Source organism: Variovorax sp. DXTD-1 (assembly GCF_003984625.1).
Lineage (GTDB): Bacteria > Pseudomonadota > Gammaproteobacteria > Burkholderiales > Burkholderiaceae_C > Variovorax.
Window position 1 is genome coordinate 1 of sequence record NZ_RWKH01000025.1, and the last position, 57,671, is coordinate 57,671.

The 57,671-nt window shown below is 67.4% G+C and carries 47 protein-coding genes and 3 tRNA genes (1 of these 50 running past the window's edge); 16 read left to right on the top strand and 34 right to left on the bottom strand.

The window, feature by feature from the left end:
* The 12 genes from EJI00_RS21105 to trpE all read right to left on the bottom strand — a co-directional run.
* Positions 1-96: GTP-binding protein (locus EJI00_RS21105; protein WP_260590808.1), on the bottom strand; the 96-nt coding region annotated here is incomplete at its 3' end.
* Between the two features lie 74 nt (positions 97-170).
* Positions 171-245, bottom strand: a tRNA-Thr gene (locus tag EJI00_RS21110).
* A gap of 39 nt (positions 246-284) precedes the next feature.
* Positions 285-358, bottom strand: a tRNA-Gly gene (locus EJI00_RS21115).
* A gap of 66 nt (positions 359-424) precedes the next feature.
* Positions 425-510: transfer RNA gene (locus EJI00_RS21120), tRNA-Tyr, on the bottom strand.
* Positions 511-614: 104 nt separating this feature from the next.
* Positions 615-1,322 carry a uracil-DNA glycosylase gene (locus tag EJI00_RS21125; RefSeq protein ID WP_126749443.1) on the bottom strand — a complete coding sequence of 236 codons (708 nt, stop codon included), beginning with the start codon at positions 1,320-1,322 and terminating at the stop codon, positions 615-617.
* Positions 1,319-2,119: an indole-3-glycerol phosphate synthase TrpC gene (gene trpC, locus EJI00_RS21130; RefSeq protein ID WP_126749444.1), complete on the bottom strand. Its 801-nt coding sequence runs from the start codon at positions 2,117-2,119 to the stop codon at positions 1,319-1,321. Before trpC ends, EJI00_RS21125 begins: the two co-directional genes overlap by 4 nt.
* A 26-nt stretch (positions 2,120-2,145) precedes the next feature.
* Positions 2,146-3,168, bottom strand: coding sequence for an anthranilate phosphoribosyltransferase (gene trpD / locus EJI00_RS21135; protein ID WP_126749445.1), 1,023 nt, complete (start codon positions 3,166-3,168; stop codon positions 2,146-2,148).
* A gap of 20 nt (positions 3,169-3,188) precedes the next feature.
* Positions 3,189-3,848 (bottom strand): LysE family translocator, encoded by a 660-nt coding sequence (locus tag EJI00_RS21140; protein ID WP_126749446.1) that lies wholly within the window; start codon positions 3,846-3,848, stop codon positions 3,189-3,191.
* A gap of 24 nt (positions 3,849-3,872) precedes the next feature.
* Positions 3,873-4,931, bottom strand: coding sequence for a low-specificity L-threonine aldolase (ltaE, locus tag EJI00_RS21145; RefSeq protein ID WP_126749447.1), 1,059 nt, complete (start codon positions 4,929-4,931; stop codon positions 3,873-3,875).
* A gap of 5 nt (positions 4,932-4,936) precedes the next feature.
* Positions 4,937-5,521: an aminodeoxychorismate/anthranilate synthase component II gene (locus EJI00_RS21150; protein WP_126749448.1), complete on the bottom strand. Its 585-nt coding sequence runs from the start codon at positions 5,519-5,521 to the stop codon at positions 4,937-4,939.
* Positions 5,518-5,910, bottom strand: coding sequence for a GxxExxY protein (locus EJI00_RS21155; protein ID WP_126749449.1), 393 nt, complete (start codon positions 5,908-5,910; stop codon positions 5,518-5,520). Before EJI00_RS21155 ends, EJI00_RS21150 begins: the two co-directional genes overlap by 4 nt.
* Entirely contained in the window at positions 5,907-7,409 is a 1,503-nt protein-coding gene (gene trpE / locus EJI00_RS21160) for an anthranilate synthase component I (RefSeq protein WP_126749450.1), read from the bottom strand. The genes EJI00_RS21155 and trpE overlap by 4 nt, the downstream gene beginning before the upstream one ends.
* Before the next feature lie 324 nt (positions 7,410-7,733).
* On the opposite strand from trpE, the gene EJI00_RS21165 reads away from it, so the two are divergent.
* The gene (locus EJI00_RS21165; RefSeq protein ID WP_126749451.1) at positions 7,734-8,333 is read left to right on the top strand and encodes a chalcone isomerase family protein; all 600 of its coding nucleotides are present in this window, start codon (positions 7,734-7,736) and stop codon (positions 8,331-8,333) included.
* A 34-nt stretch (positions 8,334-8,367) separates the two neighbouring features.
* On the opposite strand, the gene EJI00_RS21170 is transcribed toward EJI00_RS21165, so the two are convergent.
* A complete protein-coding gene (locus tag EJI00_RS21170; protein ID WP_409514038.1) occupies positions 8,368-9,033 on the bottom strand; it encodes an HAD family hydrolase in 666 nt (221 codons plus the stop codon).
* Between the two features lie 498 nt (positions 9,034-9,531).
* Here EJI00_RS21170 and EJI00_RS21175 point away from each other — a divergent pair, with 498 nt between their 5' ends.
* Genes EJI00_RS21175 through EJI00_RS21195 form a run of 5 tightly spaced genes read left to right on the top strand, consistent with a single transcriptional unit; the run spans position 9,532 to position 26,608 of the window.
* Positions 9,532-20,397 carry a cadherin-like domain-containing protein gene (locus tag EJI00_RS21175; RefSeq protein ID WP_126749453.1) on the top strand — a complete coding sequence of 3,622 codons (10,866 nt, stop codon included), beginning with the start codon at positions 9,532-9,534 and terminating at the stop codon, positions 20,395-20,397.
* 53 nt (positions 20,398-20,450) lie between these two features.
* A complete protein-coding gene (locus EJI00_RS21180) occupies positions 20,451-22,352 on the top strand; it encodes a TolC family protein (RefSeq protein WP_126749454.1) in 1,902 nt (633 codons plus the stop codon).
* Positions 22,349-23,137, top strand: a complete 789-nt coding sequence (locus EJI00_RS21185) for an efflux RND transporter periplasmic adaptor subunit (protein WP_185868181.1) — start codon at positions 22,349-22,351, stop codon at positions 23,135-23,137. The genes EJI00_RS21180 and EJI00_RS21185 overlap by 4 nt, the downstream gene beginning before the upstream one ends.
* Positions 23,138-23,168: 31 nt before the next feature.
* Positions 23,169-24,521 carry an HlyD family efflux transporter periplasmic adaptor subunit gene (locus tag EJI00_RS21190; protein WP_126749456.1) on the top strand — a complete coding sequence of 451 codons (1,353 nt, stop codon included), beginning with the start codon at positions 23,169-23,171 and terminating at the stop codon, positions 24,519-24,521.
* Positions 24,515-26,608: an HlyD family efflux transporter periplasmic adaptor subunit gene (locus EJI00_RS21195; RefSeq protein WP_126749457.1), complete on the top strand. Its 2,094-nt coding sequence runs from the start codon at positions 24,515-24,517 to the stop codon at positions 26,606-26,608. Before EJI00_RS21190 ends, EJI00_RS21195 begins: the two co-directional genes overlap by 7 nt.
* 13 nt (positions 26,609-26,621) lie before the next feature.
* Here EJI00_RS21195 and EJI00_RS21200 read toward each other — a convergent pair whose 3' ends face one another.
* A complete protein-coding gene (locus EJI00_RS21200; RefSeq protein WP_126749458.1) occupies positions 26,622-27,104 on the bottom strand; it encodes a ferritin-like domain-containing protein in 483 nt (160 codons plus the stop codon).
* Between the two features lie 183 nt (positions 27,105-27,287).
* The gene (locus tag EJI00_RS21205) at positions 27,288-27,566 is read right to left on the bottom strand and encodes a hypothetical protein (protein ID WP_260590802.1); all 279 of its coding nucleotides are present in this window, start codon (positions 27,564-27,566) and stop codon (positions 27,288-27,290) included.
* Between the two features lie 194 nt (positions 27,567-27,760).
* Here EJI00_RS21205 and EJI00_RS21210 point away from each other — a divergent pair, with 194 nt between their 5' ends.
* Together EJI00_RS21210 and EJI00_RS21215 are read left to right on the top strand one after the other, a co-directional pair.
* The gene (locus EJI00_RS21210) at positions 27,761-28,120 is read left to right on the top strand and encodes a translation initiation factor IF-2 (protein WP_126749459.1); all 360 of its coding nucleotides are present in this window, start codon (positions 27,761-27,763) and stop codon (positions 28,118-28,120) included.
* 18 nt (positions 28,121-28,138) lie between these two features.
* A complete protein-coding gene (locus tag EJI00_RS21215) occupies positions 28,139-28,366 on the top strand; it encodes a hypothetical protein (protein WP_126749460.1) in 228 nt (75 codons plus the stop codon).
* A 14-nt stretch (positions 28,367-28,380) separates the two neighbouring features.
* Here the strand turns inward: EJI00_RS21215 and EJI00_RS21220 are convergent, their stop codons facing one another.
* Together EJI00_RS21220 and EJI00_RS21225 are read right to left on the bottom strand one after the other, a co-directional pair.
* Complete coding sequence (locus tag EJI00_RS21220) at positions 28,381-28,833, bottom strand: hypothetical protein (protein ID WP_260590803.1); 453 nt, start codon at positions 28,831-28,833, stop codon at positions 28,381-28,383.
* 23 nt (positions 28,834-28,856) lie between these two features.
* Entirely contained in the window at positions 28,857-29,255 is a 399-nt protein-coding gene (locus EJI00_RS21225; protein ID WP_126749461.1) for a hypothetical protein, read from the bottom strand.
* A 191-nt stretch (positions 29,256-29,446) separates the two neighbouring features.
* On the opposite strand from EJI00_RS21225, the gene EJI00_RS21230 reads away from it, so the two are divergent.
* Positions 29,447-29,647: a hypothetical protein gene (locus EJI00_RS21230; protein WP_260590804.1), complete on the top strand. Its 201-nt coding sequence runs from the start codon at positions 29,447-29,449 to the stop codon at positions 29,645-29,647.
* Between the two features lie 30 nt (positions 29,648-29,677).
* Here EJI00_RS21230 and EJI00_RS21235 read toward each other — a convergent pair whose 3' ends face one another.
* Positions 29,678-30,349: a response regulator gene (locus EJI00_RS21235; RefSeq protein ID WP_126749462.1), complete on the bottom strand. Its 672-nt coding sequence runs from the start codon at positions 30,347-30,349 to the stop codon at positions 29,678-29,680.
* A gap of 247 nt (positions 30,350-30,596) precedes the next feature.
* Between EJI00_RS21235 and EJI00_RS21240 the strand changes: the two genes are divergently transcribed.
* Both EJI00_RS21240 and EJI00_RS21245 read left to right on the top strand, forming a co-directional pair.
* Positions 30,597-31,937 carry a DotU family type IV/VI secretion system protein gene (locus EJI00_RS21240; protein WP_126749463.1) on the top strand — a complete coding sequence of 447 codons (1,341 nt, stop codon included), beginning with the start codon at positions 30,597-30,599 and terminating at the stop codon, positions 31,935-31,937.
* 29 nt (positions 31,938-31,966) lie between these two features.
* Complete coding sequence (locus EJI00_RS21245; protein ID WP_126749464.1) at positions 31,967-33,082, top strand: type VI secretion system protein; 1,116 nt, start codon at positions 31,967-31,969, stop codon at positions 33,080-33,082.
* Between the two features lie 5 nt (positions 33,083-33,087).
* Here the strand turns inward: EJI00_RS21245 and tssJ are convergent, their stop codons facing one another.
* The gene (gene tssJ / locus EJI00_RS21250; protein ID WP_126749465.1) at positions 33,088-33,600 is read right to left on the bottom strand and encodes a type VI secretion system lipoprotein TssJ; all 513 of its coding nucleotides are present in this window, start codon (positions 33,598-33,600) and stop codon (positions 33,088-33,090) included.
* A gap of 71 nt (positions 33,601-33,671) precedes the next feature.
* On the opposite strand from tssJ, the gene tssA reads away from it, so the two are divergent.
* The 5 genes from tssA (at position 33,672) to EJI00_RS21275 (ending at position 38,078) form a co-directional block, all read left to right on the top strand.
* A complete protein-coding gene (tssA, locus tag EJI00_RS21255) occupies positions 33,672-34,703 on the top strand; it encodes a type VI secretion system protein TssA (RefSeq protein ID WP_126749466.1) in 1,032 nt (343 codons plus the stop codon).
* A gap of 70 nt (positions 34,704-34,773) precedes the next feature.
* Positions 34,774-35,289 carry a type VI secretion system contractile sheath small subunit gene (gene tssB, locus EJI00_RS21260; RefSeq protein WP_126749467.1) on the top strand — a complete coding sequence of 172 codons (516 nt, stop codon included), beginning with the start codon at positions 34,774-34,776 and terminating at the stop codon, positions 35,287-35,289.
* A 41-nt stretch (positions 35,290-35,330) separates the two neighbouring features.
* Entirely contained in the window at positions 35,331-36,824 is a 1,494-nt protein-coding gene (gene tssC / locus EJI00_RS21265; protein ID WP_126749468.1) for a type VI secretion system contractile sheath large subunit, read from the top strand.
* 142 nt (positions 36,825-36,966) lie between these two features.
* Positions 36,967-37,449 (top strand): Hcp family type VI secretion system effector, encoded by a 483-nt coding sequence (locus tag EJI00_RS21270; RefSeq protein ID WP_126749469.1) that lies wholly within the window; start codon positions 36,967-36,969, stop codon positions 37,447-37,449.
* 68 nt (positions 37,450-37,517) lie between these two features.
* Positions 37,518-38,078: a hypothetical protein gene (locus EJI00_RS21275; protein ID WP_126749470.1), complete on the top strand. Its 561-nt coding sequence runs from the start codon at positions 37,518-37,520 to the stop codon at positions 38,076-38,078.
* Here EJI00_RS21275 and EJI00_RS21280 read toward each other — a convergent pair.
* The 15 genes from EJI00_RS21280 to tssH form a co-directional block, all read right to left on the bottom strand.
* Positions 38,075-38,902 (bottom strand): PP2C family protein-serine/threonine phosphatase, encoded by an 828-nt coding sequence (locus EJI00_RS21280; RefSeq protein WP_126749471.1) that lies wholly within the window; start codon positions 38,900-38,902, stop codon positions 38,075-38,077. The two genes, EJI00_RS21275 and EJI00_RS21280, sit on opposite strands and share 4 nt — an antisense overlap.
* Positions 38,903-38,958: 56 nt before the next feature.
* Positions 38,959-40,626 carry a type VI secretion system-associated FHA domain protein TagH gene (gene tagH, locus EJI00_RS21285; RefSeq protein WP_126749472.1) on the bottom strand — a complete coding sequence of 556 codons (1,668 nt, stop codon included), beginning with the start codon at positions 40,624-40,626 and terminating at the stop codon, positions 38,959-38,961.
* A gap of 193 nt (positions 40,627-40,819) precedes the next feature.
* On the bottom strand, positions 40,820-43,186 hold the full coding sequence (locus EJI00_RS21290; RefSeq protein WP_126749473.1) for a TIGR02270 family protein: 2,367 nt from the start codon (positions 43,184-43,186) through the stop codon (positions 40,820-40,822).
* Between the two features lie 24 nt (positions 43,187-43,210).
* Positions 43,211-44,290 (bottom strand): DUF2169 domain-containing protein, encoded by a 1,080-nt coding sequence (locus tag EJI00_RS21295; RefSeq protein ID WP_126749474.1) that lies wholly within the window; start codon positions 44,288-44,290, stop codon positions 43,211-43,213.
* A 23-nt stretch (positions 44,291-44,313) separates the two neighbouring features.
* The gene (locus EJI00_RS25130) at positions 44,314-44,808 is read right to left on the bottom strand and encodes a hypothetical protein (protein WP_185868182.1); all 495 of its coding nucleotides are present in this window, start codon (positions 44,806-44,808) and stop codon (positions 44,314-44,316) included.
* Positions 44,809-44,861: 53 nt separating this feature from the next.
* Entirely contained in the window at positions 44,862-45,341 is a 480-nt protein-coding gene (locus EJI00_RS25135) for a hypothetical protein (RefSeq protein WP_185868183.1), read from the bottom strand.
* A 36-nt stretch (positions 45,342-45,377) separates the two neighbouring features.
* On the bottom strand, positions 45,378-46,139 hold the full coding sequence (locus EJI00_RS21305; RefSeq protein WP_126749476.1) for a DUF4150 domain-containing protein: 762 nt from the start codon (positions 46,137-46,139) through the stop codon (positions 45,378-45,380).
* Positions 46,140-46,168: 29 nt separating this feature from the next.
* Complete coding sequence (locus EJI00_RS21310; protein ID WP_126749477.1) at positions 46,169-46,636, bottom strand: DUF6484 domain-containing protein; 468 nt, start codon at positions 46,634-46,636, stop codon at positions 46,169-46,171.
* Between the two features lie 10 nt (positions 46,637-46,646).
* Complete coding sequence (locus EJI00_RS21315) at positions 46,647-49,049, bottom strand: type VI secretion system Vgr family protein (RefSeq protein ID WP_126749478.1); 2,403 nt, start codon at positions 49,047-49,049, stop codon at positions 46,647-46,649.
* 64 nt (positions 49,050-49,113) lie between these two features.
* A complete protein-coding gene (locus tag EJI00_RS21320; protein WP_126749479.1) occupies positions 49,114-49,509 on the bottom strand; it encodes a DUF4150 domain-containing protein in 396 nt (131 codons plus the stop codon).
* A 19-nt stretch (positions 49,510-49,528) separates the two neighbouring features.
* Positions 49,529-50,191: a DUF3540 domain-containing protein gene (locus EJI00_RS21325; RefSeq protein WP_126749480.1), complete on the bottom strand. Its 663-nt coding sequence runs from the start codon at positions 50,189-50,191 to the stop codon at positions 49,529-49,531.
* A gap of 1 nt (position 50,192) precedes the next feature.
* Positions 50,193-51,263, bottom strand: coding sequence for a pentapeptide repeat-containing protein (locus EJI00_RS21330; protein ID WP_185868184.1), 1,071 nt, complete (start codon positions 51,261-51,263; stop codon positions 50,193-50,195).
* Complete coding sequence (locus tag EJI00_RS21335; protein WP_126749482.1) at positions 51,260-53,938, bottom strand: DUF2169 domain-containing protein; 2,679 nt, start codon at positions 53,936-53,938, stop codon at positions 51,260-51,262. The genes EJI00_RS21330 and EJI00_RS21335 overlap by 4 nt, the downstream gene beginning before the upstream one ends.
* 6 nt (positions 53,939-53,944) lie before the next feature.
* Positions 53,945-56,314 (bottom strand): type VI secretion system Vgr family protein, encoded by a 2,370-nt coding sequence (locus EJI00_RS21340; protein WP_126749483.1) that lies wholly within the window; start codon positions 56,312-56,314, stop codon positions 53,945-53,947.
* A gap of 24 nt (positions 56,315-56,338) precedes the next feature.
* Positions 56,339-57,671 carry the end of a type VI secretion system ATPase TssH gene (tssH, locus tag EJI00_RS21345; protein WP_126749484.1) on the bottom strand. It continues 1,376 nt past the right edge of the window, so only the last 1,333 of its 2,709 coding nucleotides appear in the window; its start codon lies off the right edge, out of view; it ends in the stop codon at positions 56,339-56,341.

Consider the following 57,671-nt stretch of genomic DNA (forward strand, 5'->3'; position numbering starts at 1 on the left):
AATCGCAGCCGTCAGCGTGGTCTTGCCGTGGTCAACGTGACCGATCGTGCCCACGTTCACGTGCGGCTTGGTGCGGGTGAATTTACCTTTTGCCATTTTTCGACTCCGAAAAAAACGATTTCAACGTATGCAGATGGGTTGCAAACCTGCCGTTGCAACCCCCCAAAAACTGGTGCCCTTTGCGGGAATCGGACCCGCGACCTCTCCCTTACCAAGGGAGTGCTCTACCACTGAGCCAAAAGGGCTTTGTCTAACCAATCGCTTCCGGCGTCGAACCGGGTCTCTGGAGCGGGAGACGGGAATCGAACCCGCGTCATCAGCTTGGAAGGCTGGGGTTCTACCATTGAACTACTCCCGCATTCGGGGGCACTCAAAGGCACCCAAAGCGCTAGATCCAATCGCTCTTAGAAACCAAATTCATCGCTGGTGGAGAGGGCTGGATTCGAACCAGCGTACTCGTAAGAGGGCAGATTTACAGTCTGCTGCCATTAACCACTCGGCCACCTCTCCGGCGAACCTCGAAATATAGCACGGTTTTGTGACTTCACAGAACCTCCAGCACCAATAAGACGCGGGAACTGCACGAGGCGAACTGGCGGGAATTATCCGCGAAATCAGCCGCCCTGCTGGCGCGCCTCCCTCCAGGCACGCGCTTCGCCGAAATGCCCGCAGCCGATGAAGGGCACCGGCGGGCGCATCGCGGAAAGCGGCGAGGGGTGGTTCGACATCAACACCTTGTGGCGGTTGATGTCGATCAACGCGCGCTTGCTTTGCGCATGCGAGCCCCACAGCATAAAAACAACAGGTTTTGCGCCGTCTGATACATGCCGGATGACTGCATCGGTCAGCACTTCCCAACCGCGCCCTGAATGGCTGGCCGGCTGCCCCTCCTCCACCGTGAGGCAGGTGTTGAGCAGCAGCACCCCGTGGGTCGCCCACTTCACCAGGCTGCCGCCGGGGTTGGGAAACGGCGGCGGGGGCGTTCCGAGGTCGCGCTGAAGCTCCTTGAAGATGTTGCGCAGCGACGGCGGCAGTGCCACCCCGGGCGCCACCGAAAAGGCCAGCCCCTCCGCCTGGCCTCGTCCGTGGTACGGGTCCTGGCCCAGAATCACCACGCGCACGTCTTCGGGCGGCGTCAGCTCCAGTGCCCGCAGCGGCTGGGGCGGAAAGACCACGGCACCAGCGTCGAGGCGCTCGCGCAAGAAGCCCAGCAGCTTCTGCCCCACGGCGCCGCCGAAGAACCCGTCGACCAGCGGCTGCCAGCCCGGCGCCACCGGCCAGTCGGCAGGATCGCTGCTCGACAACTGATCGGGCCGGCTCATCTGAACAATGCGGCGAGAGCCTCGCCCGGCTCCTTGGCGCGCATGAACGCTTCGCCGACCAGGAAGGCGTGAACGCCGGCCGCGCGCAAGGTGGCGACGTCTTCACGCGTGGCAATGCCCGACTCCGTTACGGCGAGCCGATCGGCCGGCAACCGCGGCAGCAGGTCGATGGTGGCCTGGATCGAGACCTCGAAGTTGCGCAGGTTGCGGTTGTTCACGCCGATGAGCGGCGTCTTGAGCTTGAGCGCGCGGTCGAGCTCGGCCGCATCGTGCACTTCGACCAGCACCGCCATGCCCAGCCCGCGCGCGATGGCTTCGTAGTCCTTCATCTGCGCATCGTCGAGGCAGGCCGCAATCAAGAGAATGGCGTCGGCGCCCATCGCGCGCGATTCATAGACCTGGTAGGGGTCGACGATGAAATCCTTGCGCAGCACCGGCAAGTCGCAAGAGGCACGCGCCTGCTTGAGGTAGTCGACGCCGCCCTGGAAAAACTGCTTGTCGGTCAGCACCGAAAGACACGCCGCGCTGATTTCGCCATCGCCCTCCGCATAGCTCTGCGCAATGTCGGCCGGAATGAAGTCTTCGCGCAGCACGCCCTTGCTCGGGCTCGCCTTCTTGACCTCGGCAATCACCGCGGCCTGCCCGGCGGTGATCTTGGCGCGCAGGGCGCCCTCGAAATCACGCGTCAGCACGCGGCTCTCGGCGTCGAACCGCACGGCTTCGAGCGGGCTTTTCTTCTGCGCCGCGGCAATTTCCTGCCGCTTGACCGCAATGATCTTGTCGAGGATGTCGGACATGTTCTGTATTCGTCTTTAGCGGTTGTTCAAACCGTTGTGGAAGCCTTGACCAGTTCGGCCAGCTTGTTCCGCGCTGCGCCCGAGGCCACGGCTTCGCGCGCGCGCTCGATGCCGGCGGCCATCGAATCGGCCACGTTGGCGGCATACAGGGCCGCGCCTGCGTTCAGCAGCACGATGTCGAGCGCCGGGCCGGCCTGATTGTCGAGCACCCCCAGCAGCATGGCCTTCGACTGCTCGGGCGTTTCCACGCGCAGCGTGCGGTTGCTCGACATGGCAAAGCCGAAGTCTTCAGGATGCAGTTCGTACTCGCGAATTTCGCCGTCCTTGAGTTCGCCCACCATGGTTGCAGCGCCGAGTGAAATTTCGTCCATGCCGTCGCGTCCGTACACCACCAGGGCGTGCTCGGTGCCGAGCCGCTGCAGCGCGCGCACCTGAATGCCCACCAGGTCGGGGTGGAACACGCCCATCAGGATGTTCGGCGCGCCCGCCGGATTGGTCAGCGGCCCCAGGATGTTGAAGATCGTCTTGATGCCGAGCTCCTTGCGCACCGGCGCCACGTTCTTCATGGCCGGATGGTGGTTGGGCGCGAACATGAAGCCGATACCCACCTCTTCGATGGAGCGCGCAATCTGCTCCGGCTGCAGGTTGATGTTCACGCCGAGCGATTCCAGCACGTCGGCGCTGCCCGACTTGCTCGACACGCTGCGCCCGCCATGCTTGCTCACCTTGGCGCCGGCCGCGGCCGCCACGAACATCGAGCACGTCGAGATGTTGAAGGTGTGCGAGCCGTCGCCGCCCGTGCCGACGATGTCGACCAGGTGCGTGGTGTCCTTCACCGGCACCTTGGTGGAGACCTCGCGCATCACCTGCGCCGCGGCCGTGATCTCGCCGATGGTTTCCTTCTTGACGCGCAGGCCCGTGATCAGCGCCGCCATCATCACCGGCGAGCACTCGCCGCTCATGATGAGCCGCACGATGTGCAGCATTTCGTCGTGGAACACCTCGCGGTGCTCGATGGTGCGCTGCAGCGCTTCCTGGGGGGTGATCATGAAGAGTCTCCTCGGTGTTTTCAGGGGCCGACGCGGCCGGCCGGCGCGTCCGTGAATGCAAGCTTGAGGCCGAAGCCGATGAACAGCACGCCTGCCGCGCGATCGAGCCAGTGCATGCCCTTCTGGACGGCGCTTCTGCGCGCCATCCAGCCCGCGAATGCGGCCCATCCCACGACGATGGGAATGGAGTTGAGATTGAACAGCACGCCCAGCAGGACGAAGTAGAGGCTCTTGTTGTCGGCGTCGGGTGCGATGAACTGCGGCACGAAGGCCAGGAAGAACAAGGCCACCTTGGGGTTCAGCACATTGGTCCAGAAGCCGCCCAGAAAGACGTCCTTGAGCCCGCGCTCACCGGATGCCGTAGCAACCTCTTGCAGATCGGAAGAAGGCTTCGCGCGCGACAGCACCATGCGCACGCCAAGGTACAGCAGGTAAGCCGCGCCCACGTACTTGAGCACCGTGAAGGCGGCTGCCGAGGTGGCCAGCAGCGTGCCGACGCCGACCGCCGCCGCAAAGATATGGACGAAGCAGCCGGTGAGAACGCCAAACCCACCCACGATGCCGGCGCGCACGCCCGAGCGCAGCGAATTCGTCACGATGTAGAGCACATCCGGCCCCGGCGTCAGGTTCAGCAGCCAGCCTGCGGCAATGAAAGCGAGCAGATGCGGAAGATCGGGCATCGCGGGCTCCTTGGTTCCCTGGTGTCAGGCGTTGAAGAAGCCGCGGATGGCGGCAACCGCGCGATCCACGCCCGCCGCATCCACGTCGAGATGCGTCACGAAGCGCAGCCGATAGAGCCCGGTCGCAAGAATGCCCTGCTGGTTGAGGTGCGCCAGCAGTTCCGAAGAACGCGCCTGCGCCGCCCCCGTCAGGTCGACGAAAACGATGTTGGTGTGCGGCGCCTCGACCTTCAGGCCTTCGATGCCTTCAAGCCCCTGCGCCAGGCGCTGCGCGAGCGCGTGGTCATCGGCCAGCCGGTCGACGTGGTGGTCGAGCGCGTGCGATGCCGCCGCCGCAAGCAGGCCTGCCTGCCGCATGCCGCCGCCCGCCATCTTGCGGATGCGATGCGCCCGCGCAATGAACTCGCGCGACCCCACCAGCGCCGAGCCGATCGGCGCGCCCAGGCCCTTGCTGAAGCAGACCGACACGCTGTCGAAGCACTGGGCAATGCGGCGGGCTTCGGCCCGTATGTCGCTGCGCTTGTTCAGCGCGGCCTGCGCCGTTGCCGCATTGAAAAGACGCGCACCGTCCAAATGCCGCTGCAACCCCTTGCTCTTCGCAAGATCGGTCGCCGCCTGAACGTAGTCGAAGGGCAGCAGCTTGCCGCCCAGCGTGTTCTCCAGCGCCAGCAGCTTCGTGCGCGCGAAGTGCGCGTCGTCGGGCTTGATGGCGGCTTCGATCTGCGCCAGCGGCAGCGTGCCGTCGGGCGCATGGTCGAGCGGCTGCGGCTGCACGCTGCCGAACACCGCGGCGCCGCCGCCCTCCCACCGATAGCAGTGCGCCTGCTGGCCGACGATGTATTCGTCACCCCGCCCGCAGTGCGAAAGAATGGCGCACAGGTTGCTCTGCGTGCCGGTCGGCACGAACAGCGCCGCCTCGAAGCCCAGCAGCGCCGCGATCTTTTCCTGCAGCGCATTCATGCTCGGATCGGTGCCGAACACGTCGTCGCCGAGCGGCGCCGCCATCATGGCCTCGCGCATTGCCGGGGTGGGTTGGGTGACGGTGTCGCTGCGCAGGTCGACGATGGAGGAGCGGTCGGTCATGGCGGTCAGTCCAAAAAGTTCTTGAGCATGGCGTGGCCGTGCTCGGTGAGGATCGATTCAGGATGGAACTGCACGCCTTCGATGCGCACGTCATGCGCAAACCCGGTGTGCCGCACGCCCATGATCTCGCCGTCGTCGGTCCATGCGGTAATCGCCAATTCCTTCGGGCAGCTCTCGCGCTCGATGGAAAGCGAGTGGTACCGGTTGACGACGAACTTCTCGGGCAGCCCCGCAAACACGCCCTCTTGCGTGGTCGTGATCTCGCTGGTCTTGCCGTGCATGAGTTGCTGCGCGCGGATGATCTTGCCGCCGAAGGCCGCGCCGATGGCCTGGTGCCCGAGGCACACACCCAGAATCGGCAGCTTGCCCGCAAAGGCCTCGATGGCCGCCACCGAGACGCCCGCTTCCGCCGGCGAGCAAGGCCCCGGCGACACCACGAGGCGCGTGACGCCCGAGGCGATCAGCTCGCCGATCTGCGCCACGGTGATCTCGTCGTTGCGGTGCACCTGCACATCCGCACCCAGCTCGCCAAAGTACTGGACGATGTTGTAGGTGAACGAATCGTAGTTGTCGATCATCAGCAGTTTCATGGCTTGCTCACAATCCGGTGCACGCCCTTGACGACAGGGAACACGTTGAAGTTGATCAGAAGGCCCAGCTTGAGGCCCGAGAGACGCAGCGCGGCAAGCACCTGCGCGCGGTGCAGGTCGGTCAGCACGTCGACCGCCTTGAGCTCCACGATGACCGACTGCTCGACCACGAAGCCCGCGCGGTACACCTCGCCGAGCGAACGGCCCTTGTAGCTGGCCGACAGCGCCACGTCGCGCGTGAAGCCGATCTCGCGCTCGGCGAGTTCGATGGCCAATGCCGCGGCATAGGCGTCTTCACTCAGGCCCGTGCCGAGCACGCGCTGAACCTCGACGGCAGCGCCGATGATCTCGTGCGAAAAATCGTTCTGAATATCGGATGCGTTGCTCATTCCAGGCCTTCCTCGACCAGTTCGGCGGCGCGCAGCAGTGCGCGCGCCTTGGCTTCAGTTTCTTTCCATTCCAGCTCGGGCACCGAGTCGGCGACCACGCCGGCCGCAGCCTGCACGTGCAGCATCTGGTCCTTCACGATGCCCGTGCGAATGGCAATGGCCACGTCCATGTCGCCCGCGTAGCTGATGTAGCCGCACGCGCCGCCGTAGAGGCCGCGCTTGGTGGGCTCCAGCTGGTCGATGAGCTCCATCGCATGCACCTTGGGGGCACCAGTCAGCGTGCCCGCCGGGAACGTGGCCTTGAGCACGTCGATCGCGGTCATGCCGTCCTTCAGCGTGCCCTCGACATTGCTCACGATGTGCATCACGTGGCTGTAGCGCTCCACCGCAAACGCCTCGGTCACCTTCACGGTGCCGGTCTTGGCGATGCGGCCAATGTCGTTGCGCGCAAGGTCGATCAGCATCACGTGCTCGGCGCGCTCCTTCGGATCGTTGATGAGCTCTTCCTCGGCCGCCTTGTCGAGCTCCAGCGAAGCGCCACGCGGCCGTGTACCGGCCAGCGGGCGGATGGTGATCTTCTGCTCGCCCTCGCCCGTGTTCTCCTGGCGCACCAGGATCTCGGGCGAAGCGCCCACCACGTGGAAGTCGCCCAGATGGTAGTAGTACATGTACGGCGACGGATTGAGCGAGCGCAGCGCGCGGTACAGCGACAGCGGCGACTCGGTGTACCGCTTGCTGATGCGCTGCCCCACCTGCACCTGCATGAAGTCGCCGGCGGCAATCATGTCCTTGGCGCGCTCCACGGCGGCCAGGTAGTCGGCCTTGGCAAAGCTGCGCTCGGGCGGATGCGGCTGCGTGGGCTTCACGATCGGCGCGCTCACCGAATACTTGAGCTTTTCCTTCAGTTCGCGCAGGCGGCGCTTGCCTGCCGCATAGGCCTCGGGCTGCTTCGGATCGGCATAGACGATCAAATACAGCTTGCCCGACAGGTTGTCGATGACAGCGAGCTCTTCGCATTGCAGCAGCAGGATGTCGGGGCAGCCCAGCGTATCGGGCGGGCAGCTTTTTTCGAGCTTGCGCTCGATGTGGCGCACCGTGTCGTAACCGAAGTAGCCCGCAAGGCCGCCGCAGAAGCGCGGAAGTCCCGGCCGCAGCGCCACTTTGAAGCGCTTCTGGTATTCGGCGATGAAATCCAGCGGATTGCCCGCGGCGGTTTCGACCACCTGCCCGTCGGTCACCACCTCGGTCACGGCCTCCGCGCCAAAACCGCTGGCGCGCAGCAGCGTGCGTGCGGGCAGCCCGATGAAGCTGTAGCGCCCGAAGCGCTCGCCGCCCACCACCGATTCGAGCAAAAAGCTGTGCTTGCCGCCGCCCTGCGAGTGGGCCAGCTTGAGATAGAGGGAAAGCGGTGTCTCGAGGTCGGCAAAGGCCTCGGCCATCAGCGGAATGCGGTTGTAGCCCTGGGCGCTGAGGCTCTTGAATTCAAGTTCGGTGATCACGGATTCGTTCTCCAATTGCCTCGCGGCGCTTCTTGGCCGGTGGCAAGGTCATTCACTGGTGGTCCGGCGTCAGCAGCGATCCGGTACCGCGGGCGCACGGCGTGCGCCGTGCAATCAAACAGTCAGCGATGTATGGCTACGCCAGGGCCAGGCTCCCCGGCTGCCTTGACCTGTTTGAATGATGTGATGAACGAACATGGAGCGTGGAGTTTAGCCCACGAAAACGCCGCCGCGTGCAGCGGCCGCCTTCAGGGTTCCCCCGAAGGTTGGAAGTAAAACGAAAAGATACATTCGAACGATCGTTCGCAAATCGAGGAGTTCCACTTGCCCGCCTTTTCACTCTCGCCCCTGCTCTCCCGCCTTGCCCTGCTGGCCTGCGCCGCCACCGCACTCGGCGCATCGGCCGCGCAGGTCGACGTTGCCGGCGTCAAGCTGAACGACACCCTCGACCTGCGCGGCAGCCCCCTGCAGCTCAACGGCGCGGGCGTGCGCTACAAGGCCGTGTTCAAGGTGTACACCGCCGGCCTCTACGTGGGAAAGAAAGTCTCCACGCCGGAAGAAGCGCTGGCGACGCCGGGTCCCAAGCGCGTGGCCATCACGATGCTGCGCGACATCGAGGCCAATGAACTCGGCAAGCTCTTCACGAAGGGCGTGGAAGAGAACTCGCCCAAGAGCGAGATGGTCAATCTCATTCCGGGGCTGCTGCGCATGGGCCAGATGTTCGCCGACCAGAAGCAGCTGAAGGCCGGCGACACCTTCACCATCGACTGGCTGCCCGGAACCGGCACGCTGATTACCGTGCGCGGCGTGCCGCAGCCCGATCCGATCAAGGAGCAGGCGTTCTTCAACGCGCTGCTGCGCATCTGGCTCGGCCCCGTACCGGCGGACTGGAAACTCAAGGACGCGCTGCTCGGAAAGCAATAGCCCGCCAACCAGGCCGCTCCCGCCGCGCGTTTTCTCAGGCCCTCGTGCGGCCCAGCTCGGCCAGCGAATCCAGGAAGCCATCGGCGTCCACGCCGCGCACCGGTTCGCCATGGTTGTAGCCGTAGGTCACCAGCACCACCGGGCATCCAGCGGCACGCGCGGCCCTGGCGTCGTTGCTCGAGTCGCCGATCATCAGCGTGCGCGCGGGATCGGTGCCCAGCGCCTCGCAGGTCTTCAAGAGCGGCAGCGGGTCCGGTTTCTTGCGGGCAAAGGCATCGCCGCCGAATGCAAATTCGAAGAATCCGTCGAGCCCCTTCGCGGCCAGCAACGGCTTCGCGAACGACGTCGGCTTGTTGGTGAGGCACGCCAGGCGCAGGCCACGCGCCCGCAGCGCCTTCAGGCCTTCGGCCACGCCCGGGTACACCGCCGAGTGCTGCCCGTTGATGGCCAGGTAGTGATGCTGGTAGCGCTCCCACGCCCGATCGAAAAGCGCCTGCGCCCCTGCGTGCAGCGCATCACCGTTGGCAGCACGAGCCGCGCCATCGCCGGACGCCAGCACATGCGCGAGCGCGGAAAGGATCAGATGCTCCGAACCCTTGCCCACCATCTTTTCGATGGCGGCCGCCGGCACCGGCGGCAGCGAAAGATCGTCGAGCATGTAGTTCAGCGACACCGCGAAATCGCCGAGCGTGTCGACCATGGTGCCGTCGAGATCGACGATGGCGGCATCGAAGCGAGCGAAGTCGAAGCTGGGAGGGTTCACAACTGCAAATCAAGGAAGGTTGGGGAATTGCCGCTCCCCATGGGGCTGAAAGCAGCCGGCCCGGCCATTTTCGTTCATCCGATTGCAAGCATCGAATGCAAATTTAATACCTAACTACTACTCTCCTTGATTGGCGAGTGTTTGCACGCGATTCGCACGATTACCTGACTTCCGAGTCATGGGCAAAGCCCGACGCCTCCCGTTGGAGTGGGAATATTTCACAAATGCGTTGCTTTTTTGAGGCTCGACTTCAACCCAGGCAAAGTTGTTTTCTTGTTTGTTAACAATACCTTGGCATCACCGACACGGATCGCGTTACAAAAAACTGGTCGAACACCAGATGTAACTGAAGGTTGGTCGCCCAAAATCGCGCCGCCGTTAGCAATTACTTCGGCTGTGAAACCGTTTCGCAGCCGCGGTCAGCCGAACACCCTCATGCCCAAGCTCAACTTTCTCCGCCCTCGCACCCACCGGTTTGCCCTGGAGAGCCGGCAGCTCTTCGACGGTGCCGCCTTCGTCGAAGCTGCGGCCCATGCGGATTCGGCGCCCGCCGATGCGCACCATGCACCCGCGGCGGAATCGCCCGCGCCCGCGCCCGCGCCCGCGCCGGCCCAGCCTGCGCGTGAGTCCATGGCCGAGCGGGCCAGCGCCGAGCCCGCGCAGCCGGCGGCCGCGTCAGCGCCCCACGAGGTGTATGTCGTGGACCAGAACATTGCCAACTGGCAGCAGCTCGCCGCGGCGGTGCCGCAAGGGGCCCAATTGATCGTGCTGGACTCCGGCTCTTCCGGCGTTCAGCAGCTCGCCGTCGCGCTCAGCGGCCAGACCGGCATTACGGCATTGCACATCCTGAGCCACGGCAGCACGGGCGAAATCACGCTGGGGAACGAACAGGTCGACACGGCCTCTCTCGGCGGCTCGGCGGACGCCTGGCGCGCCATCGGCGCGAGCCTGAGCGCGGATGCCGACATCCTGCTCTACGGCTGCGACGTGGCGGCCGACGGCGCCCAGTTCTCGCAAGCACTCGCCAGCCTGACCGGCGCCGACGTGGCCTCGTCCACCGACGCCACCGGTGCCACGGCGCGCGGGGCGGACTGGGCGCTCGAATCCGCCACCGGCGCCATCGAGACGCGCAGCTTCGCCGCCGCCGATTTCGACGGCCTGATGGCCGCGCCGACGGTGGCGACCACCGCCACCCGCCTGACCGTGGCGGAGCCGAGCGACCTCAACCAGGCGGGTGCGGACCGCGCCACCCTGAGCGGCTGGACCATCACCGACGACGGTTCGGGCAACGTGACGGTCACCGTGGTCGTGGAAAACCCGTCCGTGGGCACGCTGTCCTCGGCCAGCACCACCGGCGTGAGCGCCATTGCCGGTGGCTTCAGCTTCACGGGCAGCGTGGCGAACGCGAATGCCTGGGTGAACCAGCTGGTGTTCACCTCGGCCGACGTCGAACTCGGCACCACGGCCGCCAACACGCGCATCCTCGTGAACGTCACCGATTCCGAGTCGCCGGCGCTGAACGCGAGCCGCGCCCTCGACGTGACGGTCACCCCTTCGAACGACCCGGTGATCGTCGCCGACGCCACGCAGGCCGTCGCCGAAATCGGCAGCACCACGATCACGCTCGCGACGCTGAATGCGATCGACCCCGAGGTGGCGCACGGCACCCAGGAACCAAGCCAGATCGTGTACGGGCTCACGGCCGCTCCGGTCCACGGCTACCTGACGGTCGGCGGCACGCGCCTGGGCATCGGCAGCGTGTTCACGCAGCAGGACGTGATCGATGGCCGGGTGGTCTACGTCCACACGGCCACGGGCGCCAACCAGAACACGCAGGACAGCTTCGCCGTGCAGGTCAACGACGGCGCGACGCTGTCGAACCGCTCCGACACGGCCACCATCACGCTGAACGTCACACCCCAGAACCAGGCACCGACCGTGAGCGGCTCGGGCAACATCCTCGAAGGCCAGCCGGCCAATGCGCTCGACAGCGGCGGCAATCCCGCTTCGGTGGTCGGTAACTTCATCGTGGCGCAGGGCGGCGGCGATGACGATGCATCGGCACTCACGGTGAGGCTGACCAGCCTGCCCACCGACGGAACCCTGTTCTTCGGCGGCGCGGTGACCATCGGCGGCGTCGCGCAGACGATCGCCAACCGGGCCGTGACACAGGCCGACATCGACGCGGGCTTCGTCTTCGCCTACGCCGACCGCGGCAACCTGACCTATGGCAACAACGGCAACCGCGACGCCAACCCGGCAACCGGCTATCCGTTCGACGACGGCTTCGGCGTCGAGATCGCCGACGCCGGCGGCGGCGCCGGTTCCGGCGCGGCACTGACCGCCAGCACGACCATCGAGCTGACCATCCGGCCGACCAACGACGATCCGGCCCTGGTGCCTGCCAGCACCCTTGAGGCCACCGTCACTGCCGCGGGCAACGTCAACGGCCCCTACATGGTGACACTGACTGCAGCCATGCTGAATGTGTCGGACGTCGACTCGAGCGACAACCGCCTGACCATCGCGGTGGTTTCGCAAGCCGGCATGAACCAGGGCCGCCTGCTGCTGAACGGACGGGAGCTGCCGAACGGCGGCACCTTCACGGTGGCCGACATCAAGGCCGGCCGCGTGCAGTATGTGCAGCAGCTCGGGGCCAACGCGGGCGACATCGACCAGTTCCAGTTCCAGGTCCGCGACAACACCACGAGCGTGCGCTGGAACGCGGACGGCACGCCGATCCAGCGCGACGGCGGCCAATACGACGACGGCGGAACAACGGGCGACTACAGCGACGACACCCTGCGGACCTTCAACTTCACGATCAACCTCGCGGAAACGCCCGCGGGCAACGGCGGTGCGCTGGTTCCGCTGGACAACACGGCCACGCATGCCGACTCCAGCTATGCCGGCACCAATACCGCCGGCAACTCGCGCGGCAACCTCAGCGAAGGGGGGACCATCGTGCTGTCGGGCACCGGTGCCGACTTCAGTGCCACGCCCGGGCTGAGCTATACGGTCGAGGGCGTCGACCCCCAGCAGGTGGTCTACACCGTGCTGGGCTTCAGCGGCGGCAGCGACGGCGAATGGAACGGCGTGCTGCAGCGCTTCGATGCGGCGAGCAACAGCTGGGTCGACCTGGGCGTCTTCGACACCTTCACGCAGGCCGACCTCAACGCCAACCGGGTCCGCTTCGTGCACGACGGCGACAGCGAAGACTTCGAATCGAGCGTGCAGCTGTCGGCGTCGGCCGGCGTGCTGGTCAGCGACGGCAACGGCGGCGTGCAGGCGGACTCCTGGGTCACGAGCTTCAGCTTCTACGCGACGCCGGTCAACGATGCGCCCGTCACCACCGGCTCCTCCAATACGGTCATCCCCGAAGGCAGCACGGCCTACATCACGACCGGCCAGATCCAGATCAGCGACCCGGACGATGCGGTCAGCGAGGGCTACCTGGAAGGCTCCGCCACGGCGCCGGGCGGCGGCGACAACTACGCCTTCAACAACGCCCCGAGCGGCAACGACGCGCTGCGGTTCCAGGTGGTATCGCTCCCGCCGGGCGGCACGCTGGAGTATTTCAACGGCACCAGCTGGGTTGCCGTCACCACCGCCCAGCTGATCAATGCGTCGTTGATCACCGGTTCGGCCGGCACCACCGGCCTGCGCTTCGTGAGCGACGGCTCGGAGCTGCGCAGCACGAGCTTCGACGTGGTCGCGGTCGACCGCTGGGGCGCGACCTCGAACACCGCGACCGTGACGATCCAGATCACCAACGTCAACGATGCACCGCAGATCGCCGCCGACCCGACGCAGACCGATCCGGAGCCCTCGTCCAACAACGAGCCGCTGACCGTGGCCGAGGGCGGCTACGCGCAGATCACGACGGCCATGCTCTCGGCCTTCGATCCCGACAGCACCACCACGCAGGTGCAGTACACCATCACCACGGCCGCGGCGCGGGGCAGCATCGCTTATTCGACCGATGGCGTCACGTTCCTGCGGCTGGGCGCCGGTTCCGCTTTCACAGAAGCCGACGTGCGTGCGGGCCGCATCTACTACCTGCACGGCGGCACTGAATCGAACGGCGCCGTCTACCCAGGGTCGCCGACCGATTCCTTCCGCTTCAGCCTCGGCGACGGCGACAAGGAGCAACAGAACAACCAGTTCTGGATCTACGTCACGCCGGCCAACGATGCGCCTGTGGTGAGCGGGCCCACGGAACCGATTCCGGTCGACAGCGCCACCGGCGCCAACAACCCGGTGCCGGGCTTCAGCGTGGCCGATCCCGACATGGATACGCCGCAGGCCGGGGAAACCGACTTCGTGCAGGTCACGGTGCGGCTGCTCGACGCCAATGGCAATGCCTTCACTGCAGGCGACTATGCGGGCGTGACCATCGGCGCGGCCGGCACTGCCACGATCGACACCGACAAGAACGGCGCCGGCGACTACCTGACGCTGCGCGGCACGCGCGCCGAAATCAACGCGGCGCTGGCTACGCTGACCGTGACCTTCAACACCGACCGCGACGTGGCCTACCAGGTCCAGGTCATCGCCGACGACCGGCTGCGCGACGAGGCGAGCGGCGCCCTGGAAACGGGCGCCAACGGCGGCCCGGTGAACGAATCCGATCCGGCCGGCAGCGCCGGCATCGCGATCCCGGCCACCGAATACGACTGGTACAGCGCGACGGTACCGACCACGGGCGCCATCACCGGCAACATGTCGGCCGCCTCGGTGCGCATCTTCGCCTCGAGCGAAAACGACCCGGGCGTACTGCAGGCCCCGCCCTCGGCCAACGTGGTCGAAGACCAGGCGAGCTACATCGGCGGCGGCTTCGTCGTGAGCGATCCCGAATCCGCGGCCTTCGATACACCGATCACGGTGACTCTCTCGGTACCGAGCGGCACGCTCGGCATCGGCGGGGCCGGCGCGCAGGGCAGCTTCACGCCGGGCGGCGGCCAGGCCGTCACGATCACCGGCGACAACACCGGCACGCTGGTCCTCACCGGCCGGGCGAGCGACATCGAGGCGCTGCTCAACAGCGGCGCCTCAACCGGCCTGACCTACCGCAGCGCAGCCAACGTCAACCACGACACCAACGGCGGCGCCGGCGGCGACGTCACGCTCACGGTCTCCTTCGACGATGCGGGTTCGCGCATCGGCGACGACACCGGCAGCGGCAGCGTCGCGAACAACCCGGCCAACGTGACGATGGCGCTGACGATCGCGCCGGTGAACGACGCGCCGACAGTCACGCTCAATGGCGCCACGCCGAGTACGCCCCTCGTGCTGACCGGCGGCGCCACCCCGACGGCGGTGCCCGGCTTCGTGGTCGGCGACGTCGACGTCACTGGCGACATCGACAACGGTTCGGACTCCGACGTCACCGACGGCGAAACCGACTTCCTGCAGGTCACGATCCGCATCACCGATGCGGCCGGCGTCCCCTTGGCCGCAAGCGCCTACAGCGGCACGAGCAGCATCACGATCGAGTCGAGCAACGCAGGCTCGGGTGTCGTGATCGACCCGACCTTCGACGGCACCGACAGCGCGCTCGTCATCAGCGGCACGCGAGCCCAGGTGCAGGCCTATCTCGACGGCCTGCGCGTCGCGCTGACCGGCGGCCTCGCCAACGGCGACCAGACCTACCGTGTCGAAGTCATCGTCGACGACCGTGTACGCGACGGCGGCGGCAGCGTCACCGGCGCCAACGGCGGCCAGAACAACAACGCGGGCAACGGCACCATCGTGCCGCCGGCCACGCCGATCGATCCCTATGCGGCCACGCCGGGCGGACTCACGAGCAACGTGGCTTCCACCTATCGCACGCTGTTCCCCTCGTCGATCAACGACCCGGCGCACATCGCGGCCGGCAACCTCGCCGTCGGCGAAGGCGGCGGCAGCGTCACGATCACGGGCATCACCGTGACCGACCAGGACGCGCTGGAGACCAGCGTCCTGACCGCCACGGTGTCGGTGCCCGCGGGCTTCACGATCACGGCCATCGGCGCGGGCAGCGGCGGCAACGCCGCGATCGCGGGCGACGGCCGCTCGGTCACGATCACGGGCACGCTGGCCGAGATCAACAGCCGCATCAACACCATCGCGGTGCAGCTGCCCGACGCACCGGGCGACGCCACGCGCTCGGACTGGAACGGCGCCTTCGACGTGATCGTCGTGGTCGACGACGAGGGCAACACGGGCGGCCGTCCTGCCACCTTGGCGGGGGGCGACAACAACACGACCGGCACCTTCCAGTACCAGGACGGCATTGCAGCCGACCTCATCACCACGCGCACCTTCAGCTTCACCGTCAATCCGCTCAACGATGCGCCGAACGTCGTCAACGGCAACACCGAGACCCTCGCGGCTGTGAACGAGGACGTGGGCACCTCGGCGGCCGGCGCCACGGTCGGTGCGCTGTTCAGCGGCCATTTCGCCGACGCGGTCGACAGCATCGACAACACCAACAGTGGCAGCGGCGGCAGCGCATCCGACAGCTTCTGGGGCGTGGCCATCACCGGCCTCGCGCTCGATCCCGCGCAGGGCACGTGGCAGTACTCGCTCGACGGATCGACCTGGACCGCGGTCGGCGCGCGCAGCGACGCGAATGCGCTGGTGCTCGCCTCGAGCGCGCAGCTGCGCTTCGTGCCGGCAGCCAACTTCCACGGCACGCCGAATGCGCTAACGGTGCGCCTGGTCGAAACAGATGCCAACAGCGACAGCGCCACGACCGACCCGGTCTCCGGCGCGGTCGTGAACGTGTCCGGCGCCGGCAATGGCGGCACGACCGTCTACAGCGCCACCACGGTGGTGCTGTCGACCAGCGTGGCCAACGTGAACGACCGGCCGACCGCGGCCGATGCCGTCCTCACCACCGGCATCGAAGACCAGCAAGGCCAACCCGCACCCGCCGCCACCGCTGCCAGCCTGTTCGGCGCCGGCTACGGCGACGCCACGGACGACCAGCGCGCGATCACCGGCGGAGCCAATGCGTCGACCACGTTCGGCGGTATCGCGATCGTTGGCAACGCTGCGACCGCGGCCCAGGGCACCTGGCAGTACTCGACCGACGGCACGACCTGGACGAACGTGCCCACCGGTGCTTCCGACAGCGATGCGCTCCTGCTCGCGCCCGATGCGCAATTGCGCTTCGTGCCGGCCGCAAACTACAACGGCGCACCGGGCAGCCTGATCGTGCGCATATCCGACGCGCCGGTGAGCACCAGCACCGGCGCGGACATCAGCGCCACCACCGGTGCCCAGACCAGCCAGTGGTCCCTCACGCGCACGCTCTCGACCACCGTGGTACCGCGCAACGATGCGCCGGCGCTCACCGGAACGACCGGTGCAACCGGCATCGAGAACGGCCAGACCGGCAGCGGCACCAGCATTCCACCGGTGGCGCTGCTCACCGGCGGCGGCGTGGCCGACCTCGACCTCGCGACCACGCCGGGCCTGGCCACCGGCACTTTCGGCGCCGGCCGCATCACCGTGAGCCTCGACGGCTACCAGCCCGGCGATGTGCTGTCGGTCGATCCGGCCGCGCTGCCTGCGGGCGTCACGGTGTCGGGCGGCAACGGCGCGCCGTTGATCGTGCAGTTCGTCGCCGGCACCACGGTGGCCGAGGTGCAGGCGGTGCTCGATGGGCTGCGCTACAGCAGCACGAGCGACAACCCGACCAACTACGGCGCCGACCCCGACCGCGTCTACACCATCGTCATCAACGACGGCAACAACACGCAGGCCGGAGGCGATGCGGGCGGACCCGCGCTCGACAGCAACGTGCTGACCGGAACGCTCGCGATCGCGGCCACGAACGATGCGCCGACGGCCAACGACGACACCCACAGCATCACCGAAGACACGGTCTCGGTCGGCAGCAATGTCATTGCGGGCCGCGTCGGCACCACAGGCCAAGGCGATACCGACCCCGACAACACCGTGCTGACCGTGACCGGCCTGCGCACGGGCGCCGAAACCGGCAGCGGGACCACGGGCAGCGTGGGCGCGGCGCTGGCGGGCACCTACGGCAGCGTGGTGCTCAATGCCGACGGCAGCTACACCTACACGCTCGACAACACCAACCCGCGCGTACAGGCGCTGACGGCTGGCGAGACGCTGGTCGAGGTCTATACCTACACCATCTCCGATGGCGCCGGCGGCACCGACACGGCCCAGCTCACCATCACGATCACCGGCGCCGCGAACAACGGCCCGGCCGACGACCTGCCTGCCATCGTGGTGAACGATGCGAACGGGGCCGCCACCGGCGAGCTCAGCGTCGACGAGGCCGGCCTCACGAGCGCCGGCGACACCCGCGAGACGGCCGGCAGCACCTTCGCCATCAGCGCGGCGGACGGCCTGGCCTCGATCACGGTCAACGGCACCTCGTTCACGCTCGCGCAGCTGCAGGCCGCCACGCCCGGCGCGCCGCTGACCATCGCCACCGCCGACGGCGTGCTCAACATCACCGGCTTCACCCCGACCAGCACGGTGGGCAGCCTCACGACCGCCGGCACGGTGAGCTACAGCTACACGCTCGCGCAGCAGCAGGACCACACCGGCGGAGAGGTCACCGATCCGTTCGCGCTGACCGTGACCGACCGCGACGGCGACGTCGCGAACGGCACGCTCACGGTGCTGATCGTCGACGACGTGCCGGTGGCGGTCAACGACACCAACAGCATCGGCGAAGACGCGGCACCGAACACCGTCAGCGGCGACCTGAAAACCGGCCCTACCGGCGATACCGATGGTGCCGACAACGGCAACGGTGTCCCCGTCTCCGAAGTGAAGTTCAACGGCACGACAGGCACGGTGGGTCTTCCGCTCGCAACGGCCTACGGCAGCATCGTCGTCAACGCGAACGGAACCTATACCTACACGCTCGACAACGACAACGCCGCCGTCAATGCCCTGAAGGACGGCGAGACGCTGACCGAAACGGTGAACTACACCATCACCGATGCCGACGGCGACGCTTCCTCCGCCACGCTCACGATCACCATCCATGGCCGCACCGACGTGGCCGGCGGACCGTCGATCGTGGCGGTCGACGGCAACGGCGCCGCCGCGGGCCAAACCGAGGTGCACGAGAGCGGCCTGACCGACGGCGCCGGCGGCACCGACCCGCGCGAAACCAGCAACGGCACCATCGCCATCGAGGCGGCCGACGGACTGACGTCGGTCACGGTCGGCGGCACTGCGCTGACGGTGGCGCAGCTGCAGGCGCTCGGCACCACGCCGGTCACCATCGACACCGGCGAGGGCACGCTGGTGCTCACGGGCTTCACGGCGACCAGCTCGGTCGGCGGCGTGCCCACGGCCGGTACGCTGAGCTACACCTACACGCTCAAGAACCCGATCGACCAGCCCGGCGCGAGCGAGAGCTTCGATCCGGTCGCGCTGCAGGTCAACGACGCGGGCGGCGGCTCGAGCACCGGCACGCTGCTGGTGCGCATCGTCGACGACGTGCCGGTGGCGGTGAACGACACGGCCATCATCACCGAGGATGCGGCCCCCAACACCGTGAGCGGCGCCGTCAACGCCAACGACACGAACGGCGCCGACGACGCCAATGGCGTGCCGGTCACCGGCGTGAGCTTCGGCGGCACGGCCGGCAGCCTGGGCTCGCCGCTGGCCATGGTCTACGGCAGCATCGTCGTGAACGCGGACGGCAGCTACACCTACACGCTCGACAACACCAACCCCGCGGTGCAGCGCCTGGTGCCCGGCGAGACGCTGACCGACACGGCCAGCTACACCATCACCGATGCCGACGGCGATACCTCGACGGCCACCATCACCATCACGATCGGCGGCGCCAACGACGGCGTGGTGCTCGAGCTGACCGACGGCAACGGCCCCGACGGCACCGGCCATGCCACCGTCTCCGAGCGCGGGCTGGGCGACGGCAGCGACCCGAGCGAGACGACCACCGGCCGCTTCGTGATCCGCACGCCCGACGGGCTCGGCAGCATCGACGTGGGCGGCACGACCGTGACGCCGGCGCAGTTGGCGAACCTCGGTACCACGCCGGTCACCATCGTCACCGACAAGGGCACCATCACGCTGACCGGCTGCGACCCGGCAACGGGCGCCGTCAGCTACAGCTACACGCTGAGCCAGCGCCAGCCGCATGGCGGCGGCGAGGTGACGGACGACATTGCCGTGACCGTACGCGACCGCGACGGCGACAGCACCACGGGCACCCTGCGCGTGCTGGTGATCGACGACGTACCCACCGCACGCGACGACGCGGCTTCGGTCGGTACCACGCGGCCCGACGCCACCTCGGTGGGCGGCAACCTGTTCGGGCCGAACGGCCGCGGACCCGGCGACGTCGGCGACCGCATCGGTGCCGATTTCGTGGCCGAGCCCGTGACCGGTTTCTCCTTCGAAGGGCGGCCCGGCGTCATCGGCGGCGCGCCGCTGGCCGGCGCCTACGGCACGCTGCAGCTGAACGCGGACGGCAGCTACACCTATGCGGTTGACGGCAACAACTCGCGCGTGTCCTCGCTCGGCGACGGCCAGACGCTGACCGAGGTGTTCAGCTACACCATCACCGATGCCGACGGCAGCACGAGCACGGCGCAACTGGTGGTGACGATTCGCGGCGCTTCGCAGTTCCGTCCGCTCACGAGTGACCAAGTCCTCCCGAACGAGCTCCTGTACCGGCAGCGCTACATCGCGCAGGCCATGGTGCCGACACTGTTCGTGGAGTTCTCGGTGCAAGAGTCGCAACGGATGAGCCAGGATGCGCTGGCGTCGATCGCTTCGCGCGTGGCGGGCGGCGTCTACAGCTCGATCGACAGGAACCGGGTCTTCGGCATCGGGCAGGAGATGAGCAACACCGAGCATGTGAGCCGCGACGGCATCGGATCGTCGGCGCGTCTGCTGGAGGAAATCCGGCAGGTGCTGGCACTGCGCGGGCTGGATGCCGGGCTGCCGGACGGCGGCAACGCACTGTTCGGCGATTTCCCCGGCTTTGCCGCACCCGCAGAAGCACCCGCCGAAGCGCCGGCGCAGCGCCAGCAACCGGCTGGCGAGCGCATCGTGGTGCCCGGCGCGGCAACCTCGGCCGCGCCGCTCGCCGAGCGTGCGCAGCATGCGGAAGCCATCCGGCTGCCTGCCGCAGCCGGCGGCACCGGGCATTCCGCGGAGCCGGCGCAGGCCGCGCGCTCCTTCTCCAGCCGGCTGGCTGCGAGCGCAGGCGAACGCGGCACGGTGCGCGACGTTGTGCGCGTGCAGCAGCAGGAAGCGGTGCGCGTCAAAGTGCCCGCAGCCCAGTCATGAAACCGGCCACCGCACGGCCCGCCATCGAACCACCCTTCAGAACCGACAACCCAATGACCGAAACACTCAACGTGAAGAAATCGAAACTCCCCGGCGCCCCCACTTGGGCGGCCGCGGCCATTGCCGTGCTGCTGGCGGGTTGCAGCGTCAATCCCGTGCAGGTCACGCCGGAGGAAGTCGCGCAGCGCGTGCAGAGCGACCAGGCCCAGATGTACAAGGGCCAGGCGCCGGTCTCCGCGCCCATCAGCTACTCCGATGCGCTGGCGCGTGCGCTCAAGTACAACCTGGACTACCGCCTCAAGCTGATGGAGAGCGCGCTCGCACGCGGCCTGCTCGACGTGTCGGCCACCGACATGCTGCCCAAGCTGGTGGCCGACGCGGGCTACAACGACCGCAGCAACGATTCCGGCGGCACCAGCATCGGCATTGAAGACCGCGTGGTGAGCCTGCGCCCCTCGACCTCCGAGCAACGCTCGCACTACTACGGCCGCGCTACGCTGTCGTGGAACGCGCTCGATTTCGGCCTGGCCTACTTCCGCGCCAAGCAGGCGGCCGACGAAGTCAACATCGCCGAGGAGCGCCGCCGCAAGATTTTGCAAAACATCGTGCAGGACGTGCGCAACGCCTACTGGCGCGCGCTGGGCGCGCAACGCCTGCTCGCCGAGGCCGACCAGCTCGCCGTCCGCATCGAAGACGCGCTGGGCAAGTCGCGCGAGGCCGAGCGTGCCGGCGTGCTGCCGCCGACGCAAGGCCTGGCCTACCAGCGCGCCCTGCTCGACGCGATGTCGCTGGTCAACGCCAAGCGCCAGGAAATGCAGTTCGCCAAGCGCGAACTCGCGGCACTCATGAGCCTGCCGCCCGGCACCCAGTTCACGCTGGTGGACAGCCCGATGGGCCAGCACGCGCCCGCCACGCTGGACATCGACAAGCTCGAACGCACCGCGCTGGAAAACCGCCCCGAGCTGCGCGAGGAAGACTACAAGGCGCGCGTGGGCGTCAATGAAACCAGGAAGCAGATCGCGGCCCTGTTCCCGAGCCTGAACCTCTACGGCGGCCCGCGCTACAACTCCAACGACCTGCTCTACAACAACAGCTGGACCGACGTCGGCGTGAGCGTCTCGATGGACCTGTTCCGCCTGGCGGCCATTCCGGCGATCAACCGCACCAACGAAGCGCGCCTGCGCAACGACGAGGCGCGGCGCCTGGCGCTTTCGATGGCCGTGATCACGCAGGTGCGCGTGTCGGCCGAGCGCTACAAGCTCGCGCTGGTCGACCAGGAACTCGCGGCCGAGTCGAGCCGCGTCGACCAGCGCCTGGCGAGCGTCTCGCGCGCCGGCAGCAGCAACCGGCTGGAAAGCGAACTGGAGTCCCTCCGCACCGATTCGCGCGCACTCGTTTCGCGCTTCCAGCTCTCCACCGCTTACGCCGCAACGCAGGCCTCGTATGCCCGCGTGCTGAACTCGGTGGGCATCGACCTGCTGCCCGACACCGTGACCGGCACCGACATTCCGACCCTGGCCAGCGCCATCGACAAGAGCCTGCTCGAAGGCGAGAAGGTCGTGTTCGTCCGTACGGCCGCCGTGCAGACGCCCAGCCGCCCGATCGCGGTGCGCGTGCAAAACCTCCCCACCGGCGTGAACGAGGCTGCGGTGCGCAGCGCCGTCGAGCGCATCGTCTCGCGCAACGAACTGCAGACCGCGCAGGGCGGCGACGCACTGGTGCTGACGCTGGCATTCGAGCGCATGGAATCGCGCGCCACGACGCGTGCGCAGTGGCGCGTCACCGTGGCCGAGCCCGGTGGCCGCCGGCTGCTGTCGCAGAGCTACGTGAGCTTCTTGCCGAATGCCCCGAGCGAGAGCGCACTCGGCGCCTTCGCGGAGGCGGCCACGCTGTCGGTCATTTCCGATCTGCGCCGCCTTGCAAGCACCAGCGCTTCAGTCGCGCAAAAGCCGTGAAGCGGCCCGCCAGAGCATTCGGCCTGCTGGTCGCTTCGATCTGCGGCCTCGGCATCGGCCTGCAGCAAGCCGCCGCCCAGACGGCACCGCCCCGCGCGCCGGCCCAGAGCACGGCCAGCGCCGCGGCGCCGGTGCGCTTTCTCGTGGTGGCCTCGCAAGAGAGCATTCTCTCGGCCTCGACCGCCGGGCGCTTCGCCAAGGTGCAGGCGAACCTGGGCGACACGGTTCGCGCCGGACAGCTGCTGGCCGCCTTCGACTGCGCCGAGTTCCAGGCCCGCCGCGATGCGGCGCGCGCCGAGGCCGAATCGGCCCGCGTGCAGTACGAAGCCAAGTTGAAGCTGCAAGGCCTGCAGTCGGCGGCGGAGGTCGAGGTCGAACTCGCCGCCGCCAACGTCAACAAGGCCCAGAGCCAGATCCGCATCTTCGATGCGCAGCTCGGCCAGTGCGCTTTCGTGGCGCCCTTTGCAGGCAAAGTCGCGCGCGTGCACGTGAAGGTGGGGCAAGGCGTGAACCCCGGCGCGCCGGTGGTCGAACTGGTGGGCAACGGCCCGCTCAAGGCGCGCATGAACGTGCCTTCGCAATGGCTCGCATGGCTCAAGGTGGGCGACCGCCTCCAGGGCACGGTGGACGAAACCGCCAGCGCCTGCGACCTGAAGGTGACGCGCGTCGCCGGCCGCGTCGATGCGGTGAGCCAGACGGTCGAGATCGAGACCGAACTCGCCGGCGGCACCGCCCAGGTGCTGCCCGGCATGAGCGGCCAGATCCGCGCGCCGGCCGGACGGTGAGCCGCGCCGTGCTCCGTCGAAAAACACGACCGTGACCGACCTGGCTTTTCACGCGCTCGCCGCGAAGGTGCGCGCGGCCACCCGCGCGGCCGACCTGGCCTTTGTCATCTGCAACGAGACCCATGCGCTCGCCGGCTACCGGCAGGCGGCGCTGGTCGGCTACTTCGGCGCGCGCCGCACCCGGCTGGTCGGCCATTCGGGGCTGGCCGACGTCGAGGCCGATTCGCCCTATGCGCTCTGGCTGGCCGAGCTGGCCGACCACCTGCGCCCGCGGTTCGATGCGCTGCCGCCGGCCGCGCGCGTGCTCTCGCTGGCGCCCTCGATGCTGCCCCCGGCGCTGGCCGCGTCCTGGGCCGACTGGCTGCCCGACCATGTCTGGGTGCTGCCGCTCATCGGCCCCGACGGCCAGACCCGCGCCGTGCTGTTCCTCGCACGCGAGAACCCGTGGCCCACCGAATTCGGCGCCGATGCGCCCGAGTACCTGCTGCTGCAGGCCGCGGCAACCTACGGCCACGCCTGGTGGGCGCTGACCGGCCGCCGGCGCTCGCTCGGCACGCTCTGGCAGGGCCTCTGGTCCCGAAGGGCGCTGCGCTGGTCGCTGTTCCTGCTGCCGCTGGTGCTGCTGGCGCCGGTGCGCGAATACGCGCTGGTGCAGGCCGAGGTCATCTCGCTGCGCAGCCAGGTGATCGCCTCGCCGCGCGATGGCGTCATCAGGCGCATCACCGTGCAGCCCAATACGCCGGTCGAGGCGGACCAGGTGATTGCCGAACTCGACGACACCACGCTCTTCAACCGCCTGGCGGTGGCCGAGGCGGCGTTGGCAAGCGCGCGGCTCGAACTGCACCAGGCGTCGCAGCGCGCGATCGAATCGCAGACCGCCAAGGCCGAGCTCAACCTGGCCGAAGGCAAGCTGCGCGAGCGCGAGGTCGACGTGGCATCGCTGCAGCGCGAGGTGGCCCAGCTCTCGATCAAGGCGCCGGCCAAGGGCGTGTTCGTTTATTCCGACCCCGACGACTGGGCCGGCCGCCCGGTGCAGACCGGCGAACGCGTTGGCCTCCTGGCCGACCCCGCTTCGCTGGGCGTGCAGGCCTGGGCGCCGGTCAGCGAGGCCGTCAACCTGGCGCCGGGCGCGCCGATGACGCTGTTCCTGCGCGTGGCGCCGCTCGATCCCGTCTCCGCGCGGCTCGACTATGCGGGCTACCAGGCGGTCGAGGCCCCCAACGGCGTGGCGAGCTACCAATTGCGCGGCCATATCGACGAAAAGACGCAGGTCGCCCGCATCGGGCTGCGCGGCACCGCGCGCGTGTCGGGCGACTGGACCGTGCTGGGCTACCTGATGTTCCGGCGCCCCTTCGCCGCGGTGCGGGAGTGGTGCGGATGCTGAGCCCGGCGGCCGCAGGGCCCGCACCGTGGCCCGACTTGCGCGAGGAACTGCAGATCCATCCGACCGGTGCGAACCGCGACGGATCGCCGGCCTGGCACATCTGCGACCCGGTACGCAATCTGTTCTTCCGCATCGGCTGGCTCGAGTTCGAATTCCTGCAGCGCTGGCGGCTCGCCGATGCGCAGCGCATCGCGAGCGAGGTCGCCGAGGCCACCACGCTCGCGCCCGCGCCCGACGACGTGGCCGAGTTCCAGGGCTTTCTCGCCCGCCACCAGCTGCTGCGCGCGGCGCGCCAGAAACCGCCGATGCCCGCCTGGCGCTGGCTGCTCAACAACTACCTGTTCGTGCGCATCCCGCTGGTGCGGCCCGCGCTCTGGCTGGAGCGGCTCCTGCCCTGGGTCAGCTGGCTGTTCACCCGCTGGTTCCTCGGGCTCACGGCGTTCGCTGCGCTCGCAGGCCTGGTGCTCGCGGCGCGCCAGTGGGACACCGTCGAGGCCAATCTGCGCGGGGCGCTGAGCTGGGAAGGCGTGCTCGGCTTTGCCGGCGCGCTGATCGTTTCCAAGCTGCTGCACGAGCTCGGCCATGCGCTCGTCTCGACACGGCACGGCGTGCGCGTGGGCCACATGGGCGTCGCGCTGCTGGTGATGTGGCCCATGGCCTATACCGACACGGGCGAGAGCTGGAAGCTCGAGCGCTCGCGCCATCGCTTGGCCATCGCCTCGGCCGGCATCGCGTCCGAGCTGGTGCTGGCGGCGTGGTCCACCTTGCTGTGGGCCTTTCTGCCCGACGGTGACCTGCGCAATGCGCTGTTCTTTCTGGCGACCACGGCCTGGGTGCTGACGCTGCTGGTGAACGCCAGCCCTTTCATGCGCTTCGACGGCTACTACATGCTCACCGACGCGCTCGACTTCCCGGGCCTGCACGAACGCGCGGGGCTGCAGGCCAAGCGCTTCCTGCGGCGCTGGCTGCTCGGCCTCGACGAGCCGCCGGCGGAAACGCTCTCGCCAGGCTTCCGGCGCTTTCTGGTCGCCTTTGCCTTCGCCACCTGGATCTACCGGCTGGTGCTGTTCATCGGCATTGCGGTCGTCGTGTACCACGCCTTCTTCAAGGCCCTGGGCGTTCTCCTGTTCTTCGTCGAGCTCGCGGTCTTCGTCGGCCGCCCCGTCGCCGCGGAGTTCCGGGTGTGGATGCAGCGCAGGGCCGAGATCCCGCACCGGCGCAAGATGGCCTGGCTGCTGGCGCTCGCCGCGATGGCGCTGGTGCTCTGGGTGCCCTGGCGTGCCGGCATCACCGCGCCGGGCGTGCTCAAGGCCGGCTCGGAGCAGCCCGTGTATTCCCCCTTCGCGGCCCGCGTGACGGCGGTGGACATCACCAACGGGCTCGACGTCGAGCCCGGACGCCCCTTGCTCACGCTCGATGCGCCCACCCAGGCGGGCGAGCGCGACAAGGCGCGTGCGCTGGCCCATGCCTACGCCCGCGCCGCGCGCGGTTCGCTCGGGCTGGCCGAGGGCCCGGCTGCGCAGCTGGCCGTGGCGGAGCAGCAGGCGAGCCGATGGGAGGCCGAGGGCCGCGCGCGCGAGGCGGAACTGCTCCGGCTGCGGCTCGTGGCTTCGCACAGCGGCGAAGTCCGCGACCTCGACCCGCTCGTGGGCCGGGACACATGGCTGGGCCCGTCGCAGCTCATCGCGATGGTGGTGGACGGTCGGCGGTGGCGCGTCGAGGCGCTGGTGCCGGAACACGACCGCCAGCGGCTGTCGCTCGACAGCGAAGCCACCGTGATCGTGAAGGGGCGCACGCGCAAGCTGCAGGGGAAGGTGCGCGCCATCGACAGCAGCCCCGTCAAGCGGCTGCCGCACCTGCTGCTCGCGCAGGACCACGGCGGACCGATCGCGCTCAATCCCACCCGGCCCAAGACCGAACTGCGGCCGGCCGACGCCTGGTTCCGCGTGCTCGTGGAAGGGGAATCGGACACCCCCCTCGCGGCGGTGCGCGAGGTGAAGGTGCATTTCGAAGGTACCCGCGAGAGCATTGCCCACCACTGGACCGACAGTGCGCTGTCGGTGCTGATCCAGCAGGCGGGCTTCTAGCGGGGCTAGCGTCTTACGTGGTGGCGCGCATCTGGTCGCGCAACTGCTTGATCTGGTCGTGGTTGCGCTGGGCGCCTTCCGCCTGCTGCTGGATGATTGCGCGCACGTCGGCGGGCAGGTCTTCCTTCAGCGCCTTGCGGTAGCGCGCCACGGCGGCGTCTTCACCGCGCTCGCATTCCTCCAGCATCGAGAGCGCGCTGTTCGCGCCGACCGAACCCTTCACATGCACCCAGCCGCGATGCATGGCACCGCTCACGGTGCCGCCGTCGTCGGGCGAGCCGCCGAAGCGCCTGATGAGCTGAACCAGCTCGCCGGCCGCCTTGGCGCATTCCGCGGAGCGGTTCTGGAACACCTGCTTGAGTTGCGGAGAATCCACTTCCTCCGCGCAGGCCCGGAAACCGTATTCACCATCGCGCGTGTTCTCGAGCAGATCGTTCAGCACCTCGACAACGTCTCCGCTGTTCGCGGTTTCAGCAGTGTTCGTGTAGTTGGCCATGGAATGACTCCTTCGCTTTGCCTCGTGAAGAGGCGGGTTGAAAAAACTGCCGCGCATGCATGCCCGAATGCGGCCGCATTGCGCTGGTCCCGGTACAAATGGTGTTCGCGCGGACCGGGAGCGGTGTCGGCTTCGCCCGACGTCGCCTGTAGGGGTTCTTCGGGCCAACGATGCCGCTTCGGTTCACTCTTCGCGGAACGGCTTTTCGGGGCGTCCGGGCTGGCTGTAGGGCGAACTCCCGTGGTTGTCGGTTTCGCCCACGCCGGCATCGCCCGGCGTTGGCGGCTTGCGCTCGCCTGTGATTGCGGGGCCGTCGTTGGGGCCGACGGGATCGCCGTTCTCCGCGGGCGTCTTGGCCTCGCGCTTCATGCTTTTCTCTGCGGGTGTGGGCTTGCGGTATGCGGCCGAACTCGCCGCTTCATCCGGCGCGGCGGGCCTGTGCGTCGTTGTCGATCTGGTCACGCTGTGTCCTTTCGAAAACTTCACCGTGCGCCGCGCCAGCTCTGCCGTGCGTAGGAAAGCGTCGCATCTTCGGCGCAAGCGCCCGGCAATCGGGCAAGCAGGCACGCAACCGGCGCAAGGACGGTGTTCCTGCCTACAGCACACCGTGGTGTTGCGCGCGAAAAAAGAGGCTTCAGTTTTCGAGGATTCGATTCATGGCCAACGATGTATCGCGCTCCGCGCCTCGCCCTCTGCGAAAGTACGGTGTTGCTGCCGCATTGCTGCTCTCTGTGGCGGCAGTGGGCGCACAGCCCACCGGCAACCCGAAGGGGACACGCGCGCCCCCCATCAGCGATTCAGCCGAACCGCAGGGTGCGCGCCCCGCAGACCAGCCTCGCGGCTCCATCGACCAGGGCCCGCTGGGCTCGGACAAGGGGCCCGCCGCCGCACGCACGCAAACCTCGCGTCCGCCCTCGACCGCCACGCCGGGGGGCATTGCGCCTTCTCGCGACGGCGACCCTTCCAAGGAGCAGCGCGGCAGCGACAAGCGGCATGCGCGGCCCGCGCCCCAATAGATGAACAGCGAGCCAAACATGACTTCCACTACCCAGATCGATGCACGCGTCGTCGGCCCCATGGAATTTCGCGCGGGCGACGGCCCGCAACTGAAGATTCCGGAAGGCAACTGCCAGATTCTGATGGCGGACGACAGCGTCGTCATCACGTGGACCGAGAACGGCCAGTCGCTGACCGCCGCCATACCAAGGATCGAGTTCGACCGCTACATCCAGGACGGTGCGATCGTGCTGGGGAGGGGTTGAACACCCTCCTCTGCTCAATCGCGCACCCTGGCCGCCGTGTCGATCGCCTGGGTGTACGAGGCGGCTTCTTCTTCGGTCATGGAGCCTTCCAGTTCCGCCAGTTCGAGCCGCTCGAAATCATAGGAAATCCATTCGAACAGGTGGGACTTCGGCATGTCGTCGAGGCTTTCGCAATCGCTCCACGATTGCAGCCGCGTGGGAGCGCTTTCCAGCAGCATGCGCAGGTACAGCGCCCGGGCAACCTTGATCTCGGCAATCTGGCGCGGGTCGTCGATGACGACGCGCAATTCAGCGAGCGCCTGCTCGCAGTGCAGCACGCGGCGGTGAGCCTCGCCCAGGAGTGCTTCGGCCTCATCGGGCGCATTCGCCCTTGCCTGCCAGGCGCGGGCGAACTCGCGCGCAATGCGGGCGTAGGCAAGCTGCTGAAGGCTCTGGAGCGCGCAATCGAGTTGGCGTTGCATGGTCATGGCCGTATCCACCCAACCCCGCTTCAGGCGGCTCTGTCTTCGCCGTCTTCTTCGTCTTCGGGCTCGCCCGCCTCATCGGCCAGTTCGTCCGGCATGCCGGCATCTTCCTGATCGATGGATGCGGCCACGTCGGCCGCGCTGCCAGGAACGATGCCCACGCGGTCCGGCAGGATGTCTGCGTCGGGCGCCACCGGCGGTGCGTCGGCCGATGCGCGCTCGCCGGTTCCTTCGGCGTCGCTGCTGCTTTCATGCGCCACCGGCAGCGCGCCTTCGGCGGCATCTTCAGGAATGACGGAACGCTCGCGCGAGGTGCGCACATCGCTTGCGCTGTCGCTCGTGTCGCTGGGGCCAAGGCTGTCGACGTCCGTTCCCTTCGGTTCCGCCGGCGGATAGTCGCCTCCCAGGATGCTGCTCGTGGCCATGGCTTTGTTCACTTCATGAAAAACGTTGATGAACGCAAGGGCTGATTCCTCACGTGCTTCAGACTGGATAGCCGAGGCCTGCTTGCGCGTAGGAAATCCGCGCGTCCGGGGCGCAGTCATTCACGGAGATTGCGCATCGGCAGTGGGTACCCTGGTCCATCGAGGCTCCGAGCAAGGGCGAGGTCCAGAGCATGGACCGGGGCACCGCAAGACAGCTCAAGCGCGACATCGACAGCGTGAGCGTCGGCCCGCGCGCAACGCTGCAGGTGTATGAGCACGCGATGTTCAGGGACCGCACCGTCAACTTCCCCGCCAACAGCCGCGAAGGCGGCCTCATGCGCAAGCTGGGCTTTGGCGGACGAATCGAGGCGATGAAGCTCAGCTGCTCCTGAGCGGGGCCGTTGAGGCCGGCGCAACAAGCCTCAGGCTTGCGCTTCTGTCAGGGCCTGCGCGGCCACCACCGCTTCGGTGCGGTTGCGCACATTGAGCGCGCGAAAGATGGCTGCAAGGTGAATCTTGACCGTGCCCTCGCTGATGCCCAGGCTGCGCCCGATGAGCTTGTTGGGCTTGCCCTGCGACAGCAGCTGCAGCACCTCCACCTGGCGCTCGGTGAGCACGCTGCGCAGGTGCTCCAGCGTTGCCGCTGATGCGCCCGCGGCGCCGTTCTGCGTGGGCGCCACGCCGGCCACAATGCCTGGCGGCAGCGCCGTCAGCATCATCGGCGGCACATACACGCCGCCCGCCAGCACCAGCCGCACGGCCGAGAGCATTACCTCGGGCGAATAGGCCTTGGGAATGAAGCCGAGCACGCCGCGCTCGAGAGCGCTTCGCATGATGGCGGGGTCTTCGTAGCCGGACAGCACGATCACCGGCACGGCCGGGTGGCGGCGGCGAATCTCGTCGATGTGGGCCTGGCCATCTGCACCGGGCATGTTGAGATCGATCAGGGCCAGATCGAGCTCGTCGTTGGCGCCGGCAAGCAATTCGTCGACGCTCATGGCCAGGACGAATTCAATGCCGGGCTCGAGCTCCGACAACTTGGCCTTGACCGCCTCGATGACGAGCCGGTGGTCGTCGGCGATCAGAATTTTCATGGCGTGTCCCAGTGTCCCAGCGTGCGTTGAATTCAGCGGAAGCCGAAGATACCGGCGATTGCCCCGCGCAGCAATACCGCATCTACCCACGAACGGCATAGACCCCAAGCGATATGGCGCCCGCCGCGCCTCGTTTGGAAGAATGAATGCCCATTCGAAGGAACCGGGGACATAGGCATGCGCCACTGCTGCAGACGCCGGTGCAAGGCATCCTTCACCACGCAAGCGCAGTGAGCGGGGCACAATCATGGCCCGCCTGCTCGACAGTTTTTCGGCCTTCATCTCGTTCGGCCTCGCCCTTGATGCATCCATTGCGGCATCGACTGCCGGCGGCCTCGCCGCGCTTTCCCATGATGCTGCACAGCAACAGGCGCGCCGCCTGCTCGACGAAGCGCGCGCCGCGGCCGGAGCATCGGGCACGCCCGCGGGGCAGGTCGAGTCCGCCGCGTTTGCCATGGTGGCCTGGATCGACGAAATCCTCGCGCGCCATCCCGGTGCCGGAGCCGATGCTGCGCCGCTGCAGATGCAGCTCTTCAATTCGAACAACGCCGCCAGCGAGTTCTTCCATCACCTCTCAGCCCTGACCGCGCAGGACGACGAGGTGCGCGAGGTCTACTGGCATGCGCTGGTGCACGGCTTCAAGGGCCAGTATTACTTCGAGACCGGCGACCAGGGCGAGCTCGGCAAGCTGAAGGAGCTGCACAGCCGGCAATTGCGGCTCCAGCCGCTGGCGCTCGGCAGTCTGGTGCAGGACCACATCACGCCGCAGCCCTATCGCGTGGCCGATCCGCCCGGCCCCTACGACACGCGGCGCCGCGACCGTGCGCTGCTGCGGGCCACGGCTTCGCTCACGCTGCTGCTGCCCCTGCTCTACCTCCTGTGGTGGCAGTGGCTCGCCGGCCCCTCCACCGCCGAGCCGCCCCTGGCCGGACGCATCGAGCAGCATCTGCAAAGCTACGCATGCGCGGATCTCGCCGCCACCGCCCGCAAGGACGGGAGCCTGCGCGTGAGCGGCTTCGTCTCGCTGCCGGCGGACCTGGAACGGGTCGAGCGCGAAGTGGCCGCAATACCCGGCGCGGGGTCGCCCACCTTCGACGTCGAACTGCGCGCGTGGCCGCATTGCGAAGTCTCGGCAATCCTCAAGCCCTACCAGCTGCGCAACCGGGAGAAGGCCCTGGGACTGGCAATGGACGTTCCCACCGCCACGAACAGCGAGCTGCGCGAAGGCGACAAGGTGCGCGTGCAGGTGTCCGCACCCGGCCACGACAGCTACCTGTGGGTCGACTACTACACCGCCGACGGTTCCGTGATGCACCTCAACGCCGGGCAGTCGGCCACGCGGCTGCGCGCCGGTGAAAAGCTCGAATTGGGGCGCGACATTCCCTCGAGCTGGCTCGTGGGCCCACCGTTCGGCCGCGTGCTGGTCACGGCGGTTTCCTCGCCGTTGCCGCTCGCCGCCATTGCCGACCGGCCGCCCTTCGAGCTCGCCTCGGCCTATCTGCTGCGGCTGCGCGAAGCGCTTGCGGCCGGCAAGGGAAGCGAGCGGCTGGTGGCCGACTTCGTGTTTCTGGAAACCGTCCCGCGCTGAAACGCCGGGAAGAACGCGACGCCACCGCCATGACCGCCGTTCTCTCGCCCGTGCATCTCTTCTGGCTCCTGCTTGCGCTGTGCCTGGTGGGGTTCGCGCTGCTGTACGGCATGGTTCGCGATGCGGGCCGCGGTGCGCGCCGGCGTGCGCTGCGGCGGCGCATCGACGCGCTCGGCCCCTGGGCCGCCGGGGCCGACGAAGCCGCCATCCCGGCCATCAACGAAGCCATGTCGCGCGCCCGGCAGGCCCTTCGCCAGCCACCGCGGCCACGCGACGCGCCGGTGCCGTGGTTTCTCTTCCTGGGCGACGTGGCGGCCAATCTGCCGGGACTGCTTGCGGCCGCCGGCGCCGAATGCCTTCCGCCACCGGACAGCGAGCCCTTCGGCGAACCCTACTGGCGCTGGTGGCTGACGGGTTCCATGGCCGCCATCGAACTACACCCGGCCGCTGTGAGCGACAAGGCCAACGAGCCGCACACGCGCGGCCTCTGGTTGCAGGCGCTGCTGGCGCTGGCCGAGCGACGCGAGCGCTTGCCGCTCAACGGCTTGGTGGTGTGCGTTGCAGCCAGCGAGCTGCTGCGCACGGACACCGCAAGCATGAAGCACCTGGCAGCCAGGATGCGGCGCCTGCTCGACGAGGCCGGCGACACCCTGCGCCTGCAGTTGCCCGTCTATCTTGTCGTGACCGGGCTTGAACGATTGGCCGGCTATGCCGCGCTGCGCGGCGCATTGCCGCCCGAAGTGCTGGCGCAAGCCGTCGGCCATCGTCTGGCCGAGCCGCTCGCCGCCAACGACACCGCCGCCGCGCGGCTCGATGCCGTGTTCGACCCCTTGGCGCAGCAACTGCATGCGCTGCGCATGGCCCTGCTGCGAGAACAGCCGAGCGCATCGGGCCGGCTCGCGATCCATGAATTCATCGAGGCGATGCGCGCGCTGCAACCCGCACTTCGCCAGGTTGCCGATGCCTTGTTCGAAGGCCATGGCCGCGGTTCGCGCGGGCCGCGGTGGCGCGGCCTCTATTTCACGGCCGCCGCATCGGGCGGGGCCGGCGGCGCGTTCACGGCCGACCTGTTCGGGCGCTTCCTGCCCGCCGACCAGCCGCTCGTGCGGCCTGGGCGCCCGCCGAACGCGAACACGCCGCCATGAAACGGCTACTTGCTCTCGATGCGGATCTGTCGGGCGCCGAAGGTCACCGTCATGGCCTGGGCCTTGCCGGTTTGCACGGGGCGCACTTCGCGCCAGCGCGCACGGTCGAGGTCACGGAACGCCGCCATCACGCCGATGGCCTTGGCATCGGGCGGCAGGGTGAGGTCGAGCTTGCGGGTCTCGCCGGGGCGCAGCAGCACCTCTTCGCGCTGGACGAGCTCTGCGCCCAGCGTGGCCTGGTCTTTTTCGAACAGCGAGAAGAAGTCCGCACCTTCGAACGGGCCAGGCGACTTCAATGCATAGACGCGCACCGTGAGCGGCGAAGCGCGGCCGCGCGCGTCGGGGTTGGCATCGGCACCTGCAACCAGCGTGATCGACACCGTCGTGACCACGGGCTTGGGTGCGCAGCCTGCGAGCAGCACACCCGTCAACACCAGGCCCGAGGCCAGTGCAAGGCGCCGCGAGACCGCAGCGAAAGAGCGTCCATAGGACGAATGGTGTGTACCCAGCGTGCGCATGCTATTCCCTTCGTTGCATTGACCGGTTCTGCTGCATCTTTGATTATCACCAGCCAACTCGAACAGGCAACATGCTGACCAACGAACTTGTCGAAGCCCTGCTCACGCCCATCGGCGAGGCATCGCCGTGCGGCGACGATCTGGAGTACGACGCTGCCTTTACCGCGCTCACCACCGCAGCGCAGGGCAAGCCCGAGCAACAGTTCGGCGACACCGTCATTGCCGCGGTGGAGCCCGAGTGGCGCGAGGTGGCCGAACAGTCCGACGCGATCCTGCGCCGCAGCAAGGACGTGCGCGCCGCCGTGCTGTTGCTGCGCGCTGCCACGCGGTTGCAGGGACTCGCAGGTTTCGTTGCCGGGCTCGAACTGCTCACCCGCCTGCTCGACAAGTTCTGGGACGGCATACATCCAAAGCTCGATGCCGAGGACGACAACGATCCCACCATGCGCCTGAACGCGCTCGCGCCGCTCGGCGACGAGACGATGGTCCTGCGCGACCTGTACGACGCGCAGGTGGGCGTGGCGCCGGGCGTGGGCGCAATCCGCGTGCGCGACATCGCGGTGGCCAACAACGCGTTGAACGCGGTCGGGGGTGAAGCCACCTATTCGCCGGCACAGATCCAGGGCGGGCTCGAAGCGCTCCATGCCGAGCGGCCCGAGCTGATCCAGGCCGCCATGGGCGTGCCCGGCCTGGTCGAGAAGCTGCAAGCCCTGCTGGTCGAGCGCACAGGCCGCTCCGACGCGATCGACCTCTCTGCGTTGCGCACCATCGGCCGCATGCTGCAGAAAGCCTGCAGCGCCGCCATCGGTGCGCCCGAGGAAGCCGGCGCCACCGAAGAAACGCAGGGCGATGCCCCGCAAGCCGGCGGTACGCCGCGGCCCGCGGCGGCGCGCGGCGAGATCCAGAGCCGGCAGGACGCACTGCAGATGCTGGACCGCGTGATCCGCTTTCTCGAGCAGACCGAGCCCGGCAATCCCGCGCCGCTCCTGATCGAGCGCGCCAAGAAGCTCATCGGCGTGAGCTTTCTCGAAATCATGGCCAACCTCGCACCCGGCGCGCTGGACACGATCGAAACCGTGACCGGCAAGCGCCCCTCCGAGTAGCCGTCTTTTCCCGCACCCTTTTTTTCCTGTTGATCGAACCGCCCCATCTACCCCCGCAAGGAGCATTGCCATGGCCAAGAGCAGTCAGAAATTCATCGCCCGCAACCGGGCGCCACGCGTGCAGATCGAATACGACGTGGAACTCTACGGCGCCGAGAAGAAGATCCAGCTGCCGTTCGTGATGGGCGTGCTGGCCGACCTGTCGGGCAAGCCGGCCGATCCGCTCGCACCCGTGGCCGACCGCAAGTTCCTCGAGTTCGACGTCGACAACTTCGACTCGCGCATGAAGGCCATGAAGCCGCGCGCCGCGTTTGCCGTGGAGAACTCGCTGACCGGCGAAGGCGAACTCAAGGTCGAGCTCACCTTCGAGAACATGGAAGATTTCTCGCCCGCCGCCGTGGCCAGGAAGGTCGGCGCGCTCGACAAGCTGCTCGAGGCGCGCACCCAGCTCTCGAACCTCGTGACCTACATGGACGGCAAGAACGGCGCCGAGGAACTGCTGGCCAAGGTGCTGGAAGACCCGGCCCTTCTGCAGTCGCTGGCCGCCACCGCCAAGCCGGAGGACGGCAGCAAGCCGGCCGCCTGAACCCCAACACCTGACACACCGGACCACGAGGAGAAACCACCATGGCCGAAGCACTCGAGCAGAGCGCACTCAAAGACGTCGCTTATGCGGGCAGCGACTTTTCGTCGCTCCTGCAAAAGGAATTCAAGCCGCGCAGCGACGAAGCCAAGAGCGCCGTCGAAGCCGCGGTGCTCACGCTCGCGCAGCAGGCGCTGAGCAACAGCACCGTGATCGGCAAGGACGTGACCAAGTCGATCCAGGCCATGATCGCCGCGATCGACGCCAAGCTGACCGACCAGGTCAACAAGATCATTCACCACCCCGACTACCAGAAGCTGGAGAGTGCGTGGCGCGGCCTGCACTACATGGTCAACAACACCGAAACCGACGAGCATCTGAAGATCCGGGTGATGGACATTTCGAAAACGGACCTCGCCAAGAGCCTGAAGAAGTTCAAGGGCGCGGCCTGGGACCAGAGCCCGATGTTCAAGAAGATCTACGAACAGGAATACGGCCAGTTCGGCGGCGAGCCCTTCGGCGCGCTGGTGGGCGACTACCACTTCGACCAGAGCCCGCCCGATATCGAACTGCTCGGCGAGATGGCCAAGATTGCCGCCTCGGCGCATGCACCCTTCATCACCGGCGCAAGCCCCAACCTGATGCAGATGGAATCGTGGCAGGAGCTCGCCAACCCGCGCGACCTGACCAAGATCTTTCTCACGCCCGAGTACGCCGGCTGGCGGTCGCTGCGCGATTCCGACGACGCCAAGTACCTGGGCCTTTGCATGCCGCGCTTCCTGGCGCGCACGCCCTACGGCGCCAACACCAACCCGGTGGAGGAGTTCGACTTCGAGGAAGACACCGCCGGCGCCGACCACAGCAAGTACGCCTGGGCCAACGCGGCGTATGCGATGGCCACCAACATCAACCGCTCCTACAAGCTCTACGGCTGGGGATCGCGCATCCGCGGCATCGAGTCGGGCGGCGCGGTGGAGAACCTGCCGCTGCACACCTTCCCGAGCGACGACGGCGGCGTGGACCAGAAGTGTCCGACCGAGATCGCCATCAGCGACCGGCGCGAGGCGGAACTGTCGAAGGCCGGCCTGCTCTCGCTCATCCACCGCAAGAACTCCGACTTCGCGGCCTTCATCGGGGCGCAGTCGCTGCACAAGCCGGCCGAGTACGACGACCCGGATGCCACGGCCAACGCCAACCTGGCGGCCCGCCTGCCCTACCTCTTTGCCTGCAACCGCTTCGCGCACTACCTGAAGTGCATCGTGCGCGACAAGGTCGGCAGCTTCAAGGAGCGCGACGACATGCAGCGCTGGCTCAACAAATGGATCATGAACTACGTGGACGGCGACCCCGTCAACTCCTCCGAAGAGACCAAGGCCAGGAAGCCCCTGGCCGCGGCCGAGGTGGTGGTGGAGGAGGTCGAGGGCAACCCCGGCTACTACACCTCCAAGTTCTTCCTGCGCCCGCACTACCAGCTCGAAGGCCTCACGGTGTCGCTGCGGCTGGTATCGAAGCTGCCCTCGGCCAAGGGCGGCAAGTAACGGGCGGCATATGCCATCGGCGCGCCTTTGAAAACGGGGGCCGCCACTCGTTCTCTCCATAGCTCCCGGGCACCGCCAATCAGGCACCGCACGGAAGCCCTTTTTTTCTCTGACTCGCACACACAACTGAAAGGTAAGCATCATGGCTGCAGACATGTTTTTGAAGCTCGAGGGCGTCGACGGTGAATCCAAGGACGATTCGCACAAGAAGGAAATCGACGTTCTCTCCTGGAGCTGGGGCGCCAGCCAATCCGGCACCGGCCATGTCGGCGGCGGCTCGGGCGCGGGCAAGGTAAGCGTGCAGGACCTCTCGGTCACCAAGTACGTGGACGCCTCCTCGCACCTGCTGCTGCTCGATTGCTGCAACGGCCAGCACATCAAGAAGGGCACGCTGGTGGTCCGCAAGGCCGGGGCCACGCCGCTCGAATACATCAAGCTCACGATGGAAGACATCATCGTCAGCAACATTCACACCGGCGGCAGCGGCGGCGAAGACCGCCTGACCGAAACCGTCACGCTGAACTTCTCGAAGTTCAAGTACGAGTACACGCCGCAGAAGGCCGACGGTTCCGGCGACGGCACCAAGGAAACCGGCTGGGACATCGCCGCCAACAAGAAGGTCTGAGGCACCTCGCGCCGCGGCCGCCCGGTGGACGGCGGCCGCCCCCTTGACCTTCCAGCTGGAGACACGCGATGGCCACACTCAACGCCAAGGTCCTTCAGTGGGCCAGCGCACAGCTCGGCAAACAGATCGGCGCAGGCGAATGCTGGGACCTGGCCAACAAGGCCCTGGGCCAGGCCGGCGCCGGCACCTCGTCGGATTTCGGCCCCATGGGCGCCGACGACGATTACATCTGGGGCGACGAAGTCGCGCTCAAGGATGCGCTTCCCGGCGACATCCTGCAGTACCGCGACTACGAGATGACGACGACCACCACGACCGACGTCACCTTTGCCGACGACTCGGGCTGGACCGACAGTCCCTATGTGACGGTCGGCCACTCGCACCACACCTCGATTCTTTCCAAGAACCCGGGCACCGGCGCCATCACGGTGCTGGAGCAGAACCACCTGGGCAACAAGGAGGCCGTGCGTTCCAGCACGATCCGCTGGAAGGGCAGCTCCACCTCGACCACCACCCGCAAGCCGATGAAGCGGCAGGACAACGGCAAGATGGAGTCGGCTCTCGTGGTGGTCACGGTGGACGTGACGGTGACCGGCACGCTCAAGGCCTACCGTCCGAAAAAACCCTAGTCCGCCGGTTTCCCGTTCGCCTCGATGGCCGCGGGCATCGTCTCTTCCCCGGCCGCCGGCATCAGGCGCGTGGCGTCGTCGACGTCATCGGGAATCACCCACAGCGTGAGCGCCGTGTAGTTGTCGTGCCCCGGCTTGGCGTGCGCCTTGATCTGCGCGTCGAGCTGCTCGGTCCATTGGCTGGGCGTGCGCGAAGCATGCAACGTGTCGACCAGGCACTCGTCGCCCAGCGGCTCCCACACGCCGTCGCTGCACAAGAGCAGCACGTCACCCGGCATCAGGCGCATGCGGTCGGACACCGTGATGTCGGGAGCCTCCTCTACCGAGCCGAGTGCCGAGAGCAGCATGTTGCGTTGCGGATGCAGGCGCGCGCCTTCCTCGTCGAGCATGCCGCCGGCGACCATCTGCTGCACCAGGCTGTGATCGGTGGTGCGCGCCACGATCGCGCCGCCGCGGAACAGGTAGGCGCGGCTGTCGCCGCTGTGAACCCATGCGAGCGCCTGGCTCTCCAGGTCGATGGCCGCAAAGACCACCGTGGAGCGCATGCCGGCAAGCTTGCCGCCTTCGGACTGCCGGGCCACCACGTCGCGGTTGGCCTGTTCGACCAGCGTGCGCAATGTGAATTCGTCCAGCCCCGGCGCCGCCGAGAAGCCGCCCAGCACGCTGCTGCGCGCCGTTGCCGCCGCCACATCGCCGCCGCCATGGCCGCCCGCGCCGTCGGCCACCAGGCAGGCGACGTAGCGCTCGTCGTGCCAGTGGCCGTGGACGTCCTCGTTGTAGTTGCGGCCGCCCTGCCGGGACAGCGTGACGATTTCTATTTCCAAGCGGGGTGCCTCGCGTTTGCTGGTGCTGTTGTACTTGTGCCTGGGGGGAACGCTCTTCAGGTGTCCGACTTGAGGCGCGCCATCTGCTCTTCGTAGGCCTCGAGGAAGGCCTTGCCGAAGAGGTTGTGGAAGTCGTCTTCCGCCTCGCTCGCAATGCCACCGTAGAGCGCCACGAACTGGTCCCAGAGCTTGGCCTTGCGGTTGGCGGTGAACAGCGCGTCGAGCGCCGACTTCGCGCTGATCTTCTTCTCGAGCTCGTCGGGCTCGAAGCGCGCGATGACGTGCGCCAGCGCCGCGCGCATGCCCACCATCACGCCGAACTGGTGCGCGCGCAGGTCGTTGAACGCATCGCGCATCGCGGCCTCCGGCGGCATGAAGCCGCGCACCCCGGGGCCCAACAGGTGGGCCAGCGCGACCTCGACGGTCGGCGAGAACTTGAGCGGGTTGTTGGCCTGCGAGGCGATCATCGTGACCTCGGCGCGCACCTCGCGCTTGAACTCCTGGCGCGTGAGCAGGAGTTGCAGCGTGCCCTCGGTGGCGCTGCGCAGGATTGAGCCGATGCGCTCCATGAGGCCGGGCGTGAGCATCTCGGGCGCCTGGTGCGTGCTGGCCAGGCCGCGCAGGAAGGCGGCGAGCAGTTCGTCGTCGGAGGCCGTGCGCGAGGCCGCGGCGGGCGCCCGCTGGACGGGCGGCGGTGGCGGCGGTGGCGGCGGCGGTGGCTCGAACGGCCGGCTGGCGACCTCGGGGCCGCTGATGCGGATCGGCTGGCCCGTGATGTCGTCGAACTGCGGCAGCGCTTCCACCGGCGCGGCGGCCAGTGGCGCAGGCGGCGGTGGCGTGACGGCCCTGGGCGGCGTGAAGCCGAACTGGTCGATCGGCACATGGTCCGAGCGAGGCGTCGGCGTGGCCGGTGCCGCGCTCTGCAACGCGGCCAGCGGATCGGCGGAAGAAGCCGTGTTCGGCTGCAGCAGCGGATCGGCCAGCGGCGACAGCGCGAGCGGATCACCGCCGATTCCGCCACCACCGCCCATGCCGCCGAAAAGCTCGTCGATGCCGGCTGCCTTGCCATGCGCGGGCGGTGCGCCGAGGTCGGAGAAATCGAGCGCAGCGAGGCCCGCGGCCGGCGCGGAGGACGGCGTGGGCCCGAGCAGGCTGGCGAATGGATCGACCTGCGCAGCCTGCGCGTTGCGCGAGCCGCTTTCCATCGGGTCGGGAAAGAGCAGCGCATCCGCGCTCTCGGGCGCGGCGGCCCTCGCGCCGGACACAGGGCCCGCACCGGCCGCGGCAGGTGCCGGCGATCCGAGCCCCGCAAGCAGGTCGGCAAAGGGATCGTCGCTCGTGCTGGCCTGGGGGGCTGCGCCGAGCGGCGGCGACATCACGGTGTTGGGAATGGCCAATGCCGGTGGCGCGGCCGCGCTCATGCGCACGCTGAGCTCGAAGCTGCCCACGACCAGCCGCGCGCCATCGGTGAGCGGCGCCTCCTTGCCCGAGCCCAGCGACACGCCGTTGCACTGCATCGGATTGCTGCCACGGTCGATGACGAAGTACTGGCCGTCGCGGCACAGCACCTGTGCATGCACGCGCGAGACCGTGCGGTCCGGGTCGTCGAGCACCAGCGTGTTGGTGTCGGCACGTCCGATGGTGCCCCCGTTGGGCCCGAAATCGGCAGCGATGGGCTGCCCCGCCGGAGCGCCTTGCCGGGTGATGACAGCGATATGGATCATGAATCGGCCCCCGAGGCTCTAGGCCTGTCTACGCCCCAAAACAACCCACGCATGCGCGGGCGAAAAAACTCAGAAGGAGTATTCATTCCGTGGGGCGGGTTGGCAATCTCGCCTTAAGAGGTATGCCATTGCAGCCAGGCCGCGACGGCGGTGAAGATCGATGCGGCGAGGATGCAGGGAGTCCGCATGGTGCTCAGGCTTCCATGGCGTCGAGCCAGCGCCGTTGCCGCCATGCCGGCGCGGCGACGGGAAACAACGGCGTTCCGGGTTGCAGCAGGCACAGGTGCTGGGCCGCCGCCGCGCGCTGGCGCTGGTGGCCGTGGCGCAGCACGCGCACGCAATGCGTCTCGTCCGGCGGCCGCCCCAGGAAATATCGGACCCCGGGCGTGAAGATATGGCCGTCCGCCTGCCACCAACGCGCGATCGCCTGGACGTCGGGCCACGGCAGATCGGCGTCTTCGTCTTCGGCGACCTTGTCGTCGTCCGGATCGTCCGTGAGTCCCCTGCTGCCGCGTCCGGCCGATGCGCCCGCACGCGAGGAGGCCTGCACCGAAAGGCCGGTGATCGTGCGCAGCGCCTCGCCCGCGATGCGCGCCGACGCGGGGTCGTCCAGCTGGCGCATCAGCCACGGCACGAGCTGCGCATCGCCCGCGGTACCGCAAGCCTCGATGAGACGGCGCAGTGCCGGGCGGCCCTCGGAGCCCTGGACGGCCTGCGTCATCTGCCCCAGCACATGGCGCACTCGCGGCAGATCTGCGGCACGCAGGAACAGCGCCAGCGCCTCGGGTGCCTCGGCCGTCGCGCCGCCCGCCATCTGTTCGAGCACATCGAGCGCCGGATGCGCTTCCCCCAGCATCAAGGCGGCGCACGCGGCGCGAAAACGCACCTGCGTGCTCCCGTGAGCCAGGTTCTCGCGCACGCGATCGATGCAGTCCGCCACGCCGACCTCGCCCGCCAGCTGCAGCGCGCGGGCACGAACCGCATCGTCGCTGTCGTCCAGGAGCGCCCACAGCAAATCGCCGGGCGGCGTGCGGTGCAGGTGCATGGCGGCGGCGGCGAGGTAACGCGCCAGCGGTGCGCCCGCCGTCGCCATCTTCACCACGAGCCCCCGCAGGGCATTGCTGGACACCCAGCCGAATGCGTCCACCAGGCTCGCATCGCAAACGCCGTCCGCGACCTCGACGCCCGCGGCCGCCGCCAGCACCTCCCGCAGCTGCGTCGCGTCGCCCGATTCCACCGCCAGCACCGTGGGCGCGAACAGCCCGCCAGGCCCCGCATCCGCGGCGCACGCGATGCAGGCGCTCCAGCCCTCGGCATCGGTGGTGCGCAACAGCGCGATGTGCGCATCGATGCGCTCGTCGAAGCCCGCCAGTCGCGCGAGCGTCTCCCGCCCGCCGGCCAGGCGCGGGCGATGCTGCGCGAGCCATGCAAGCTCGTGCGGCAGTCGTTCGATCTGCCGAGCGACCACGGCGCGCGCCGACGCCGTCGCCACGCCGCCCGCGCGAACGAAGGCCCGGAATGGCGGCGTCCGCGCGCCGTCGGCGGGCCCGATCAGGCAGGCACCGCGCATTTCCCCTTCCGACGACGACTCGCACACCGCGACCGCGCCCGGTGCGTAGCCCCAGTACATCCCATGCGCGCTGACGATCACCTGCAAGGGCAAGGTGGCGCACCCCACGTCGCCGGTGAATGCCGGCAGATGGATGCACGGCAGGCCGTCACGCCAGGCCCGGTACTGCCGTGCAAGCAGTGCCGTCGACTCCCATGCTCGGTAACGCTCGCCGTTGATGTCGGTGATGCGCCATTCGATCTGCGCCTCGGTTGCGCCGGCCACGTGCAGCGCCGCATCGATCGCGCGCTGCAGGCCTCTGCCCACCGAATAGCGGTCCGTGCGCAGGCTGTCGGGCTCCCGCGCCTGGGCCGCGCCCAGCACGCAGGCCATCGCGGGTTCGCGGAACGGTCCCGAGACGCGCCCCGTCAGGAAGAAGGCCGCCGCCTCGCCGGGAATCAGCCCGAAGGGGTTGGCTGCTTCGTGCAGGCGCCCGCTATCGTGCAGGCGATCGCGGTCCTCGTCGTTCAGCATCGAATCGACGCCGCCGATCAGCGCCGCGTCGATCTCGTTGCGCGCCAGCAGTGCGTCGGCCGCCTCCAGGGCGCCCGCGCTCGAGGCGTGGCCTTCCAGCAGCACGCGCGAGTGCGGTGAAGGCCGCAGGCCCAGGCTGCGCATCGCGCGCGCGATGAAGGCACGGCCGGTTCCGTCCTGCGTGACCGCGTGGTTGCGGAACGGCTCGGGCAAGGCCACGAACAACGCGCAGCGCGCCATGTCGCCGGCATAGACGCCCAGGCACTCGCGCACCGCGCGCAACAGCAGCTTGCGCAGCCAGGCTTCGTGCGACGGCTTCAGCTTGCCCGCGGCGGGGATGGGCGCCGCCAGCAGCGGTTCGCCGGTGTTGGGCAGCACGGCCTCGATGCCGCTCAGGCCGGCCCGGATGGCCGCGCAGGTCTGCGCAGCGTCCATGCCGACGGCCGTGACGCATCCGGTGGCGTAGATCAGTTGCATGGCAGCCGACTTGTTTCAGCCGCCTCACTCGGCGAGCGCCGGCGCGGCGCGGCCGACATAGCGCTTGCCACGGCGTTGCGCGCGCAGCCAGCCCGGCGAGGCATCGCCGATGACGATCTCACGCACCAGCCCGAGTGAGCGCAGGCCGGTCAGGCAGTGCCGCGCCAGCACGGACACAGTGCGCGCCTCAGCATCCACATACACCGTGTCCACGCGCAGGCGGTGCTGCGCAATCCCGGTGGAATGCAGCACGGTGACGCCGATGTCGGGAGCCGGCATGCGAAATCCCCAGAGTCCCTCGGGCGTGAGATTGGCCAGTTGCACCTCTTCGTGCGCCATCGCGTGCGGCCACTGCTGGTCGAGCGGCGCGCATTGCGCGAATCGCGGATCGAGATCGAGCGGCGGCAAAGGCCAGCGGGAATCCGTCCAGGTCTTGTCGTAGGTCCCGGCGTGGTGGATGCGCGGCGTCCAGTTGGGCGCGATGGCGCCGAAGCCGGACACCGGGAACGCGGCGTCGGAGGCGTTCATCCTTTGCCCGAAGGGTCCGATGTTGGGCAGGTCGGTGGTCACCGCCGGGTCCGACGAAGGCGCGCCGCGCCAGCCCACGCCCACGGGGTTCTCCGTGTGGCATGCGGTCACCGCGTCCGCGTCGTCGCTCACGCTGCCGCCGAATGCGCGCTCGTAGCGCAGCGGCATGGCCGTGAAGGGTTGCGGCGACGACACCCGGGTGCCCGTGAGCCCGACCCGCTGCCGGTCGCCCGTGACGGTGAGTACCTTGCGCCACGCGCCGACGCGCACGCCCGCGGCCATCTCCGTCACCGCCTCGCCATGCGGAGCGTGAGCGGTGGCGTTCACGATGAAGTCGACCGCGGGCTTCGCCACGCTCGCGGCACTGGCCCGCCGCAGCGACGAGCGGCCCGGCACGCCATTCGGCTCGTCGCCCAGCGGCGGCGGTGGCTGCACGGGCAAGGGGAAGGGCTCGCCGGTTTCGTCGACGCCGTAGGTCGCACACACGAGGATGCAGAAGAACAACTGCCCCTCGCGGTCCATCAGCAGCATGCACTGCTGCGCGAACGGCGTGAGGTTCAAGATTGTGGGCGTCATGCGTGGGGCCTCGTCTCAGGGCTTCAGGTCCAGCGGCCGGCACCATCCAGCCCGACCGGCCAGTACGGCATGGCCGACAGCAGCTCGGCGGTGGCCATGTCTCCTTCGTCGACCACCCATTGCAGCAGGAAGGATTCGGGTCCGACCGGCGGCGCTTCCTTGGCATTGAGCTCGGCACAGGCGAGCCAGTACTTGCGGATGACCGCGACCGTGTTCGGGTCCGACACCGGCCCCGCCGGAAACTCGGCCCAGTTCGCGACCCGCGCCTGCTTGGCAGAACCCAGCTCCTCCTCCAGCGACTCGTTGCGGTAGGCCCACCACTCGATCGCCTCGTCGAGCACCTTCTTCAGTTCCTTGCGGTACTTGGCAAAGAGTGCACGGTGCGCGGCCGAGGCCTCGCCGCGCGCGGGCGACAGGTAGACGACGGTCGCGCCGCTCAGCGCCAGGTCGCGCGGCGCAACGAGCAGCCTCGCGATCCCGTCGTTCATGCCTTCTTCCGTCATGTATTTGGGTGTCATGGAAATTCCCTTGGTTCGTCGTGAATACCTGTGCGAACGGCGCGCCGGCATCTTCAGATCCAGCGCTCTTTCTTGTCGAGACCCAGGGGCGTGAAGACGAAGTCCGCCATGAACTCCGCCAGGTCTTCCACCCGGTTCGGCAGCATCTCGATCAGCAGCTCGCGCGGTTCGACCGGCCCCTCCAACGTCTCGAGGTCGGCCTGCTCGTCCTCGTCGTCCACGTCCTCGCTGCCCCAGTCGGCCTCGTCGGATTCGTCGAGGTCGTCCTCGTCGCCGTCGTCGTCCTCGAACTCCTCCGCCGCGTCGTTGAGCTGCTGGCACGCCAGCGCATACTTGCGAAAGACCTCGATCACGAACGGATGCGACACCGGCCCGAGCGGCCAGCGCCGGTCGACAGCATCCTGCGCGGCCTCTGCATCGGCGCCGGCCTGCGTCTCACCCAGCAGCAGCGCCTGCCACCACGCCAGCGCGAGGGCCCTGGCCTGCCGCAACTCGACGACGTAGTCGTCGAACAATTCCTTGTAGTCGCTCATCGGCATCTCCTTCGGTCCGGTTGATTGATAGCCTGCTTACTTGATCTTTTTCAGGAAGGCGTTCACGCGCGCTGTTCCGTGCCTTCTGGACACCGTGCCGCCTTGCTTGCCAGAGCAGGGCCGGCAGTGGCCCTTGGACGTGGCCCCGGTCGACTTGGCCCATTCCTTGAACTTGGCCACGGCGTTGCACCCGCCCAGATACCACGCGACGATCAGCGGTGGCTGATGGTCGGGCACGGTCGCGTTGCGCCACTTGCACTTCCAGCATTTCTTGCCCGCGATCTTCTTGCGCTGCGCTGCATTGGGCTTGCCTTCCTTGGGGCGCTTGTAGCGGTTCTTGCAGGGCTGGGTCCCATCCCAGCCATGAGCGTTCGACACGCGCACCAGCGCGGCGGGCTCGATGATTCCCACCGGCGGCGTCGCGCAGTTCTGCCCCATCGGATCGCCGTGGCGACACACGCCCTTGCCCTCGACCTTGACGGTGTGCGACCAGTTGGAGAAGACCGCCTTGCCCTTGGTCTTGTGCGTGACCACGTTGCCTCCCTGCGTGCCCGCCTCGTTGCCGGTGCTGGTGCTGACCTCCGACGCATCCTCGAGCGCGGTCGGCTCGCCGTCGATCAGCACCGAACTGCTGCCCTTGGACAGATCCGATGCGCTGCACACGTTCACGTACGGCACGGGCACCGGGCCGCCCGGCGGGGGCGGGGGCGTCAGGCACACGTCGCCGGGCGCAATGCCCTTGCCGCCGCTTCCTTTGTGGAAAAGGCCCATGCCTTCGGCGTAGACGGTCAGCGACATCGCAGCATCACCGGTGGTCGGGCTGGCGCTCAGTTGAGCTCGATGGACCCGCCCTTGAGCGCGTTCACCCCGGTGGCGCGGGTCTGCACGAAATGCCCGTCGATCAGCACCTTGCCCGCCCGCGTGAGCGTGATGCTGGAACTGCCGCACCGCAGCACGATGCGCTCGCGCGCCGACAGCACCAGCCGGCCGTTGTCCGCCTGTGCATGCACCGCGTCCGACGGCCCTTCCTGCATCGGCAGCACGCGCCCCAAGATCAATGGCCGCTGCGGGTCGCCGCCGTCGAAGGCCACCACCACGTCGCGACCCACGTCCTCCTCGCCCAGATGCACCGTGGTGCGCGCGCACAGCGGCGAATCGTCGTCCGGCATGCGCACCCAGGGCCCCGCACCGGTCAGAGCGGCGAGGCGGGCCACCCGCACGCCCAGCCGCATTGCGCCAGGGTTGTCGCCGGTGGCGGGCATCAACCGCGCCAGCGCCTCATCGCGTCCGCTCATGTCACCTCCTTCAGTTGTGGGTGATCTTCGAACCCTTGACCACCACATTGCCCGAGGCCTTGACGTTCACCGCGCCGGAGCCCTCGATGAGGATGTCCTTGCCCTTGATCGTGATGGAGCCGTCCTTCTTCATCACGATGCTCGCGCTGCCCGTGGTCAGCGAGATCTCCTCGCCGGCATCGACCACGAACTTCTTGCCCACGCTGACCGTGTCGTCCTTGTCGATGCTGGACGAGCGGCCCGCGCCCACCGTCATCGAGGCATCGCTGCCCACGTTGATCGCGAACTTGGCACCGACCCTGATCGCGCGGTTCGCGCCGATGGACTCGGTCTGGTCGGTGCCGATGGTCACGTTCTGCGTGGCCCCCACGTTGATCGTCTGGCTCGCCCCCACCGTCACCGCCTGCATCGCCCCCACCGTGACCTCCTGCGCCGCGCCGACGGTGATGGTCTCGTTGATCCCCACCGAATGCGTACGCTGCAACGCCACCGTCGCCGTCTCGCTCGCGCCCACGGTGATCGACCGGTTCGATCCGATGGAAATCGTCTCGTTGCTCCCCACCGTCTCCGTGCGGTTCACTCCGATCGCGATGGTCTCGTTGTTGCCGACCTGCTCCGAGCGGTTCAGGCCGATGGCGATGGTCTCGTTGTTGTCGACCGTCTCGGTGCGGTCGTGCTTGACGTGCGTGGTCTCGTCGTGGTCCACGGTCTTGGTGCGGTCGTGGCCCACCCAGTGGGTCTCGTCGTTCTCGACCTCGATGTCCTGGTTCTTCTCGGCGTGCAGGTACACCTGCTCGGAACCTTTCTTGTCCTCGAAGCGGAACTCGTTGCAGTTCGAGGCGCTGCCCTTGGGCGTGGAGCGCGTGCGAAAGCCGCTCTGCGTGTGCGACCCGAACGGGATCGGCTGGTCGTCGTTGTAGACGCGGCCCACGATGATCGGCCGGTCGGGGTCGCCGTTCAGGAAATCGACGATCACCTCCTGCCCGATGCGCGGAATGAAATACCCGCCCCAGCCCTTGCCCGCCCACGGCTGCGACACGCGCACCCAGCAAGTCGACTTCTCGTCGCTCTTGTCGTAGCGGTCCCAGTGGAAGTGCACCTTCACGCGGCCGAAGTCGTCGGCGTGGATCTCCTCGCCGGCCGGCCCCACCACGATGGCCGACTGCGGCCCGGGCATGACGACACGCGGCGTGAGGCGCGGCGGACGGAACGGCACGTCGACCGGAATCGCGGTGATCAGGAAGGCGCTGGTGCCCTGCAGGTCGGTGCGCAGCGCGGGCGCGTCGGCGATCAGCGCCTCCATCGCGGGCCGCGCCTGGGCGTTCACGGCATCGTCGTCGAGCGCCTCGCGCAGCGCCTGCTCGACGGGCATCCTCGGCGTGGCATGGGGAATGCTCTCGTAGCCGGGGTGGCTCGCCGCGAAGGTGCAGGCCGCGATCACGTAGTCGCCATCCCGAGTGCCGTCGGGGTCGCCCTCGAAGGTGAAGCTGCGCCCCGCCGCCACGTCGGGCCAGGTGGTGAGCGCCCAGTGGCGCTGGCGGCGCGCAGCGATCTCTTCGCCGCGCAGCTTGCCCTTGTCGTCCGCATCCCCGCCCGTGAAGTAGCCGCCCGCGAACTCGAAGGCCTCGAATTCGGCCAGCTCGTGCTTGTCGGGCTGGCCGCCGGTGGCCTCCAGCTTCTTCTTGATGGCCTTGAAGTCGCTGTCGCACGAGGCGTAGGTGCCGGTGTCGAACTGGCGCGCGCTCACCCAGCGCGAGATCTCGTTGTGGCGCGCCTCGGTGGTGTCGCTGGCCACGTGGCGCAGCGTGCCTTCCACGGGCAGCTTGTCGTGCGCGATGTCGCTCGCGTCCGACAGGTGCATGGTGCCGGGCGCGTCGTGCGAATCGAACCAGTAGTAAATGCCTTCGTCCTCGAGCAGGCGCGAGAGGAACCGGTAGTCGCTTTCCTGGTGCTGCACGCAGTAGCGCCTGGGCGTGTGGGTGCCGATGACGTTACCGGCCTTGGTCTTCTTGAAGCGCTTGATCGGGCTGTCTTCAAAGACGGCGTCGAGCACCTCGAGCACCTTCTTGTCCTGCAGGATGCGCGAGTTGGTGCGCTTGGTGAGCAGCCAGAACCACGAGCGCAGGCCGATGCGGTATTCGAAGTGGCGCCCCACGTGGCCGGCGCGCTCGAAGCGCACGGCGTGGCCCTGGCAGTGGCGCTCGTGCGCGCCGCCGTCCTTGTCCTGGAATTCGATGACCACGTCGAACGCGCGCCCGAGGATGTCCTTGGCATCGAGCGCATGGTTCTTCGACAGCACAGTGAGTTCGTAGGTGGACGCGCGCGCGAGCGCTTCATGGCCCACGATGCGCCAGAACATCAGTTCGCCGTTGGCGGGCGAATCGCTTTCGATGCGGAATTCGTGATCGGCCATGGCTTGGAACTCATGCTGATATTCGTGCCGTGGGATGCCCTGGCAATCGCTCCAAGCCGTTGCGTCAAGGCGCCAGCAACAGCACCTTCACCTGGCTCGGCACGATACGGCAGCCGGGGATATTGGTGCTGTTCTGCAGCGACACGCTGGTGAGCCGCGTTGCGGGCATACCCTTGACGATGACGGTGAATGCGGCGGTCAGATGGCGGCAGGGTCCCATCACCATGCCCGATGCAACGCCGGTCGCCAACCCGGCGTTATCGCCGTTCGACATCGGAATGGTCGTAGCCATGTTGTGCGCCGGCGTACCCCCGAAGAGCACGGTCGGCACGTTCGGTATCGCCGTCGGTCCCATCGCGATGTTCGGATACGGAAGCGGCACGGGACCTGCTGGGCTCGGCGTCAGGCATACATCGGGGAATGCGAAGTCCATTCCCATCATCTGGCTGTTGGCGAACATGTCTTTTCTCCTTCAGCCGCTATCCAAAATGGATCTGCTTGCCGTCCGACTTGACAAGTTCGTCGGCGGTCACGATGACGTTCTCGCCGTGCATCCTCATCAGGTGCTCCGAGCGGTAGTCGGCGGTTCCGCAGCTCAGCAGGTCCGCCCCCTCAACGTGGCGCACCGTGATCTGGCTGGTCTGCGTCAGCCGCTCGAAGTACGACTCCATGCGGCTGCCGGCGACAGAGACGCTGGCGATGGCCGCCGTGAACGCCTTGCCGAACACCGAAGCCACCTGGAGGAAAAGCCGCGCTTTCGAGGCCTTTACCGTGAGGCCTCGAACGTCCACACTGAACTCCTCCGGTGTGCGGATCGCCACACCCTCCTTGGCGGACAGCGCGAGCGTACCTTCAGACTGGATCGTCGCATCGCGGCCAAGCGACAGCTGGAGCGGCTGCGTGCCCGGCCGATCGAGAACGGCCATGACATAGGTGCCTTCTTCGCCGAGGCTCGCAAGCCACACCCGATCGTCAACGGCCGGCCTTACCAGGCAACTTACGGCACATTGCGCGCGCACCAGGCCTTGGCCGGTACGCACGCTGATGCCGCCTTCGGAGGCATGCACGCTATCGACAATGCCGACCAACTGGTAAGGCAAGGTCGCAAGACGCGTCGTGAGATCGGGTGTATAGGTCTGCATGTCAAGACTCCTGGGATTCGAGTTCGGGCACGTCGACAGCGCGCCATTGCTGGGCTTCGGCCAGTTCGGGATCGTTCTCAAGTGCGCGCAACCTGTCGGTGAACTGGCAGTACTCCTCGCTCATGCCGTGCAGGTTGGCCCGAAACATCGAGGCGCCGCGGAAATCGCAGTCCGCGAGCTTCGAGCCTGAAAAATCAGCGTAGGTCAGCACAGTGCGCGAGAAATCGGTGTTCGCGCATTGCGAATGGCTGAACCCACTCTGGTACAGGTCCGCGCCCGACAGGTTCACTTCGGAAAGCTCGGCTTTCGCAAAGATGGACTGCGGGGCTTTCGCGCCGGAGAAGTTTGCGTTGGCAATCACGGCCTCCAGAAAGATGGCATTGGCCAGCAGCGCGCCGGAGAAATCCGCGCGCACGAGCTTGGCCGCGCAGAAGTTGCATTGCGCGAGGTTCGCACCAGCGAGATTGCAGTCCGTCAGGTCGGCCTGCATGAAGTTGGTGAGCCGCAGGTCCAGTCCGCTCAGCTGGCAACCCGAAAGATTGGCCTCGATGAGCATCACGTTCTCGAACGAGGTGCCGGCCATCAAGGCATGGCGCATGTCCGCCTTCATCATGACCACCTTGATGAGACGCGAATCGGAGAAATCGGGCGCGTCGAAGCGGCACTCGACGAACATCGTGCGGTCCAACGTTGTTGCGCTGAAGTTCGTCTCGACGATCAGGCACTCCGCAAAAGCCGCCGTCGTGAGGCTGGCTCCGGCGAGAACGGCCTGGGTGAAGTCGCAGTTGGCGAGTTTTGCCCCGAGCAGGCCGCTTTGCCGCAAGTCCGTTTTCCGGAACCTGCTTTCGTGGGCGCCGGTCAGCTGCAGGTTCGCATGCGCGAGGCATGCCTCGTCAAAGCTGCAGCGGATGAAGGTGCACTCGCCGAGGTCCGCACCGGTCATGTCGGCGCCGCGAAAGTCGACGTCCTCGAACAGCCCGCCGGACAGGTCCGCTTCGCTCAGTGCGGCGCCGGCGAAGCCTTGCTTGCGGATCGCTTCGCCGTCTTGCACGCGCGCTACGAGGTCGCTCATGGGGTGGCCCCGTCTGCATTGGCCAGCGCACGCGCGCCAGTCCATTTGGGCAAGATGCGTGCACGCTTCACATGAGCCCCGTCGAACCGCGTTGCGGTGTCGATGCGGATGCGGGCGATATCGGCCCTGAAGAGATTGGCGAACCTGAAATCGCAGCCCGGTGCGCTGGCGTTCTGGAATACCGCGCTCATCAGGTTTGCCGACGCGAATACCGATTGATCCATGTTCGCCCGCACGAAGCAGGCCTGGGGCATGTCGGCCTGGTAGAAATTGGCCGCGCGAAGATCCGCCAGCGAGAAGTCCGCCCCATGCCCCTTGGCCCATCGGAAGTCGGCTTTGGCAAGGGCCGCGGAGCGGAAGTTCGCCGAGCTCACATCCGAATGGCTGAAGTCCGTGCCGCGCAGATCGCAAGATTCGACAAAGCAGCACTTGGACATCCGCGCATGCGCAAACCGGGCGCCCGAAAGCCGAACGCCCACGAAGCCGGTGCCGTCCAGATGCGCGCCTGAAAAATCGGCATCACCCAAGTCGCACTCCAGGAATGTGCAGCGGATGAACTCGGCATTCGCGGCAACCACGCCGTGCAGGTTGAGCTTCAGGAAATGAGTCTGACCGGCCTTGGCGCCGGAAATGTCCACTTTGTCCAGCACCGTTTCCAGCAGCACGATGCCATGCATGGACACACCGCGCAGGGTGCAGGAATGCAGCTGGGTCTTCTCCAGGGTGGCGCGCGACATGACGGTCCCGTCGAAGCTCGCGCCGACCGCGACAGCAAGGCTCAGATTGGCCCCCGCGAGGCTCGCCCCATTGAACTGCGTGCCTTTGAGGCTCGTGCGTACCAGCACCGCGTCATCCATCAGGCAGCCTTGCAGGTTGGTGCCGTCGAGATTCGCGCTTTCCAGAAAGGCCGACGAAAAATCGGCACCGCGAAGGTCCAGGCCGGACAGATCAGCGCCGGTGAGGTTCACGTTGGCAAAGCTCTTGCCCGCCGCATAACGCTCCTGTATGCGTTCGCGCAAGCGCCGGGCGATGTCCGCGCCCAGCCGCGGAGCCGGACTCTGGTGCTGGGCAATCTTGCGATAGCCCTCCCTCCCGCCCTCCTCGGCGTTCTTGAGCATGCCGCGGAAAGCCGGATCCTGCAGGTAGACATCGACGTCCTTGTAGCTCGCATCGCCCGGCTCGAAGCCATCGCGGATCCGCGTCAGATCGGCGAGCTCCGCCTTGGCAGAGAATTTTGGCGGGCCCACCGGCGTCTGCTTCCTCTCGTCGAGGATGACCTGAAAATCCATGCCGAGATTCTTGAAGAGCGCAGCGCTCTGCCTGTCCCGTTCCTCGGACTCGGCCGCCGCTTTTTCCCGATCGGCTTTCATCTTCGTCTCGATCTTCTTGAGATAGGCCGGGATTTCAGACACGCTGGGTATTGGCTCCTCGGGCTCCTGCAGCAACGGGCCGTGCTCATCCGGATCGAGGCCGTAGCTCGCGACCTCGGCGCGCGCCAGCGCGATCTGCCTGGACAGTCCCCGCCGTGCGTTGCGCATGCTCCGGTTTCGGGGTTGCAATTGCGCGGTAGCCGCGGCGATGCCGCCGTCGTCGAGCACGAGCCCGGGCGGCAGCAGATCCTCCTCATTGAGGGCTTCGACACTGGCTTGCCTGTGGTCGCGCCGTTTGTCGAGTACTTGGCGGTAATGCGAGAAAGGCTTGAGCGCGCCGGGCCGATCGATGCCTGCCAAGACATTGAGCACGTCGGACGCATCGTCCTCGTCCACCTCCGTCATGCCGTGGAATAGCAGGATGACGCGCTCCGCATGGGGAAAGAACCAGGCAGTGGTCAGGCGCATCGGCACCTCTTCAAACCGCTCACCCGAAGCGGCTCTGCGATTGACGAAAGTGCGCGTGATCACCCCGGGCAGGTTTCCCGAGAGCACTCGCCTGGAGGGATGCAGGTTCTCGAATTCATAGGCTTCATCGCCCGCCATGCGCTCGGAGAGCCACTGGTCTTCGGGTGCGACATTGAAGAACCGCCAATCGAAGTCGGCGGGCATGCCGGGATACCGCGTCTTCAGCCATGCGTCGTCGTAAGTCCCGGCGCGGCGGGAGCGCTGCGCCCAGGTCTGATCCAATGGAAGGAATGAAGCGGGCGCCGCGCGCTGATCAGGCGTTGCGATCAGGCGATCCAGGTACTCGACGTTGGGCAAGCGGTGCACGCCGGCACTCTTCTCATCCGTCTTCGATGGCCGGGTGCCTGTTCCGACCGGATTCGAGGCATCGTCTTCGCCGCCGAATGCGCGCTCCCAGACCAGCGGCATGCGTTCGAAGGGTTGCGGCTGTGTCGGCCGCCCGTTCACCCAGGCACGGTCGCCGAACACCGCCAGCCGCTTCTCGACTGTGCCGACGCGGGCGCGGACGGCACTCGCGCCAGTCGCGCCGCCGTCCGCCGGATGGCAAAAGCCGGTCACCAGCCATTCGGCCTGGACCTTCGGCATCACTGCGTCCAGCGCGCCTGCACCGCCCGACTGCTCGGCGAAGAAGGGCCACATCGCCAGTTCCGAAATGAGGCACGGCTGCGCGTCGCCAAGACTGGCGAAGACCGCGTTCGTCACCGCAAGGTAGAACCGTCCGCCCTGTTCGAACGGGCGGGTCAACACACCGCAGTAGCTTGATTTTGCGACGCGCATGGCTGGTCAGGTGATCATGGTGATGGCGGCGGCCTTGATGTCGGGGCCGAGCGTCTTGAGCGATATGCCGCCGGTGCGCAAGTCCGTGCCCTTCGACTGGATGAACAGCGCCCGGTGCTCGATCTTGCACAGCGAGGCATCGAACTTGGTGGCGTAGTTGCCCTGGCTGCATGCCCCCTGCTCGGTCTTGAGTCCGACCACACCGAAGACCACGCCGTACTTGTATGAATAGGTAGCGCCCGTCTTCTCGAAGAACTGGTCGATGAACTTGTTGCCCCCCGGGGCGATCACGGTGAAACCCGCAGGCGCCGTGATCGTCATCGGCCCCGTCGAGGTGATGTTAGTCGCCCCTGTGACTGTCTGTGTCAGCGCGCCGTTGACCGTCTCGGTCATTCCGCCGTTCACGGTGCGGGTCTCTCCGCCCGAGATGGTTTCGTCGAGTCCGCCGCTCACCACGCGTTTCTCTCCGCCGTTGATCGTCTGGTCCATGCCACCGTTCACGGTCTCCTTCATGCCGCCGACGACCTGGCGCTTTTCACCTCCATCGATCTTCTCGTCAAAACCAGCGTGGACGGTGCGGTCTTCGCCGCTGTCGATGGTTTCGGAGAAGTGCCCCTTCACGTGCGTCTTGCGGTCGGCGTCGACTTCGAGGGTTTCGTTGTTGTGGACCTTGGTGGTTCGGTCGTGTCCCACGTCGCGCGTTTCGTCGGCTTCGACTTCGCTGTCGAGGTTCTTCTCGGCGTGCAGGTACACCTGCTCGGCGCCTTTCCGGTCGTCGAAGCGGAACTCGTTGAAATTGGCTACTCCGCCCTTGGGCGTGGATCGGGTACGAAAGCCGCTCTGCGTGTGCGATTCGAAGGGAATGGCTTGGTCGTCGTTATAGACCCGACCCACGATCACAGGGCGGTCGGGGTCGCCGTTGAGAAAATCGACGATCACCTCCTGCCCGATGCGCGGAATGAAATAGCCGCCCCACCCCTTGCCAGCCCAGGGCTGCGAAACGCGTACCCAGCAGGTTGAGTTTTCGTCCCCGTCGTTGTAGCGGTCCCATTGAAAACGGACCTTCACACGGCCGAACTTGTCCGCATGAATCTCCTCGCCAGCAGGGCCGACCACGATCGCGATCTGCGGGCCCGGCATGGTCACGCGCGGCGTGAGGCGCGGCGCGCGGTACGGACGCTCTACAGGAATCACCGTGAGCAAGAACGCACTGGTGCCGGGCTGCGCGGTGTGCAGCGTGGGCGTGCCGGCGATCAGTTCTTCGAGCACCTGCAAGGTGTCGGCGTTCACCGCGTCGTCGCGCAACACGTCGGACAGGGCGGCGTAGACCGGTTGCTCGACCGCGCCGGCGGCCACGCTCTCGTAGCCGGGATGACTGGCCATGAAGGTGCAGGCCGCGATGATGTAGTCGCCATCGCTCGCGCCGTCGGGATCGCCCGCGAACTTGAAGCTGCGGCCTGCGGCCACGTCGGGCCAGCCGGTCAGTGCCCAATGTCGGTCCCGGCGCGCGTTGAGTTCGTCGCCGCGCAGCTTGGCGCGGTTCTCGGCGTCATCGCCAGTGAAGTAGCCGCCGGGAAACTCGAACACCTCGAGGCCGGCCAGTTCGTGGCCGCCGGGAACGTCGATCACCGCCCCCAACTTCTTCTTGATTGCTTTGAAGTCGCTGTCACGGGAGTCGTGCTTGCCGGTGTGAAAGTGGCGCGCGCTCACCCAGCGCGAGATCTCGTTGTAGCGCGCCTCGCTCGCATCGCTGCCCGCATGGCGCAAGGTGTCGGCCACCGGAAGCTTCTCGTGCGCCATGTCGCTCGCGTCCGACAGGTGCATGGTGCCAGGCGCATCGTGCGCGTCGAACCAGTAATAAATACCTTCGTCCTCGAGTAGCCTCGATATGAACTGGTAATCGGTTTCCTGGTGCTGCACGCAGTAGCGCCTGGGGTTGTGAGTGCCGAGGACGTTGTCGGTCTTGGTCTTCTTGAAGCGCTTGATCGGGCTGTCCTCGAACACCGCATCCATCACCTCCAGCACCGGTTTTTCCTGCAGGATGCGGGAGTTGGCGCGCTTGGTGAGCAGCCAGAACCATGAGCGCAGCGTGATCCGGTATTCGAAGTGACGGCCCACATGCCCCGCACGAACGAACCGCACTGCATGCCCTTGGCAGTGCCGCTCGTGCTTGCCGCCATCGGCATCCTGAAACTCGATGACCACGTCGAAAGCGCGCCCGAGAATGTCCTTGGCGTCGAGCGCCCGGTTCTTCGACAGAACCGTAAGCTCATAAGCCGAAGGCCGAGCGAGTGCCTCGTGGCCGACGATGCGCCAGAACATCAGCTCCTTGTTGGCAGGTGAATCGCTGTCGATGCGGAACTCGTGGTCAGCCATTTCGGTGGTCTCTCGTTGAAAGCTTCAATCAAAGGCGTAGGTGAAGTCGGCGTCCTTCACATCCAGCGCCACGCGGCGGATCTCGCCGCCCGAGGCCAGCCGCTGCAGGTACTCGACCGAGATGGTGGGCAACACCGTGTTGGTCAGGATCGCGTCAATCACGCGCCCGCCGGACTCCGGGTCCTGGCAGCGCGCGACCACCTGGTCGACGACCGCGTCGCTGTATTCGAAGGGCACGCCGTGGTTGGTTTCCACACGCTTCTTGATGCGGCCCAGCTGCAGCCGCACGATCTTCTTCATCATGTCGGGCGACAGCGGGTAGTAGGGTATGGTGACGATGCGGCCCAGCAGCGCGGGCGGAAACACCTTCATGAGCGGTGCCTTGAGCGCATCGGCCAGCGCATTCGAATCGGGCAGCAGCTCGGGGTCGCGGCACATGCTCATCACCAACTCGCTGCCGGCGTTGGTGGTGAGCAGGATGATCGTGTTCTTGAAGTCGATCATGCGGCCCTCGCCGTCTTCCATCCAGCCCTTGTCGAACACCTGGAAGAAGATCTCGTGCACGTCGGGGTGGGCCTTCTCGACCTCATCGAGCAGCACCACGCTGTAGGGCCGGCGGCGCACGGCTTCGGTCAGGATGCCGCCCTCGCCGTAGCCCACGTAGCCCGGTGGGGCGCCCTTGAGCGTGGAGACGGTATGCGCCTCCTGGAACTCGCTCATGTTGATGGTGATGATGTTCTGCTCGCCGCCGTAGAGCGCTTCGGCCAGCGCCAGCGCAGTCTCGGTCTTGCCCACGCCCGAGGTGCCGCAGAGCATGAAGACACCGATCGGTTTTTGCGGGTTGTCCAGCCGCGCGCGAGACGTTTGAATGCGGCGCGCGATCATTTCCAGGCCGTGCTTCTGGCCGATGACGCGCTGGTTGAGCGTGTCGGCGAGCTTGAGCACCGCCTCGACTTCGTTCTTGACCATGCGGCCGACGGGAATGCCGGTCCAGTCGGCGACTACCGAGGCCACGGCCTGTTCGTCGACGGAGGGCAGGATGAGTGGCGATTCCCCCTGCACGGCGTGGATCTTGTCTTGCAGTTCATGCAGTTCGGCCAGCAGCGCAGTGCGATCTGGAGAAGCGGCAATGCCATTGCCGTCCTGGCCGCCGTCGCTCGATGCCGCCGCGTCCACCGGTTTGCTTCCCGCGCGCAGCTTGCTGCGCAGATCGAGCAACCGATCGACCAGCCCCTTTTCTTCCTTCCAGCGGGCGTTGAGCGTTTCCAGTTGCCCGTTCGATTCCGACAGCAGCGCGGTGACCTGCGCCGCGCGCTTGGTCACGTCGATGCCGATGGTGGCTTCGCGGCCAATGATC

Bases quoted from the DNA above. Each gene is read 5' to 3' on its own strand.
- EJI00_RS21245 (WP_126749464.1), top strand. From the start codon at position 31,967: ATGACCGCCGTTCTCTCGCCCGTGCATCTCTTCTGGCTCCTGCTTGCG.
- EJI00_RS21310 (WP_126749477.1), bottom strand. From the start codon at position 46,636: ATGAGCGGACGCGATGAGGCGCTGGCGCGGTTGATGCCCGCCACCGGC.
- EJI00_RS21125 (WP_126749443.1), bottom strand. From the start codon at position 1,322: ATGAGCCGGCCCGATCAGTTGTCGAGCAGCGATCCTGCCGACTGGCCG.
- EJI00_RS21235 (WP_126749462.1), bottom strand. From the start codon at position 30,349: ATGAAAATTCTGATCGCCGACGACCACCGGCTCGTCATCGAGGCGGTC.
- EJI00_RS21320 (WP_126749479.1), bottom strand. From the start codon at position 49,509: ATGTTCGCCAACAGCCAGATGATGGGAATGGACTTCGCATTCCCCGAT.
- EJI00_RS21330 (WP_185868184.1), bottom strand. From the start codon at position 51,263: ATGAGCGACCTCGTAGCGCGCGTGCAAGACGGCGAAGCGATCCGCAAG.
- EJI00_RS21335 (WP_126749482.1), bottom strand. From the start codon at position 53,938: ATGCGCGTCGCAAAATCAAGCTACTGCGGTGTGTTGACCCGCCCGTTC.
- ltaE (WP_126749447.1), bottom strand. From the start codon at position 4,931: ATGACCGACCGCTCCTCCATCGTCGACCTGCGCAGCGACACCGTCACC.
- EJI00_RS21195 (WP_126749457.1), top strand. From the start codon at position 24,515: ATGCTGAGCCCGGCGGCCGCAGGGCCCGCACCGTGGCCCGACTTGCGC.
- EJI00_RS21230 (WP_260590804.1), top strand. From the start codon at position 29,447: ATGGACCGGGGCACCGCAAGACAGCTCAAGCGCGACATCGACAGCGTG.
- tagH (WP_126749472.1), bottom strand. From the start codon at position 40,626: ATGATCCATATCGCTGTCATCACCCGGCAAGGCGCTCCGGCGGGGCAG.
- EJI00_RS21155 (WP_126749449.1), bottom strand. From the start codon at position 5,910: ATGAGCAACGCATCCGATATTCAGAACGATTTTTCGCACGAGATCATC.
- EJI00_RS21290 (WP_126749473.1), bottom strand. From the start codon at position 43,186: ATGCAACTGATCTACGCCACCGGATGCGTCACGGCCGTCGGCATGGAC.
- EJI00_RS21180 (WP_126749454.1), top strand. From the start codon at position 20,451: ATGACCGAAACACTCAACGTGAAGAAATCGAAACTCCCCGGCGCCCCC.
- tssJ (WP_126749465.1), bottom strand. From the start codon at position 33,600: ATGCGCACGCTGGGTACACACCATTCGTCCTATGGACGCTCTTTCGCT.
- EJI00_RS25135 (WP_185868183.1), bottom strand. From the start codon at position 45,341: ATGAGCGACTACAAGGAATTGTTCGACGACTACGTCGTCGAGTTGCGG.
- EJI00_RS21225 (WP_126749461.1), bottom strand. From the start codon at position 29,255: ATGGCCACGAGCAGCATCCTGGGAGGCGACTATCCGCCGGCGGAACCG.
- EJI00_RS21315 (WP_126749478.1), bottom strand. From the start codon at position 49,049: ATGGCCGATCACGAATTCCGCATCGAAAGCGATTCGCCCGCCAACGGC.
- trpD (WP_126749445.1), bottom strand. From the start codon at position 3,168: ATGATCACCCCCCAGGAAGCGCTGCAGCGCACCATCGAGCACCGCGAG.
- EJI00_RS21140 (WP_126749446.1), bottom strand. From the start codon at position 3,848: ATGCCCGATCTTCCGCATCTGCTCGCTTTCATTGCCGCAGGCTGGCTG.
- EJI00_RS21220 (WP_260590803.1), bottom strand. From the start codon at position 28,833: ATGACCATGCAACGCCAACTCGATTGCGCGCTCCAGAGCCTTCAGCAG.
- EJI00_RS21275 (WP_126749470.1), top strand. From the start codon at position 37,518: ATGGCCACACTCAACGCCAAGGTCCTTCAGTGGGCCAGCGCACAGCTC.
- EJI00_RS21325 (WP_126749480.1), bottom strand. From the start codon at position 50,191: ATGCAGACCTATACACCCGATCTCACGACGCGTCTTGCGACCTTGCCT.
- tssA (WP_126749466.1), top strand. From the start codon at position 33,672: ATGCTGACCAACGAACTTGTCGAAGCCCTGCTCACGCCCATCGGCGAG.
- EJI00_RS21200 (WP_126749458.1), bottom strand. From the start codon at position 27,104: ATGGCCAACTACACGAACACTGCTGAAACCGCGAACAGCGGAGACGTT.
- EJI00_RS21340 (WP_126749483.1), bottom strand. From the start codon at position 56,314: ATGGCTGACCACGAGTTCCGCATCGACAGCGATTCACCTGCCAACAAG.
- EJI00_RS21150 (WP_126749448.1), bottom strand. From the start codon at position 5,521: ATGAAACTGCTGATGATCGACAACTACGATTCGTTCACCTACAACATC.
- EJI00_RS21240 (WP_126749463.1), top strand. From the start codon at position 30,597: ATGGCCCGCCTGCTCGACAGTTTTTCGGCCTTCATCTCGTTCGGCCTC.
- EJI00_RS21270 (WP_126749469.1), top strand. From the start codon at position 36,967: ATGGCTGCAGACATGTTTTTGAAGCTCGAGGGCGTCGACGGTGAATCC.
- EJI00_RS21305 (WP_126749476.1), bottom strand. From the start codon at position 46,139: ATGTCGCTGACCGTCTACGCCGAAGGCATGGGCCTTTTCCACAAAGGA.
- tssC (WP_126749468.1), top strand. From the start codon at position 35,331: ATGGCCGAAGCACTCGAGCAGAGCGCACTCAAAGACGTCGCTTATGCG.
- trpC (WP_126749444.1), bottom strand. From the start codon at position 2,119: ATGTCCGACATCCTCGACAAGATCATTGCGGTCAAGCGGCAGGAAATT.
- EJI00_RS21210 (WP_126749459.1), top strand. From the start codon at position 27,761: ATGGCCAACGATGTATCGCGCTCCGCGCCTCGCCCTCTGCGAAAGTAC.
- EJI00_RS21295 (WP_126749474.1), bottom strand. From the start codon at position 44,290: ATGACGCCCACAATCTTGAACCTCACGCCGTTCGCGCAGCAGTGCATG.
- EJI00_RS25130 (WP_185868182.1), bottom strand. From the start codon at position 44,808: ATGACACCCAAATACATGACGGAAGAAGGCATGAACGACGGGATCGCG.
- EJI00_RS21215 (WP_126749460.1), top strand. From the start codon at position 28,139: ATGACTTCCACTACCCAGATCGATGCACGCGTCGTCGGCCCCATGGAA.
- EJI00_RS21175 (WP_126749453.1), top strand. From the start codon at position 9,532: ATGCCCAAGCTCAACTTTCTCCGCCCTCGCACCCACCGGTTTGCCCTG.
- EJI00_RS21170 (WP_409514038.1), bottom strand. From the start codon at position 9,033: ATGGTCGACACGCTCGGCGATTTCGCGGTGTCGCTGAACTACATGCTC.
- tssB (WP_126749467.1), top strand. From the start codon at position 34,774: ATGGCCAAGAGCAGTCAGAAATTCATCGCCCGCAACCGGGCGCCACGC.